This window comes from Nonomuraea sp. NPDC049028 (genome assembly GCF_043197735.1).
Classification (GTDB): Bacteria; Actinomycetota; Actinomycetes; order Streptosporangiales; family Streptosporangiaceae; genus Nonomuraea.
Genome location: NZ_JBICTR010000011.1, coordinates 56,740 through 112,351, shown reverse-complemented (window position 1 = coordinate 112,351; position 55,612 = coordinate 56,740). Strand labels below are relative to the sequence as shown.

Below are 55,612 nucleotides of genomic sequence, written 5' to 3'. Positions count from 1 at the left end.
TGGTGAAGCGGTGTTTGTCCTCTGGGCCACGGGCCGGGCGGTCCGCGACGGGACGCTGGGAGCGCATCATCATGTACGAGGCGAAGCCGAGGAAGCGGCCGTACGCGGTGCCGTCCGGGGCGACGACGAGCCGCAGGGCGTGGTTGTCGCCGAACCCGGGACAGTAGGGCAGCACGATCTCCCCGCCAGGACGGCACTGCTCCACCCACGTGTACGGCACGGTGCGGATGCCGCAGGTGACGTGAACCCGATCGAACGGCGCCCGCTCCGGGCAGCCGGCCGCGCCGTCGCCGACGATCAGATGCGGGTGCACGCCGGCCGCGCTCAGGTTCTTGGCGGCCTGGTCCGCCACCATGGGGTCGACCTCGATCGAGGTCACGTTCTCCGCGCCGACGAGATGGGACAGCAGGGCGGCGGTCCAGCCGGTGCCCGTGCCGATCTCCAGCACCCGGCGGCCTGGCACGGTGTCGAGGATCTGGAGCAGGTCCGCGACGGTGCTCGGCGCCGAGGCCGAAGAGGAGTAGCCGCCCACCTTGTCCCTGATGTCGGTGGCCCCGTCGTCGAGCTGGGTGACGATGGAGTGGGGCGAGTAGACCGCGTCCCACCAGGCGTCCGGGTCGGCGTCGCGGTCGATGATGTACGCGCTGTCGGGGGTGGTCGGCACGGGGAGCGCGACCGAAGGGATGAACAGATGGCGGGGCACCGCGCGGATCGCCCCTTTGACGCGTGGCCCGATGTCGTCGAACTCGTCGAGGTGCTCGATCAGGCGTTCAACCCCCTGCGCCGTGTCGTTCACTACTTCTTTCCGTCCTTCGAGTCGGCGCTGTGTGCGCCGTTGGAGGTCTTGTTCTGGTCCTTGTTGGAGCTGGCTTCTCGGCTTACGGCGGATTTCGGATCGAGGGCCTCGGCCTTCGGGCTGTCGGGCTTCTCGTGCCTGCCCACAGATGCTCTCCTTCGCATGGAACGAATGAACACGCACGGTAATCGTATGGCTACTCTCTGCAACTAGGCAAGGGTTGCCAAACCTTCGACCGCCGCGCTGGTCCAGGTGGTCAGCGGCGGTCGTCGTAGCCCGGGTCGACGGTCTCGGGTGACAGGCCGAGGAGGGTGGCCACCTGCTCGACCACGGTGTCGTGCACCAGCGCCCCCAGCGTGTCGCGGTCACGGGCGCGGGCCTCCAGCGGCCGCCGGTAGATGACGACGGCGGCCGGGTCCTGGCCGCGCGCGACGTCGGCGCGGCCGAACGGGATCGGTTCGGAGCCGAGCCGGGGCCCGTCGCCGAGCTCGCTCAGCGGCGGCACCTCCTCGACCGCGAACTCCACCGCCGCCAGCTGCTTGCCCCACTGCGGCCGGAGCCGGTCGACGGCGTCGAGCACGAGATCGTCGAACCGCTCGCTGCGTGATCTGGCGATCGGCACGTGGGAGGGCGCGAGGGGGCCGCGCATGCCGCGACCGTGCCGGTCACGCCGTCTGGGGCCACGCCGTTGGTTCACACGGCAAGTGTACGGGGAGGCGGCTTCGGGGCAGTTGGGGAGAAAGGCTGCGACAGGTGTCCGAATTGTGGCGACACGCTCGTTAAGAGCGCCCAGATAGTGGCGCCTCGCACTCTTACCAGATACGGTCCCTCCGTGAGCCCCGTCCGCCGCTGTTCCCGCACCGCCTGCAGTCAGCCTGCAGTCTTCACGCTCACGTACGTATACGCCGACTCGACCGCTGTTCTCGGCCCTCTGGCGACGTACGCCGAGCCACACTGTTACGACCTGTGCGCCGAACACGCCGAGCGACTGACCGCTCCCCGCGGCTGGGAAGTGGTGCGGCTGCCCACGGACGGCACGTCGCCCAGCTCCGACGACCTCGAGGCGCTGGCCAACGCCGTCAGGGAGGCCGCCAGGCCCGCGCCGTCCGGTGGCGGCGAGCCGGTCGGCCAAGGGGTCGAGGTCGGGCGGAGGGGGCACCTGCGCGTTCTTCGGTCCGCCCAGCAACATCGCGACCGGTAGGCTCGGTCGTACACGTGACGACCTAGGGGCGGAGCTGGAGAGTGGGCGACCTCGCCAAGATCTTCAAGGCGTACGACGTTCGCGGCGTGGTGCCTGACGAGCTGGACGAGCCGACCGCCGAGGCCGTGGGGGCGGCCTTCGTCGAGGTGACAGGGGCGCGATCGGTCGTGGTCGCGCATGACATGCGGGAGTCATCCGGGCCGCTGTCCGCGGCGTTCGTGCGCGGGGCGCGCTCGCGCGGCGCCGACGTGGTGCACGCCGGGCTGGGCTCCACCGATCTCCTCTACTACGCCAGCGGCAGCCTGGGGCTGCCCGGCGTGATGTTCACCGCCAGCCACAACCCGGCCCGATACAACGGCATGAAGATGTGCCGCGCGGGCGCGGTGCCGATCGGCGGCGACAGCGGCCTCAGCGAGATCCGCGACCGCGCGGCCGAGCTGCTTGGCAGCGCCGCCGAGCCGACCGGTTCGCTGATCGAGAAGGACCTGCTCCAGGGCTACGCCGACCACCTGCGCAAGCTGGTCGACCTGTCGAGCATCCGGCCGCTGAAGGTCGTCGCCGACGCGGGCAACGGCATGGGCGGTCACACCGTTCCGGCCGTCTTCGAGGGCCTGCCGATCGAGCTGATCCCGCTCTACTTCGAGCTCGACGGCTCCTTCCCCAACCACGAGGCCAACCCGCTGGAGCCGGCCAACCTGCGCGATCTGCAGCGAGCCGTCCGCGAGACGGGCGCCGACCTCGGGCTGGCCTTCGACGGCGACGCCGACCGGTGCTGGGTGATCGACGAGCGCGGCGAGTCGGTCTCGCCGTCCGCCGTCACGGCGCTGGTGGCCGTACGCGAGCTGGGCAAATACCCGGGCGCGACGATCATCCACAACCTGATCACGTCGGCGGGGGTGCCGGAGATCGTCCGCGAGCACGGCGGCGAGCCGGTGCGCACCCGCGTCGGGCATTCGTTCATCAAGGCCGAGATGGCCCGCACGGGCGCGGTCTTCGGCGGCGAGCACTCCGCCCACTACTACTTCCGCGATTTCTGGTTCGCCGACTCCGGCATGCTCGCGGCGATGCACGTGCTGGCCGCGCTCGGCGAGCAGGACCGCCCGCTGTCGGAGCTGATCGGCGCCTATGCGCGCTACCACGCCTCGGGCGAGATCAACAGCACGGTCGCCGACCAGGACGCGGCCCTCCAGTCCGTACGAGAGGCGTTCGGCTCCAGGGGGGCTGTCGACGAGCTCGACGGGCTCACCGTGACCGGCGCCGACTGGTGGTTCAACCTGCGCGCCTCCAACACCGAGCCGCTGCTGCGGCTCAACGCCGAGGCGGCTGACGAGAGCAAGATGACGGCGATACGGGACGAGGTCCTCGCCATGGTTAGAGGGGTGTCAGTGTGAAGATCGACGACTGGCTGCTGGAGATTCTGGCCTGCCCGGCGTGCAAGTCACCGCTGCGCGCGGAGAGCGAGACCGAGGAGCTGGTCTGCACGGGATGTGGCCTGATCTATCCGGTCAGGGATGACATTCCCGTCCTGCTCGTCGACGAGGCCAGGAAGCCGTGACCTGGGAGCCCGAGCGGCTCGATGACCAGCACCATCTCACTGAGGGCGATCCGGGCGGCATGCTGGTGGCGGTGGCGGCCTCGGCCGCCCAGGTCCGCATCGCCTACCGCGCCGCGGTCGAGGCGGGCGTCGACCGGCTGATCTCCCGAGTACGCCCGCGCGCGATCGTGGTCCTGGGCATGGGCGGCTCCGCGATCGCGGGCGACGTCCTGGCCGCGGTCTGCGGCAACGGCGCCCCGATGCCCATCATGACCCTGCGCTCCCACCAGCTGCCCGGCTGGGTGGGCGCCACCGATCTGGTCATCGCGGTGTCGTGCTCGGGCCGCACCGAGGAGACGCTGTCGGCGGCCATGGAGGCCGTGCGGCGCGGTTGCTCCCTGCTCGCGGTCGGCAGCGCGGACTCACCCCTGGAGGCGATCGCCAGACAGGCCTCCGCCGTCTACGTGGCGGTGCCCGCGACCGGGCAGGCCCGCGCCAACCTCTGGCTGCTGACGATCCCGCTGATCGTGTCCGCCGCCTCGCTCGGCCTGGTCAAGGCCGACGAGGAGCTCTACGAGCGGGTGGCCGGGACGATGGAGGACATGGCGCACCGGTGCCGCCCGTCCAGCGAGTCGTTCGTCAACCCGGGCAAGGCGCTGGCCATGGAGCTGGCCGAGAGCGTGCCGATGATCTGGGGCTCGTCCTCCGTCGCCGCGGTCGCCGGCTACCGACTGGCCTGCCAGCTCAACACCAACGCCAAATACCCGGCGATCTACGGCGAGCTGCCCGAGACCGGCCACAACCAGGTGGCCGCCTTCGACGGGCCGATGGCCGAGCGCGACATCTTCGCCGACGCCGCCAGCCGCACGCTCAGGCTGGTGATGCTGCGCGACGTCGAGGAGGACCCACGGGTGTCGCGGCGCCGCGAGGCGACCGTACGACTGGCGAACGACCGCGACGTGCCCGTCACCGAGCTGTCCGCCGAAGGCACGCATCCGCTGGAGCGGATCGCCTCGCTGATCGGCCTGGGCGACTACGCGGCCACCTATCTGGCTCTCGGATATGGCGTGGATCCGACCCCTGTGCCGGCGATCACGGAGCTCAAGGCCAGAATTTCGCAATAGGATCCCTTTTCGGGCCTATAACGACATGATCATGATGAGTGGAGTTTTTCGGTGAGCGCGAGTGGCGGTAGCAAAGCGATCATTGCGGCGTTGACCGCCAACCTGGCGATCGCCGTGTCGAAGTTCGTGGCCGCGTTCTTCACCGGGTCGTCCTCGATGCTCGCCGAAGGCATCCACTCCGTCGCCGACTCGGGCAACCAGCTGCTGTTGCTGCTCGGCGGCAAGCGGGCGCAGCGGGAGCGGGACAAGGCGCATCCCTTCGGATACGGGCGCGAGCGCTACTTCTACGCGTTCGTGGTGGCCGTGGTGCTGTTCACGATCGGTGCGGCGTTCTCGCTCTATGAGGGCGTCACCAAGATCCTGCATCCGCACGATGTGGAGTCGCCGATCTGGGCGTTCGCGGTGCTGATCTTCGCGATCATCGCGGAGGGTTTCTCCTTCCGTACGGCGATCAGGGAGTCCAACCCGCTGCGCGGCAGTCAGTCGTGGGTGACGTTCATCCGCCGGTCCAAGTCGCCCGAGCTGCCGGTCATCCTGCTGGAGGACCTTGGCGCGCTGCTCGGCCTGATCTTCGCGCTGTTCGGCGTGGCGATGGCGGTCATCACGGGCGACGGCGTGTGGGACGGGGTCGGCACGCTGATGATCGGCCTGCTGCTGGCCGTGATCGCGGTCGTGCTGGCCATCGAGACCAAGTCGCTGCTGGTCGGTGAGGGGGCCTCGGCGGAGATGGAGGCCCAGATCCGGACCGCGCTGGAGAGCACGCCGGCGGTCGACCGGGTGATCCACATGCGCACGATGCACCTCGGGCCGGAGGAGCTGCTGGTGGCGGCCAAGATCGCGGTTTCGCACGACGACTCGGCCTCCGAGGTCGCCAGGGGCATCGACGAGGCCGAGCGGCGGATCCGTGAGGCCGTACCGATCGCTCGGGTCATCTACCTGGAGCCGGACCTCGACCGCTCGCACACGCCGACCGCCTGACGCGCTCCTCCCCGGGTGTGCGCGGCTACGAGGTGAGTGGGGCCGTGTTGCGTCTGATGAGGCGGGTGGCGCGGCGCCAGCCGCGGCTGGGCAGGCCCAGCGTGATGAACGCCTCGGCCTGCAACGCCGACACCCCGATCCGCGGCAGATCCCGGGCATTGGGGTAGACCACGAACCGCGGCTCCCAGATCGGCCGGAACTTGGCGTTGAACCGGTACAGCGACTCGATCTGGAACCAGTGCGACAGGAACACCAGCAACCCGCGCCACGCCCGCAGCACCGGCCCGGCGCCGAGCCGCTCGCCCCTGGCCAGCACCGCCCGGAACATCGCGAAGTTCAGCGACACCTGCTTGATCGCCATCTCGGGTGCGGCCTGGAGGGTCTTGACGATCAGCAGCTCGTTCAGTCCGGGATCGGCGTCGCGGTCCCTGCGCATCAGGTCGAGGGAGATGCCGTGCGGCCCCCACGGCACGAAGTGCAGCACGGCGCTGATCTCGCCGTCCTTGTGCGCGGTGGCCACCACGCAGTCGGCGTCGGCGGGGTCGCCGAAGCGGCCGAGCGCCATGGAGAAGCCGCGTTCGGTGTCGGTGCCGCGCCAGGAGACGGCGGCCTGCTTGATCCGTTCCTTCTCGTCCCCGGTCAGGTCGGCGACCCGTCGTACGCGGCAGGTGTAGCCCCCGCGCTCGACCCTGTTGGCCATCTGGCGGACGTTGCGCATGGCCCGGCCCTCCAGCGTGAAGTCGGCGACCTCGACCACCGCCTCGTCGCCGAGCTCCAGCGCCGACATTCCGGTCCTGCGGGTCCACACCTCGCCGCCGACCTCGCCGCAGCCGATCACCGCGGGCACCCAGGCGTGCCGTCTGGCCTTGGCCATGAACCCGTCGATCGCCGCCGGCCACGCCTCGCGGTCGCCGATCGGATCGCCGCTGGCCAGCATGACGCCCGAGACGACCCGGTAGGCGATCGCGGCCTTGCCCGAGGGGGAGAAGAGCACGCTCTTGTCGCGGCGGAGCGCGAAGTAGCCGAGCGAGTCGCGCTGCCCGTGTCTGCCGAGCAGGTCGCGCAGCCGCCGCTCGTCGTCCTCGGTGAGCTCGGAGATCGGGCGTTCGGGGCGCAGCAGCAGGTAGAGGGAGGTGACCGCGGTCAGCGTGCCGAGCGCGATCAGCGAGAGGTAGACCAGGTCAGAGACGCGGTCGTCGGTGTAGGTGACCGGGCCCTCGACGCCCACCAGGCCGTACACGACATGCTGGAACCGGTCCAGCACGCTCGGGTCGCCGACGATGACCCTCGGGTGGGCGCTGACCAGCAGGTAGCCGAGGCCGAGGTCGAGGGCGCCGAGTCCGAGGAAGTTCCACAGCGCCCGCCAGCGGGTGCGGGGGTCGGACAGCGCGACGAACTCATGCCTGTTCAGCAGCAGCACCAGGCAGACGACCAGGCTGAGCACGGCCGTGACCAGGTGACGCAGGTGGACGAGCTCTACGGCCGCGCTCACCGGCAGCAGCACCACCATCGCCCGCCAGGCCCGCGCCTTCCTGCGGCGCAGCCCGTGCGCCAGCATCACCAGCAGGATGCCGACGATCAGGGCCGTCGCCCGCGCGAGCGTGGTGACGATGCCGGGCAGCAGATCGGACCACTGGCCCATCCTCGTGCGACCGAATCCCGGGGCCACGGCCCTGATGATGTCGAGCAGACCGATCATCAGTGAGGCGTAGCCGGTGACAGTCGGCACCCATGGGCGCGCGAGCCTCTTCACAGCTCCATATTAGATTCGAGGCTCTATAACGGCCGTGTTAGCTCGCCGCTGGTGATCAGGTGATTCCGGTCCGAGACCGGGCCAACCGGCGATCAGGTCGAAGAGCCGAACCGGGGTCCGTGCCGACAGATTTGCCGCAAGGGCTTAACCCGATGCTTACGCCGCGCGGAGTATGCCTATCGTGGAGGGCGATATGGGACTGACCTCGGTGAAACTTCAATTTCTCGTGCTGGTGCTCGCGGTAGGGGCGCTGGTCGCGACCGTGTGGCTGTGGCCCCGGCTGAGCGGCCGCGGCTGGCCGGCCGTACTGGGCAGGGTGGGTGTGCTCGCGGGAGACCAGCTGTTAACGCTGGTGGCGCTCGCCCTGATCGGGAACTCCTACTTCGGCTTCTACGGCTCGTGGGACGACGTGCTCGGCACCGACACGGGATCGGCGCCCATCACGGTCGCGGGCGTCGGCGCGGGCATCAAGGTGCTGTCCCAGCGGGCCGTACGGGGCGGGCGGATCGAGCAGGTGATGATGCCGGGGCCGACCACGCACCTCAGCGAGGAGGCGTACATCTTCCTGCCCTCGGCCTACTTCACCGACAAGCAGGCGCGCTTCCCTGCGATCCTGTCGCTGACCGGCTACCCGGGCGACCCGCGCAACCTCATGACCCGGCTCGACCTGCCTGGGCGGATGGCGAGCGCGATCGCCAAGCACCAGGTCAAGCCGACGATCCTGGTGATGATGCGGCCGAGTGTGGTGCTGCCGCGCGACACCGAGTGCGTCGACGTGCCGAACGGGCCGCAGGTGCAGGCGTACTTCGCCACTGATGTGCGGCGGGACATGATCGCCTCGTACCGGGTGGGGAGCGGGCGGGACTACTGGGGCGTACTGGGTGGCTCGACCGGCGGCTACTGTGCGCTGAAGCTCACCATGACCCATCCGGACGCGTTCTCGGCGGCCGTGTCGCTCTCGGGCTACTACAAGACGATCATCGACGGCACCACCGGTGACCTGTTCGGCGGGGACAAGGCGGTCGAACAGCGCAATGACCTCATGTGGCGGCTGTCCAGCCTGCCCGCGCCGCCGGTCACCGTGCTGGTCACCAGCAGCAAGAAGGGCGAAAGCGACTACCGGTCGACGCAGCAGTTCCTGGCCGCGGTGAAGCCGCCGATGCAGGCGTCGTCGCTGATCCTGCCCAGCGGCGGGCACAACTTCAACACCTGGAACAGGGAGCTGCCGCAGGCCCTGCCGTGGCTCGCCCAGCAGCTCCACGCCCCTGCCTCCGCCGCTTAGCGGCCCTTACTCGTGGCCGGTTACGCAGGACGTGCCCGCGTCCGACTGGTCGAACAGGCAGCGGCCGTCCTTGTCCAGCGTGATCACTTTCTTGACCGACTTGAACTGCTTCAACGTGGCGGCGATCGTGTGCAGGGCACGCGCGTCGCCGCCCACCCCGCTGCCCCACACCGTCCGGCAGAAGCGCAGCGTGGCCTTGCCGTCCTTGATCTTCAGCTTGAAGTCGGCGCCGCAGTCGGACGGCCCGCGCAGCCGTCCGGTCAGTTCGGAGCGCAGGCCCCTCCCGCGCTCCGCCTTGGTCGGGCCCGCGATCAGTTGCTCGATCGCGAACTTGGCGACGCCGCGATCGGGCGCCTTCCTGGTCACCGCGACCACCTTGCCGGGAATGCCGTCTCCCTTGGCGAAGTAGACCTTGACCTCGCCGGTCAGCTGCGCCGGGGAGAGGGCGAGCACGGTGGCCATCAGCAGTTCCATCATGACCGTTTGGACGCGTGGCCGGGAGCGGAGGTTCGCAGGAGGCGCAACGCCTTCTCCTGCTCGAAGTCCAGGGCGCGGCGCGGCGCCTGGATGCGCCCGATTCGCACCCCGAGATCGCGTACGGCGCCCGCCACGGCGGGCTCGCTCAGCACGCGCAACGCGAACGCCAATTCGGCGGGCGAGATGTCGAACCGCTTCTCCAGCTCGATCCCCTGAGCCACGGCCGCGAGCTCGTCCGTGCCGAACCGCCGATGCGCACCCTGCTCCCGGACCGGCGGCAGAAGGCCGAGAGCTTCCCGGTATCGGAGCATTCGCGGGGACATGCCGAGCCGCCTGGCCGCTTCAGTGATGCGCATCCTTACATTCTTACGTCAGTTTTCGGGTGGTAGAGATGCGACCTTGCTCGGACGGCACCTAAACTCATCGCGACAACTCCGTGATGCGAGGGGAAAACCCGATGGACTTCAAGGTCGCCGACCTTTCACTTGCCGACTTCGGCCGCAAGGAGATCCGGCTCGCCGAGCATGAGATGCCCGGCCTCATGGCCATCCGCCGTGAGTACGCAAGTGCGCGACCCCTGTCCGGCGCGCGGATCATGGGCTCCCTGCACATGACGATCCAGACCGCCGTCCTCATCGAGACGCTGGTCGCGCTCGGCGCCGAGGTCCGCTGGGTCAGCTGCAACATCTTCTCCACCCAGGACCACGCCGCCGCCGCGGTCGTCGTCGGCCCCACGGGCACCGTCGAGGACCCCAAGGGCGTACCGGTCTTCGCCTGGAAGGGCGAGACACTGGAGGAATACTGGTGGTGCACCGAGCAGGCGCTCACCTGGCCGGGCGGCCAGACCCCCAACATGATCCTCGACGACGGCGGCGACGCCACGCTCCTCGTCCACAAGGGCGCCGAGTATGAGAAGGCCGGGGCCGTCCCGTCCGCCACGGACGACGACCCGGAGGAGTGGCACGTCATCATCGACCTGCTCCAGCGCACGGTCGGCGACGACAAGCGGTGGACCGCGATCGCCGAGAGCATCAAGGGCGTGACCGAGGAGACCACGACCGGCGTGCACCGCCTCTACGAGATGCACAAGACCGGCTCGCTGCTGTTCCCGGCGATCAACGTCAACGACTCGGTGACCAAGTCCAAGTTCGACAACAAGTACGGCTGCCGCCACTCGGTGATCGACGGCCTCAACCGCGCCACCGACGTGCTGATCGGCGGCAAGGTGGCCGTGGTCTGCGGCTACGGCGACGTGGGCAAGGGCTGTGCCGACGCGCTGCGCGGCCAGGGCGCCCGCGTCATCGTGACCGAGATCGACCCGATCTGCGCGCTCCAGGCGGCCATGGACGGCTTCCAGGTCACCACGCTGGACGAGGTCGTCGGCCTGGCCGACATCTTCGTCACCGCGACGGGCAACTTCGACATCATCACCGCCGCCCACATGGCGAAGATGAAGCACCAGGCGATCGTCTCCAACATCGGTCACTTCGACAACGAGATCGACATGGCCGGCCTGGCCAAGCTGCCCGGCGTCGAGAAGCGCAACATCAAGCCGCAGGTCGACGAGTGGGTGTTCGCCGACGGCCACTCGATCATCGTCCTGGCCGAGGGCCGGCTGATGAACCTGGGCTGCGCCACCGGGCACCCGAGCTTCGTCATGTCCAACTCGTTCACCAACCAGGTGATCGCGCAGATCGAGCTGTTCACGAAGACGGACGAATACCCGATCGGCGTCTACGTGCTGCCCAAGCACCTGGACGAGAAGGTCGCCCGCCTGCACCTGGACGCCCTGGGCGTGAAGCTCACCGAGCTGACCAAGGTCCAGGCCGAGTACATCGGCGTCCCCGTCGAGGGCCCGTTCAAGTCCGACCACTACCGGTACTGATTTCTATTTTTTACGGCAGAGCACGGTGAGCGCCAACCCCGCACGGGGTTGGCGTCTGTCCAGGGGAACGCTCCTCCGGTGATGCGGGGCGGGGCGCCGTTACGTGCGTCTTCTTGACCGTCTTCTTCGGGGAAGTGTGGGGTGGAGCGGTGGATCTTACGGAGAGTGGAGAGCGGCATATCAGTTGGGCCGCTCGGTCCATGCCGGTGTTGACCGCTGTGGGGGCGCGGTTCGCTGTGTCCCGGCCGCTCGACGGGTTGAAGATCGCCGCTTGCCTGCATGTCACCGCTGAGACCGCGGTGCTCATGGGGGCGTTGAAGGCCGGAGGCGCTGAGATCGCTCTTGCCGCCTCCAACCCCCTGTCCACGCAGGATGACGTCGCCCAGGCGTTGCGCGGCTATGGGATAGCCGTTCACGCGCGGGCCGGGGTGGATCGGGCCACCTACTACCGGCATATTCATCAGGCGCTCGATCTGGGGCCTGATCTGGTGCTGGATGACGGGTGTGATCTGGTCAACATCCTGCACACCGAGCGGACCGATCTCCTGGACGGGGTCTCCGGAGGTTGCGAGGAGACCACTACCGGGATCATCCGGTTGCGGCAGATGGCCGCCGAGAGCGCCTTGCGGTTTCCGGTGGTGGCCGTGAACGACACCCGGACCAAGCGGATGTTCGACAACCGCTACGGGACCGGGCAGTCCACGCTCGACGGGATCATGCGGGCCACCAACATGATGCTGGCCGGGCGGACCGTCGTGGTGGCCGGGTTCGGCTACTGCGGCCGGGGGGTCGCCGAGCGGGCCAAGGGGCTGGGGGCGCGGGTGCTCGTCACCGAGATCGACGCCGTCAAGGCGCTGGACGCCACCCTCCAGGGATACGAGGTGCGGCCCATGGCGGAGGCCGCCGTGGCAGGGGATCTGTTCATCACCGTCACCGGGAACCGGGACGTCATCCGGGGCGAGCATCTGGCCCTCATGAAGGATGGCGCCATTCTCGCCAACGCCGGGCATTTCGACATCGAGATCGACGTGCGGGCCCTGGACGAGCTGGCCGAGGAGGTCCACCGCGGGGTCCGGCCCAACACCGACGAGTACGTGCTGGCGGACGGGCGGCGGCTGCTGTTGCTGGCCGAAGGGCGGCTGGTCAATCTGACCGCGGCCGAGGGGCATCCGGCGGCCGTGATGGACATGTCGTTCTCGGCGCAGGCGCTGGCCGTCGCCTGGCTGGCCGAGGAGCGGGCGCGGCTGATGCCGGGCGTCTACGACGTACCCGAGGAGATCGACCACGAGGTGGCCAGGCTCAAGCTGGCCGCCGCCGGGATCGGGATCGACACGCTCACCGGCGAGCAGGAGGAATATCTGCATTCCTGGCGGGTCGGTTCCTAGGCCAACATTCCTGGTTTCCAGGGCACATTCCTGGGGGCGGCTTCTAGAGCGCCCTCCTGGTGGGTCCGGCTGCTAGAGCAGTTGGCCCATCCGCCGGATTTCCGCCGCCTGGCTCACCGAGATGTCCTCGGCGATCTCCTGGACGCGCAGGTGCGAGCCTTGGGTGATGACCTCGGTCGACATGGTGATCGCGCCCTGGTGGTGAGCGGTCATCAGCTGGACGAACAGCTGGTCGAACGCCGGGCCCTTGGCCGCCTTGAGGCTCTCCATCTGCTCCGGCGTGGCCATGCCCGGCATGCCCTCGTGGGCGGCGTGGTGGTCGGGCACCTGCTGGCCCTGGGCCTTCAGCCAGTCCGTCATCATGGCGATCTCCGGGCCCTGCACCTGGTTGATCCGCGACGCCAGGCGCTTCACCCCGTCGTTCGCCGACCGCGAGGCGGCCAGCAGGGCCATGTCGAGGGCCTGGCGGTGGTGGATGATCATGTTCTGCATGTAGCGGACGTCGGCCGCGTTGGCCTTCTGGGGCGGTACGGCGGTGGCGGCCTCGCTCGGGCTCAGCGTCCTGGCCTCCTCGCCGGGTCGTCCGGGAGCGATGACGGGCGCCGTGGCGTCGGCGGTCGGGGCGGGCGGGGCCGCGGAGGTGCCCCCCGAACAGCCGGTGACGAGCAGGATGGCGCAGGTGCCGACGGTTAGTGCGTAGCGCACCTGACCTCCTTGACCGCGGGGAGTCGCGACGTCGCACTATAGACGCCTCTCCGACTCCAAGGAAATAGGGCAAGTCAGCAAATTTATTGACACAGTGCTTGCTAGGCGAGAGCTGACAGTCCGGGTCAGAATTTTGTCATTTATGTGTGCCTTATGACCCGGAAGGAGCCCGAGGGTGCTGACCCTTCGCAGGACCCTGGTCGCGGCCGGAGCCGCCGTCGCGTTAGGACTGACGGCGCTGCCCGCGTTGGCCGCCGACATCCCGCCGGCCGACACCGTGGTGACCAGCCCGAACGTGACCCACGTGCTGAACATCCCCAAGCCGGCGCCGATCGCCGCCACCATCAACACCGACATCGCCTTCCAGGGTGACTACGCCTACGTGGGCAACTACGGCGGCTTCTCCATCTACGACATCCGGAACCCGAAGAAGGCCACGCCGGTCAGTTCGGTCGTGTGTCCTGGAAGCCAGATGGATGTCACCGTCTACGGCAATCTGCTCTTCACCGCCGTCGACTCCTCGCGCAGCGACGACTCCTGCAACAGCACGGCTCTGTCGGCGGATCACAAGGAGGCCTGGGAGGGCATCCGGATCTTCGACATCAGCGACAAGACCGCGCCCAAGTACATCAAGTCCGTCGAGACGAACTGCGGCTCGCACACGCTGACGCTGGTGCCGGGCAAGGGCTGGGACAAGAAGAAGAACGTCTACATCTACGTGCAGTCGTACAACCCGAACGCGACCTTCCCCGACTGCCTGCCGCCGCACGACAAGATCTCGATCGTCAAGGTGCCGCTGAAGAACCCGACCGCGGCGGCCGTCGCGGCCACCCCGGTCGTCTTCCCCGACGGCGGCAACGAGACCCAGCCGGGGCTGCTCATCCCGACCAGCGGCTGCCACGACATCACCGTGTACGCGGAGAAGGACATCGCGGCGGGCGCCTGCATGGGCGACGGCGTGCTGTTCGACATCTCCGACCGGCTGAACCCGAAGGTCACGGCCAGGACCACCGACCCGAACTTCGCCTTCTGGCACTCGGCGACGTTCAGCAACGACGCCAAGAAGGTCGTCTTCACCGACGAGCTCGGCGGCGGCGGCGCGGCCACCTGCAACGAGGCCACCGGGCCGAACCGCGGCGCCGACGCGATCTATGACATCTCGCACGGCCGGCTCGTCTTCAAGAGCTACTTCAAGATCCCGCGCTACCAGGCCGACAGCGAGAACTGCGTCGCGCACAACGGCTCGTTGATCCCGGTCAAGGGCAAGGACATCATGGTCCAGGCGTGGTACATGGGCGGGGTCTCGATCTGGGACTTCACCAACTCGGCCGCGCCGAAGGAGATCGGCTACTTCGAGCGCGGCCCCCGCGCCGACAACAGCGGCGGTGGCGTGTGGTCGGCGTACTACTACAACGGCTACATCTACGCCGCCGACTTCCACGAGGGCCTGGACGTCATCAAGATCAATGACCGGCTGACCGACGGCGCCGCACGGGTGCACGCCGATCAGCTGAACGTCCAGACCCAGCAGTCCTACCGCGAGTGGGGCTGGGGCTACGACGACTGAGCCGGCCACCCGGCGCTGATCCCGCCATCTGGCACTAAATTCGGCCACCTGGCACTGATCCGGCCACCTGGTACGGCGGAGCCCCCCCGGCTCCGCCGTACTGGCGGAAGTCCTGAGGCCTCCGTTGTACCGGCGGAGCCTCAGGACTTGCGGCAGAGGCTGATGGCGTCCGCGACGGCCGCCACGTCGGACCGGTCGTTGTAGTAGTGGAACGACATGCGCAGCAGGTCGCCGCGCGGCGCGGTCACGATGCGCCGCTCGGCCAGCCGGGCGGCCAGCCCCTGGGGGTCGTCGTCCGCTATCGCCACCTGCGGCCCGCGCGCGCCGGCCGGGCTCGCCACCCGCTCGCCCGCCGCTGCCAGCCGCTCGGCCAGCTCCTCGACGAGCTCCGACACATGATCCTGTACGGCCCGCGGGTCCACCCGCTCGATGAGATCGAACCCGGCGTTGGCCGCGTAGGCCGACGGCACGGGCGGCGTGCCGGTCTCGAAGCGCCGCGCGTCCCCGGGGAAGTCCAGCAGCCGGGTGTCGAACGCGAACGGGTTCACCCGGCCGAACCAGCCCGTCAGCTCCGGGTCGCGCTGATGCTCCAGGCCGTCGCGCACGTAGAGGAACGCGATGCCGGGCAGGCCGAGCAGGTACTTCAGTGAGCCCGAGGCCAGATAGTCGCAGCCGAGCGCGCGAACGTCGATCGGGGTGACCCCGGTGGCCTGGTAGGCGTCCACGAACACCCGCGCCCCCTGCTCGTGCGCCAGCCGTACGACGTCCTGGGCGGGCAGGCGGGCGCCGTTGCGGTAGGTGATCAGCGGGACCGACACCAGGTTGACGCGTTCGTCCACCACCCGCGCGTACGCTCCGGCCTCGACGTACTCGCCCATGTCCGCGGCCACCCGCACCTGGGCGCCGCGTCCGCCCTGCGCCAGCCAGACGTGCGCGATCGACGGGAACTCCAGGTCGTTGGTCACGATGCCGGGGCGGCTCGACCAGTCGAGCGACGAGGCGACCTGGAAGGCGGCCTCCGACGCGCACGAGAGCACCGCGATCTCGCCGGGGGAGGCCCCGATGAGCCGGGCGAACCGCTCGCGGGCCCACTCGACCTCGGCCATCCACACCTCCCAGGGAGCGCCCTTGTCGCGGAGCGAGTAGCCGATCTCCTGCAGCGAGTACGCCAGCTGGGCGGACAGGGCGCCCTGGCTGCAAGTCGCCAGATGCACAGTGTCGGCCAGCGACGGAAACTCCGCCCGGAATTGGGCAGCGTTTAACATATGTAACATTCCGGGCCGCCTGTCAGCTGATTTCCTTGAATTCAATAAACCTTCAATCACGCTACATCGATAGGATCGCCGGATGATTGGCACCAGAATTCGCGAGCTCCGGTCCGAACGTAATCTCACCGTGGCGCAGCTCGCGACTGCCTCGGGGGTGCCGAGCGCGTTGCTCAGCCAGGTCGAGCGCAATCGGGACGACCCCAGTCTGGAGACCCTGCGGAAGATCGCCAAGGCGTTGGGGCTGCCGCTGTTCAGCCTGTTCCAGGAGTCGGATCCGGCCCTTGTGGCGGTGATCCGCGCCGACGCCAGGGTGCGGGTCAAGTCGCCTGCCGACGGGATCACCTACACGCGCGTGTCGCCGGGTCGCGGACTGCTGGAGGTCCTGGAGGGGCACCTGCTGCCCGGTGGCTCGTCGGCCGCCGAGCCGTGGACGCATCCGTCGGAGGAGTGCGTGATGGTGCTGCGGGGGCGGCTCGTCGTCGAGGTCTCAGGCATCAACCATGAACTCGAGGCGGGCGACAGCTGCTATTTCGACTCCTCGCTGCCGCACCGCTATCTGAACACGGGCACCGAACCCACCGACTTCATCATTGCCGCGACGCCCCCTAGTTACTGATTTTTCCTGTCATAGTGATGCGGCTAGTGCCAACCCAAACCAGGAGGTCCTTCGTGGTGTCCAGATTCGGCCGCGCCTTGATCGTGGCGGGAGCGGCGTTGCTGGTGCTGCCGGTGCTACCGGCCCAGGCGTCGGACGGCGTCAAGGCCAGCGCCAACGTCAAGCTCGTCGCCAACGTCCCGAAACAGGGGCCGTTCAAGGACTCCGAAGCCTACGACACCGACCTGGCCTTCCAGGGTGACTACGCCTTCCAGGGCAACTATCACGGCTTCACGATCTACGACATCAAGAACCCGGCCAAGCCGGCGGTCGTCAGCCGCGTCACCTGCCCCGCCGCCCAGAACGACGTCTCGGTCCAGGGCGACCTGCTCTTCCTGTCGGTGGACGAGTCGATGACCAATGACTCCTGCAAGGCCGACGCCGAGACGCCCAGCGTGAAGTCGGCGTGGGAGGGCATCCGGATCTTCGACATCAGCGACAAGAAGCGGCCCAAGTACATCAAGTCCATCGAGACCGCCTGCGGCTCGCACACGCACACGCTCGTGCCCGACAAGACGCGGCCGGGCAAGAAGAGCACGGCCGTCTACCTGTACGTCTCGTCGTACGGGCCCGCCAAGTCGTACCCCGACTGCAAGCCGCCGCACGACCGGATCTCGATCGTCAAGGTGCCGCTCGGCAAGCCCACCTCCGCCAAGGTCGTCGCGCGCCCGGTGCTCTTCCCCGACGGCGGCAACGAGAAGCAGGAGGACCTGCTCGCCCCCACGACCGGCTGCCACGACATCACCGTGTTCCCGGCCAAGGACCTGGCCGCGGGCGCCTGCATGGGCGACGGCGTGCTCATGGACATCTCCGACAGGGAGCACCCGAAGGTCACGGCCAGGGTCACCGACGAGAACTTCGCGTTCTGGCACTCGGCGACGTTCAACAACACCGGCACCAAGGTCGTCTTCACCGACGAACTGGGCGGGGGCGTCATGGCCGCCTGCAACGCGGCGGTCGGTCCCCAGCGGGGCGCGGACGCGGTCTATGACATCACCGACGGCCAGCTCGCGTTCAAGAGCTACTACAAGATCCCGCGCAACCAGACCGGGGACGAGAACTGCGTGGCGCACAACGGCTCGCTGATCCCGGTCGCGGGCCGCGACATCATGGTCCAGGCGTGGTACCAGGGCGGCGTGTCGATCTGGGACTTCACCGACTCGTCGGCGCCCGCGGAGATCGGCTACTTCGACCGCGGCCCGCTGAAGCCCCAGAACCTCGGCGGCTCCTGGTCGGCCTACTACTACAACGGCCACATCTACAGCAGCGACATCCAGAAGGGCCTGGACGTGCTGACCATCACCGACCAGCGGACCGACCCGGCCGCTGCGAAGCGGCTGAAGGTCCTCAACACCCAGACCCAGTACGCCTACTGACCCGCCGGGTTACTGGGGCGGCACGAACCCACCCGGAGTCGCCTGCGGCGGCGACTCCGGCGCACTCGGCGCCTGCGGCTGGTACGGCTGGGCGGCCTGAGGTTGGTACGGCTGAGTGGGCGGCGTCGTCGGCGGATAGGGCGCTTGGTACCCCGGCTGAGGCGCCTGGTACGCCCCCGGTTGCGCAAAGGGCCCCGGCTGGGGGAAAGGCCCAGGTTGGGCCGGGGGCGTCATGCCGTTGCGCTGGGCCAGCCGTACCTGGTCGCGCCTGCGACGCTCGGCCAGGACGGCGCTCAGGTACGCGTGCGGCGGCACCCCGGATGGCGCGGCCGGCGAGACGAACGCCGCCACCTGAGCCGCGATGCGCATCCCCACCTCGTGCTGGATCTGCGGCGACAGGTCGTGCCAGCGGGAGACGTACTGCCGGGCGGCCGTCGCCACCTCCTCAGGCAGCTGGGAGAGCTCCAGCGTCGCGGCCCAGGCGGCCAGCGGCGGCGGCATCATGATCAGATGCCCGTCGGATCGCGGCCCGCGCTCCGAGATCACGATCGTGCCCGCGAAGATGTCGCCCAGCCGCTTGCCCCGCTGGGAGACCAGCGAGGAGATCAACGCCGGCGCCCCGGAGAACATCCAGAACTCCACCAGCCCGGCCAGCCCCCGGAACAGCGCCTGCCTGAACCGTTCGGGGCTCCCGTCGTCGCTGACCACCCGCAGCCCGAGCGCCAGCTTGCCGAGGCTCCGCCCTCTGCTCACCGTCTCGAAGATGACCGGGTAGCCCACGATCACCAGCACGAGCAGCACGATCGACACGGCCGCGAACAGCGCCGTGTCAGTGACCAGGAAGAATGCTTGCAATGCAACGTACGTGGCGATCAGGACGGTCATCTGGACCGCCATGTCGATGATGAGCGCCAGGGCGCGGGACGGCATCTGGGCCACCCGTACCTCGACGACGACGGCGTCACCGGTCACAACCTCTGACATACGTGGAGCCTAACGGCATTGACCCGATGGATGACCGGCCACAATGGTCGGGTGGACATCGATGCGTTCGTCACCGCACACCGCCCGGTATGGGACAGATTGGAGCACTTGATCAAACGCCGCTCCTCCCTGACCGGTCCCGAGGTCGACGAGCTGGTCGACCTCTACCAGCGGGTGTCCACGCATCTGTCGATCGTCCGCTCGTCCTCCGCGGACGCGATGCTGACCGGCCGCCTGTCCGCGCTGGTGGCCAGGGCGCGGTCGGCGGTGACGGGCGCGCACACGCCCGCCTGGCGGGAGTTCGTCAGGTTCGTCACCGTGTCGTTCCCGGTGGTGGCCTACCGGGCCAGGTGGTGGTGGCTGGCCACGTCGCTGGCGTTCATCGCCGTCTCGTGGGTGCTCGGCGCGTGGGTGGCGAGCAATCCCCAGGTGCAGACCTCCATCGCCTCGCCCGACGAGATCACGCAGCTCGTCGAGCACGACTTCGCCGACTACTACTCGGAGAACCCGGCCGCCTCCTTCGCCGGACACGTGTGGATCAACAACGCGTGGGTCTCGGCGCAGGTCATCATCTACGCGATCCTCCTGGGCCTGCCGATTCCCGTGCTGCTCTGGTCGAACGCCGCCAACCTCGGCGTCTCCGCCGGGCTGATGGCCTCCCGCGGCAAGCTGGACATCTTCTTCGGGCTGATCACCCCGCACGGCCTGCTGGAGCTGACCGCGGTCTTCCTGGCGGCGGCCGTCGGCATGCGGCTGGGCTGGACGGTCATCGACCCAGGGCCGCGCAGGCGGGTCGAGGCGCTGGCGGAGCAGGGCCGGGCGGTGGTCAGCGTGGCGCTCGGGCTGGTCGGGGTGCTGTTCGTGTCGGGGCTCATCGAGGCGTTCGTCACGCCGTCCGGGCTGCCGACCCCGGTGCGGGTGGGCATCGGGGTGCTCGCCGAAGGGGCCTTCCTCGCGTACGTGATCGTCTTCGGCAGGCGGGCCCTGCGCCAGAACGAGACCGGCGACCTCGAACGCGCCCCGGACGTGGCCCCCAGCGCCTGAGCTCGACCACAGGCTGTCTACAGGCGGCCGGCGGCCTTCAGCGCCAGGTACGCGTCCGCCAGGGCCGGGGCGATGTCCTCCGGGGGCGCGTCCACCACCTCGACGCCGTGGCGGCGCAGCCGGGCGGTGATGCGCCGCCGCCCCAGCTGCGTGTGCTCGGCCGCCGCGGCGTCGTACACCTGCTCGGCCGTGTCCTTCTGGGCCGCCATCGCCGCCACGCGCGGATCGGAGACGCCCGCGACCAGCACCAGGTGGCGCGCGGACAGCTGCGGCAGCACCGGCATCAGCCCCTCTTCGAGCGCGGCCGAGTTGAGGTCGGTGAGCAGCACGACCAGGCAGCGCCGCTTGGCCCGGGACAGGACCGCCGCGACCATGCCCTGCGAGTCGGCCTCGATCAGCTCCGCCTCGATCGGCGCCATCGCGTTGACCAGCGAGGACAGCAGCTCGGTGCGCGAGGCACCGGCCACCCAGGCGCGTACGGCCCGGTCGTAGGCGAGGAAGTCCACCTGGTCGCCCGCCTTGGCGGCCAGCGCGGCGAGCAGCAGCGCGGCGTCCATCGACCAGTCGAGCCGGGGCCAGCCCGGCACCGGCCGGGGCTCCGGCCGGACCAGCAGCCCGCCGGCGCCCGCCTGAGCGCCGGCCATCGGCGTCGGGGCGTCGCCCACCCGGCCGGCGGAGGTGCGGCCGGTGTCGAGCACGATCAGCACCCGCCGGTCGCGTTCCGGACGCCAGGTGCGCACGACCACGTCGTGGCGGCGCGCGGTGGCCCGCCAGTCGATCGAGCGTACGTCGTCGCCCACCACGTACTCGCGCAGCGAGTCGAACTCGGTGCCCTGCCCGCGTACCAGGGCCGGGTGCTGGCCGTCGAGCTCACGCAACCTGGCCAGCCGGGAGGGCAGGTGCTTGCGCGACAGGAACGGCGGCAGCACGCGCACCGACCACGGCGCCCGGTGGGTGCCCTGACGGGCGGCCAGGCCGAGCGGCCCGAGCGAGCGCACGGTGATCGCCACGGACTCGCGGTCGCCGCGCCTGGTCGGGGTGAGCGTCACGACGAGCTTGCGGCGCTCTCCGGCGGGCACGTCGAGCCGCTGGGAGCGCGGTGAGGCGCCCGCGGAGGGCGGCCAGGCGTCGCGCAGCAGACCGCGTACGCGCCTGCCGCCCGGGTTCTCCACCACCAGCTCGACCGTCGCCTGGCCGCCGAGCCGGACCAGCCGGTCGCCCGAGCGGTGGAAGCGCAGCGAGCGGACCGCGCCCGCGAACACCAGGTCCACGATGATCGCGGCGGCCAGCAGCAGGCAGACGCCCGCGACCGCGGGTCCCGGATCGGGCGCCAGCAGCACGACCACGATGCCGATCGCCGCCACCAGCCCGGCGCGTCCCGTCAGAGCCATCAGCGCGGGACCGGGACCGAGGCCAGGATGCCGTTGAGCAGGCCGTCGGAGGTCGCGCCCTCCAGCTCGGCCTCGGGCCGCAACTGGATCCGGTGCCGCAGCGCGGGCCTGGCCAGCGCCTTGACGTCGTCGGGCGTGACGTAGGCGCGGCCCGACAGCCACGCCCATGCCCGAGAGGCGGCCAGGAGCGCGGTCGCGCCACGCGGTGAGACGCCGAGCTGGAGCGACGGAGAGTTCCTGGTGGCCCGGGAGACGTCCACGATGTAGCCGAGCACCTCGGGCGCCACGTGCACCTTCGACACCGCCTCGCGGCCCGCTTCGAGGTCCTGGGCGGTGGCGACGGGCTTGATCTCGGACAGGTCGCGCGGGTCGAAGCCGCGCGCGTGCCGTTCGAGGACCATGATCTCCTGGTCGCGCGGTGGCAGCGGCACGGTCAGCTTGAGCTGGAACCGGTCGAGTTGCGCCTCCGGCAGCTGGTAGGTGCCCTCGTACTCGATCGGGTTCTGCGTCGCGCACACCACGAACGGGTCGGGCAGCTTGCGCGCGTCGCCCTCCACGCTGACCTGCCGCTCCTCCATCGCCTCCAGCAGCGCGGCCTGGGTCTTCGGCGGGGTGCGGTTGATCTCGTCGGCCAGCAGCAGGTTGGTGAACACCGGCCCCTCGCGGAACTCGAACCGCGCCGTCTTCGCGTCGTAGATCAACGAGCCGGTCACGTCGCCCGGCATCAGGTCGGGCGTGAACTGCACCCGCTTGAAGTCCAGCGAGAGCGCGGCGGACAGCGTGCGGACCATGAGCGTCTTGGCCACGCCCGGCACGCCTTCGAGCAGCACGTGCCCCCTGCACAGCAACGCGATGACCAGCCCGGTCACCACGGCGTCCTGGCCCACCACGGCCTTGGACACCTCGGCGCGCAGCGCGCTGAGCGCGTCCCTGGCCGCGTCACCGCCGGGCACGTGGGCGGTCTCCTCAATGTTCACTGACGGTCCTCTCGATGACGTCCAAGTAGCGTGCCAGGCCGACGAGCCCGGCGTCGTCGGCGGGGGGCGGGCCGTACAACGCGGCGCCGATCTCCTGCGGGTCCTGGCCGGTCCGTACGGCGATGGCGGCCACCAGCTCGTGCCGCCCCGAGCCGGAGCCGAGGCCGAGCCGGGGCGTGAGCCGGTCGATCGTGCCGGCCCTGAGCGAGTCGGCCGCCCTGCCCCTGGCCCGTCTGGCCCGGTAGAGCCGCCCGCGTCCCTCGACCGTCTCCGCGGCCCGCACGACGACGGGCAACCGCTCGGTCACGACCGGCCCCAGCCGCCGGCCCCGCCAGAACGCCACCAGCGCCACCGTGATGACCGACATCAGCACGGCCCAGGGGATGCCCGCGGGCATCAGTTCGTAGATGGACTGACCGGCCTCGCCGGGCAGCTCGCCCACCGGCGGCGTCTCGGGCGCCACCAGCCAGGTCACGGCCTTGGCCGAGCCCAGCAGGTTGAGGGCGAGCGCGGCGTTGCCGTCCTCGGCCAGGCGCTGGTTGGTCATGAACTCGCCGCTGCCCAGGACCGTCGTGGTGCCGCCCGCGTTGGGGTAGCTGACCAGCGTCGATCCGTCGCCCGCCGGGTAGCAGCCGATGGCGCCGGACGGTCCGGCGAACGCGCTGCCGCCGATGAACGCGCTGCCCGCGGCCTTGGCGGCGGGCAATGAGCACTCCGGCTCGCGGGAGCGCTCGCGGGCGCCGCCCCGCTCCGGCCTTACGCCGGGGGCCAGCTCGTCGAGGTCGAAGACGTTGCCGACGATCACCCGGTCGCCCTGGATCGCGGCCAGCTCGCGGGTGTTGGTGTAGGTCGCGTCGGTGATCAGCAGCAGCCGGTCGCCCGGTGTGGCACCGTTCGCCTTCGCGGCGGCCGCCCCCGACGAGTCGACCCGGTCGACGGTGACACCGCGGTCGCGCAGCAGCGCGGCCAGCGCCATCGAGCCCGACAGCGAGGAGTCGGCGGGATCCAGGTGGCGGGCCGGGCGGGAGTCCGGTTTGAGCAGCACGCTGAGGACCGCGGCGAGCACGATGAGCGCGCCGAGCAGGACGATCATCCGGCTCGCCCGCCAGGTCGAGCGGACGGTCGGGGCGGTGGAGTAGGATTCGCCGGTCTCCTGGGGGCGCATGTCGAGGCTCATGAGGTTCCCCCAGTCGGCGGGACCGGTCTGGCGCTCATGGGGTCCTCCCGGCCAGCGGGACCGGCCTGGCCTGGCGGAGCCGCTCGTCGAGCTCGCTCATGGCGGTGTACGCCTCCCGGGTGCCCGGCACGTCGCCGTAGGTCACGTCGTCGAACGAGCGGGCGGCGGCCGTCAGTTCCGCGGCGAAGGCGGGCAGCGCCTGGCCCGCCTCGGCGGCCAGTTCGTCGGCCGTGCGTCCGGGCAGCCCGTCGACCAGGGCCCGCTCCTCCAGGTCGCGGGCGATGGCGCGCAGCCGTTCCTGGATCGCCTCGGTCCAGCGGCCCTGGGTGGCCAGCCGTTCGGCCGCCTGGCGGTGCTCGGCGGCGGTCATCCTCCGCTCGCCGAACAGGCCGTCCGCCGCCGTCGCGTTCGCCCGCGAGGTCTTGCGGAGCTGCCATACGACCAGCGCGATGACCCCGCCGATGATCAGTACGATCACGACGGCGGAGATGATGCCGCCGGTCGTGCCGCCGCCCGTGGCCGCGTCCATGAGATCGCCGACGAACTGGGTGAAGCGCCGGTACGCCTGGTCCAGCAGTGATTCCTTCTCGTATCCGGGCTTGAGGAGCTCATCCGCGGCCCTGCGCGCGGCCTCCCCCCTGTCGATCGGCGTCACGGCCTGGCGGAGTTGGACGGGTGCCAGAGCTCGTCGGCCGAGGCGTGCACCCAGCCCTGACGCTGCTGCTCGATCGCCGCCGTCTGCAGCACCAGGTCGAACGCCTCGCTGCGCATCCGCCGGTCGGCGTAGAGCAGGCCCGAGACGCCTGCCTCGAACGGATAGGTGATCATCGCGCCGAGCGTGCCGCCGATGGTGATCAGCACCGTGGACAGCACGGTGGCGCCCGCCGACTCGCCGAGCAGGCCGAAGAGGGTGCCGGCGATGGTGAAGGGCACCTCCAGGATGCCCGCGACGAGCCCGACCAGCAGCGAGGTGAGCAGCAGGATGCCGAGCACCCGCCAGAAGTCGCCGGTCACGAGGTTCCAGGAGCGCCGCAGGGCATCGATGGGGCCCCTTCCCTCCAGCACCACGGCCGGCGCCGCGAGCGCGAAGCGGGTCCGGAAGTACAGCACGTAGGCGAGGTACAGGATGAGCAGCAGCCCGGTGATCACGAGCACGCCGCCGGCCGCGGCGGGCGAGTCGTCGCCCGCGCCGGTCGCGATGACCGCGACGATGATCAGCGCGATGACGACCAGCGGGACCAGCATGATGACGGCCATCAGCCCCACCACGCCGAACAGCGCCGGGACGCGGCTCTTGGTCAGCTGCCACGCCTCTCCGGCGGAGATCTTGCCGCCGAACACGGCGCGGCCGAGTATCCGCATCAGCACGCCGGTCAGCAGTGTCACCACGACGAAGCTGACCGCGTAGGAGACGAGCGCGCCGCCGTACTGGGCGATGAAGCCGCCGTACAGGCCGGTCACGTCCGCCTGCTCCGCCGAGGACGGATCGTTCAGCACGCCGCGCATGGTGTCGAAGGCGAACACCTGTCCGATCGCGATCGGGACGGCCCCGAGCAGGGCGGCGACCGCCGAGAGGCCCAGCACGGCCTTGGGGTTGGACCGGATGAGTTTGATCGTTCCGTCGAGGATGTCGCCCAGCCCCAGCGGCCGTAGGGGTATGATCCCCGGGCGCAGTGCGGGCGGGTGCGGCATGTAGCCGTAGCCGGGCGGCGGCTGCTGATAGGGCGGTTGCGGACCGGAGCCGGGTGGCGGTTGCTGCGGCTGTTGGTGCTCGAAGCCGGGGGCGGTCCACGGCGAGGTCTGCGGGGCGCCGTAGGGAGGGGGCTGTTCTGGAGCCCAGCCTGGTGGCGTCTCGGGCGAGGGACCGTGACCGTCTGACATATCCCAATCCTGGCATGGTGGGCGGGGCATTGGTGTCGTGCGTACGATTCGCCGGCGCAACTCGCCCGCATTCCAGGGCGTTCCGGCGCAAGGATCTCATCGAAGGATGGCCGAAAGTCGTTCCGTTACCGCAGACTGAGATTGCGGTCGCGGATGCAAGTCTAAAACTCGTCTTTTGCGGGTCTCATGTCCCACGCATGGGCCAACTAAGGGTAACCTTCAGCGATCGTGCGGGTATGTCCCAGAATGCGTAGAACGAATGAGGGGCCATGAAAGGTCGCGTGCTGGTCGTCGATGACGACGCCGCTCTCGCCGAGATGCTGGGCATCGTGTTGCGCGGCGAAGGCTTCGAGCCATCCTTTGTCTCAGACGGGGACAAAGCCCTCGACGCTTTCCGGGACACGCGCCCGGACCTGGTGTTGCTCGACCTGATGCTGCCGGGGGCCGACGGCATCGACGTGGCGCGCAGGATCCGGGCGGAGTCGGGGGTGCCCATCGTCATGCTCACCGCCAAGAGCGACACGATCGACGTCGTGCTCGGTCTGGAGTCGGGGGCCGACGACTACATCGTCAAGCCGTTCAAGCCGAAGGAGCTCGTGGCCAGGGTGCGGGCGCGGCTGCGCCGTACCGACGAGCCCACTCCGGAGATCCTGCAGATCGGCGACATCACCATCGACGTGGCCGGCCACTCGGTCAAGCGCGGCGAGGAGACCATCAACCTGACGCCGCTCGAGTTCGACCTGCTCGTCGCGTTGGCCCGCAAGCCGCGCCAGGTCTTCACCCGTGAGGTCCTGCTGGAGCAGGTCTGGGGCTACCGGCACGCGGCCGACACGCGCCTGGTCAACGTGCACGTTCAGCGGCTCCGGGCGAAGATCGAGAAGGACCCCGAGCACCCCGAGATCGTGGTCACGGTCCGTGGTGTGGGCTACAAAGCCGGGCCGGCCTGACCGGCGCCCCACCCTGCCATGCCCCCGACTAGCCAGAAACGACTCCGTCGCCGTACTCTCCGCCAGATTCTCGGCGGGGTCCGGCGGCGGACGCGGCGTGCGGCGGGCAGGGCACGGAGTGTATGGCGGCGCTCGCTTCAGCTCCAGGTGGTCACCAGCACGCTGGTGATCTCCGTGACCGTGGTGGTCGTGCTCGGCGTCTTCCTGTCCGACCAGATCAACCGGTCGGTCATCGAGAGCCGCCAGCAGTCGTCGGCCACCGAGGCGCTCGCCGACCGCGTGCAGATCGCCGACGCGCTCAGCCAGAAGCCCGACGACCAGGCCAAGTCGACCTCCGACGCGAGCGGCAACGCGCCCGCCGACCCGCTCGACGAGGTGATGGACACCATCACCGGCTCCGGCGAGAACGGCTCCAAGAAGCGCTACGAAGTGCTGGTGCTCAACACCTCCAACCCCGGCAGATCGCGCGCCTCGGGCAACGTCACGCCGGAGGACGTGCCGCTGGCACTGCAGCAGGCCCTGCGGCGCGACGAGCGGAAGTTCATCTTCGACAAGCCGTACCGCTTCACCGCGCCCATCACGTTCACCGGTGAGAGCCAGCCCACGCCCACGCTGGTCATCGCTGGCGTGGTCAGCCTCCTCAACGGCGAGAACTACGAGGTCTACCACTTCTTCCCGATCAGCGAGGAAGAGCGGATGCTGTCCAACGTCCGGCTCGCCATCGCCGTGGTGGGCCTGGGCCTCGTGGTGCTGCTGGCCGCCATCGCCTACCTGGTCGCCCGGCAGGTGGTCAGCCCGGTCCGGCTGGCCCGCGAGGCGGCCGAGCGCCTGGCGGCGGGCAAGCTCGACGAGCGGCTCAAGGTACGCGGTGAGGACGACCTGGCCCGCCTGGCCACCTCGTTCAACGAGATGGCCGTCAACCTGGCACTGAAGATCCACCAGCTGGAGGAGCTGTCCCAGGTCCAGCGGCAGTTCGTGTCCGACGTCTCCCACGAGCTGCGTACCCCGCTGACCACGGTCCGGATGGCCGCCGACCTGCTCTACGACGCCCGCGAGGACTTCGACCCGATGGCCGCCCGCTCGGCCGAGCTCATGCAGGCCCAGCTGGAGCGGTTCGAGTCGATGCTGGCCGACCTGCTGGAGATCAGCCGCTACGACGCCGGCGCCGCCACGCTCGACCTCGACCCGGTCGACGTACGTGACGTGGTGCTGCGCGCGATCGGCGACTCCGAGGCGCTGGCCGAGCGCCACTCCACCCGCTTCGAGCTGCGGCTGCCCAACGAGCCGTGCATGGCGGAGATCGACAACCGGCGGGTCGAGCGCATCCTGCGCAACCTGCTGTTCAACGCCATCGAGCACGGCGAGGGCAGGGACGTCGTGGTGACGGTGGGCGCCGACCGGGACGCGGTGGCGGTCGCCGTACGAGATCACGGGATCGGCCTGAAGGCGGGCGAGGAAACCATGGTGTTCGACCGGTTCTGGCGCGCCGACCCGTCACGGGCGCGGACCATCGGCGGCACCGGGCTGGGCCTGGCCATCTCGCGTGAGGACGCCTCCCTGCACGGCGGCTGGCTGCAGGCGTGGGGGCAGCAGGGGGAGGGCTCGCAGTTCCGGCTGACGCTGCCCCGGGTGGCCGGGACCGACCTGAAGGGGTCGCCGCTGTCGCTGGTGCCACCGGAGATCGAGATGCGGCGTACGTGGCGCGGGCAGATGACGCCGGTGCTGCTGCCCGCCTCGGCGGACGGGGCTGGTTATGACGAGGACTAGTCCTTCGGTTTTGTTGCGGATCAGGCGGCTCGGCGTTGCCGCCGCCGTCGTCGCGGCTCTCCTCTGGAGCTCGGCCTGCGCGGTGATCCCCGTGGGCGGTCCGTTCCCGGTCGGCGAGGCCGATGGCGGCGACCCGATGAACAAGCCGTTCCAGCGCATGGTCGCCATCCCGCCGCAGGCCGGCTGGTCGCCGGAGCAGGTGGTGACGGGCCTGCAGGCCGCCATGGCCGCTTACGCCGACGACCCGGAGATCCTGGCGAAGTACCTGACTCCTGAGGCGCGGCAGGCGTGGAAGCCCGGCGGTCCGGTGACGGTCCTCGACAACCTGGTGAAGTACGACGTGGAGGGGAAGATCGGTGACAAGGAGATCACCGTCACCCTCTCCGGCACCCAGGTCGCCCGGATCGAGAACGACGACACCTACGTGCCCACCTCCGGGGGGGTCGACAAACCGTTCACGCTGGTCAAGGACCAGCAGGGCGACTATCGGGTCAAGTCGCTGGTCGGCGGCCTCCTGCTCACCGAGGCGGACGTCACCCGCGCGTACCGGCCGACGAACCTCTACTACCTGAACGGCACCCCCGGCAGCGGCGGCGCCAACTCGGACATGCTCGTCGTCGACCGGGTCCGGCTGCGGCTCAAGCCCACCGAGAGCTTCGCCAAGACGATCATCGAACGGCTGCTCAAGGGCCCGAGCAAGGCGCTGCAGGGCGCCGTGGAGAACGTCTTCCCGCACGGCACGCGGGTCGAGTCCGTACGGGCCGGGGACGACCGCGTGGTGATCAACCTCAGCGGTCCCATCGACCCGGGCGGCATCTTCACCAGGGGACTCCAGGCCCAGCTCAGATGGAGCCTGACCAGCAACAACGTGGCCAACGGCCGGTACATCGAGGTGCAGCTGGACGGCGAGCCGTTCTACTCCTCAGAGGCCATGACCATCCCGCCCAACATCAGCGACCCCTGGCTGGGCACCTCCTCGAACGCCGCCTACTACACCAGCAAGGGCGCCGTCTACGCGATGGCCACCGAGGGCCCCGGCCGGCCCGTGGCCGGACCCGCCGGCCAGGCGAACAACCAGTACTCGGGCTTCGCCGTGGCGGTCGGCGGCTTCTCCGTCGGCCAGGGCGCCGACCTCATCGCCGCCAAGTCGAGCGCGGGCGGCATTTGGGTGACCACGGCGGCGGCGGACGGCCGCTGGCAGCAGTGGATTCAGGGGGCGAGCGCGGATCTCACGCCGCCTTCCTGGCATCGGGATGGCACCCTATGGACGTACGACCGCCGGAACGGCGCCGTGCTGCGGTGCAATCCGGGCGCCGGGCGCGGGCCTGAACGCATCGCCGCGCCCAGCCTCGACGGGTTCGACGTCACGCGGCTGCGGATCGCCAGGGACGGGGTGCGGGTGGCGGTGACGATCGGCGAGCACGAGATCCGGGTCGGCGCCATCACGGGAAGCGGCGCCGCCATCATGCTCGGAAATTTCCAGACATTGAGCACGGTCGACGACGAGAAGATCCGGGACCTGGCCTGGCGCGACGGCGAGCACCTGGTGGTGCTGTCGCAGAGCAAGGCCGGGCCGGTGGTCAAGGAGATCAACGTGGGCGACGGCACGGTCACCAAGCTGCCGTCGGACACGCGACTGCGGACGCTGGCCGCGCAGGGTGAGCGGATCCTGGCGGGGACCCAGAAGAAGAACGAGATCCTGGAGTCCAACCTGGACAAGCAGAACTGGACCTCCAAGATCGCCGCAGACGCCGACACCCCGCTGTTCCCCCTGGGCTGACCGGACGCTTCCGCCTGGGCTGATCGGACGCTTCCGCCTGGTCCACCTGGACGCTTCCCGTGGTCGGCTGGAAGCTCCCCCCAGAGTCGGCCGGGCTGCGACTGGCCGCCATGCCGGTGCTGACCGGACGGCGATCCGCCATTCGTGTGGGGGTCATTCCTGGGTTGATAGGGCGGTAGCTGCCCGCCCGCCAGGGGCGCCCCTTCTCCTGACAGGGGACATCTGGACCACCGGGTTCCGGGGGGACGGATCCGCCGCTCAGGCGGGGCCGTCCTTGGGCTGATGGGGACGGTGACTGGCCGTCCGTGCGGGGGGCCGTTCGTGGGCGGAAACCGTCGGGGTCGACGGGCATGCTGGTCCTCGTGTTCGCCGCTCTCGCCGACCTTGCTGACCTGGCCCTTCCCCAGAGCTGCCTGGGCTGTGGCACCAAGGGCCCGCGCCTGTGCGGGACCTGTCTGGACCCCGCCCCGGCCCGCCGCATGCCGAGACCCGCCCCCGACGGCCTCCCCGAGTGCTGGTCGGCCGCCGACTACACGGGGGCCGTGCGCGAGGCGATCGTCGCCTACAAGGAGCGTGGCCAGACCACGCTGGCCCATCCCCTGGCGACGGCCCTGGCCTTCACCGCCTGCCATGCCCTGGCCTTCACCGCCGGTCACGCTGCGGCGGACCGCCCTGCCACACCCCTCGGGAACCGCCTCGCCACACCCCTCGGGGACCGGCCCGCCACACCTGTGGCTGTGGCGGTCGTCCCCGTGCCCAGCGCCCGTCGAGCTCTCCGGTCGAGGGGTCACGACCCGGTCGGCAGGCTGGCCGCGCTGGCTGTGCGGCAGCTGGCGGCGTTCGGTCACCGGGCGGAGCTGTGGCCCGCGCTCGGACAGGCGCGTCAGGTTGGCGACCAGGCGGGCCTGAGCGCCACGCAGCGGGCCGCCAACCTCGCCGCCTCACTTCGGGTCACCCCCGCCGCGAAGGCCCGCCCAGCGGCCCCTGTGCTACTCGTGGACGACATTGTGACCACGGGCTCCACACTGGCCGAAGCCGCCAGGACACTCCGGGTGCACGGCGTTGACGTCCTGCTGGCGGTGACCGTGGCCGCGACACGCCGAAGATCTTGCAATCCATTACGGTCACACTGAGTAAAGAGAGATCATTTTTCTGCTCTCACTTGGACGTCACATGTGCCTACCCGCTGGGCAGCGGTGGGGCAGCTCAGGCCTCCGTGTGGGAGGAGGATATGTGGCCCGGCGTACGCAAAAAGGGGCATCCGTCACGTGAGTCACATCGGAGGAAAATCACAGAAAGTGATCGTTTGACCGATCCCTAGGCTGACATTCGTCTCCGATGCGGATAGCGTTCTGACATGGCACCCGTTCGGGTCCGTGGTTGCGCAGGGCCGGGAGTCCCGGCTCTGCTAGCCGATGCCAGCCGCAGGCAAAACGGTCCACGTAAGGCGACTCTTTGTCGACCGATCACGGTGCGGCTTAGGGGTAAGTCCTGCCTTCCCGGGGGTCCAGATGTCCCCCGTCAGGAGAGAAGGGCAGTAGTGGCATCAGAGCCGCGAAATCCTCAGCAGGCGGATGTGGGGTCGAAGACCAGGTCGGCCGGACGGGTGCCACCCGAGAACCCGGTGACGGAACGTCGGAAGAGGGTAACGGTGACAGCAGAGAGGCAGACGGAAGACCCCGCCCGGCAAGCACGTCGTCGGGCGCTCTTTCTCAGTCGTTAGACGAAGGGGGGCTGTTGCATGGACATCATCGTCAAGGGCCGGCACACAGGAGTGAGTGATCGGTTCCGAGACCAGGTGGAGACCAAGCTGGCCAGGATCGAGCGTCTGGACAACAAGCTCATTCGAGTTGATGTGGAGGTGTCGAAGGAGCGCAATCCGCGCATCGCCAGCCAGCGAGAGCGCGTCGAGCTGACCATTCACTCTCGAGGACCCGCCATTCGCGCGGAGGCTTCCGCCGACGATCGATTCGCCGCCCTGGACATGGCGCTGGACAAACTGGAAGGCCGGCTCAGGCGCCTGTCCGACCGGCGCAAGGTGCACCACGGCAACCACGCCCCGCCCTCCGTCGCGGAGATCACCGCGACGCTGCCCGAAGCCGCCGACCTGGCGCCACCGCGCAAGGCCGAGGTCGTACCGGAGTTCGACGAAGAAGAAGAGCTCCCCGACGACAAGCAGTATGACGACATCGTCCCCATCGAGATGGACGGCGACGGGCCGCTCATCGTACGAGAGAAGCACCACAAAGCGGAACCCATGACCATCGACCAGGCCCTCCTCGAGATGGAGCTGGTCGGCCACGACTTCTATCTGTTCCGTGACAAGGAGAGTGGCCAGCCGTGTGTCGTTTACAACCGGCGCGGCTACAACTATGGCGTACTTCGGCTCGTAGAGCCGTGACGCAGCGCTAAAAGATCTTCTCGACCACCCTAGGACCGCGTGAGACATGCCATCATTGGCGGTCCAACGGCTCTGGCCCCCCGACGAGGAGGAGACGTGAGCGAGCTCAGTCAGGTCATGAGCGAGCGAAGCGCGGAGATGGCGGTCTCCAGGCTGATCGAGGAGGCCTGGTGACGGAGTCCGGCGAGGCGCGCCCGTCAGGAGGCGAGCCGATCCGCGTCCTGATCGTGGACGATCACGAGCTGATCAGGCGGAGCCTGGCTCTGGCGCTGGCCGCCGAGCCAGACATCGAGGTGGTCGGTGAGGCGAGCGACGGGCATGAGGCGGTCGAACTGGCCGACCGCCTCATGCCCGACGTGGTGCTCATGGACGTACGCATGCCGCGGCGCGACGGCATCGAGGCGGCCAAAGGCATCAAGGCCTCGGTGCCGAGCACCCGCATCATCATGCTGACGGTCAGCGACGAGGAAGAAGACCTCTTCGAGGCCATCAAGGCGGGCGCGACCGGCTATCTGCTCAAGGACGTGCAGATCAACGACGTCCCCGCCGCCGTGCGCGGAGTTCACGAGGGTCAGTCGCTCATCAATCCGGCCATGGCCGCCAAACTCATCAACGAGTTCGCGAACATGAGCAAGAAGGAGAGCGAACGCCCACCCCAGCTCCCCGTGCCGCGGCTGACCGAGCGGGAGATGGAGGTGCTGCGCCTGGTGGCCAAGGGGATGAACAACCGCGAGATCGCCAAGCAGCTCTTCATCTCCGAGAACACGGTCAAGAACCACGTCCGCAACATCCTCGACAAGCTGCAGCTCCACTCGCGCATGGAGGCTGTGGTCTACGCGGTACGCGAGCGCATGCTGGAGATCACCTGACATCGCCCTCGGGCGGGCGCGGCGGCTACGGATCGCCCGCCCCCTCGGTGGGCGTGCCGGGTGACGAGCGTCTACGCCCGCGGTGAGCGTGACGGCTATCGGCCACCTACGCGCCCCTCGGTGGGCGTAACGGCTGTGCCCACCAGTCCCTGCGGTGGGACACGGCGGGTGCAGATTGCCTGCGTCCTCGACGAGTGTGGCGGCTGCCGACCGTCTGCACCTGCGGTGAGCGTGGCGCGTCCGGCCGCATGCCCTGCGGTGATCGTGGTGGCTGCCGACGACCTACCCGTCCTCTCGGCGGGCGTGGCGGTGATTCGTCGGCAACGGACGCAAGTAGGCGATGAGGCTTTGTCGCCACTCGCCGCCCATTAGGCGACGGAGTGGCGGTCAGTCCTGCCCCGGCTTCAGACGGCGATTACCCGAGGTCCGCCCCCCGGTCCGTCCGACCGGGGGCTACCTGGCTTTCGGTCCGAGGTGTGCCCGGTCCGAAGTGTGCCCGGTCCGAGGTCCGACCGGCCCGAGGTCGGACTGGGGGTCGGGCACACCTGGTGTCCGACCCGAGGTCCGGCTGGAGCACTCCCGGGGTCTGGTCCGAGGTCCTATCTGGGGTCTGTCTCCAAGTGGGCGATGAGGGCGGGGTCGGCGCGTTCGACTCGTACGGTGTCGCAGCCCACCCACTCGGCGGCCGACCACAGCGCGTCGCTGAGGGCGTCGGCCCACTTGGCGCCGGTGAGGCCCGGCTCCAGGCTGAGCTGTCTGGCCACCAGCGTGGTGCCGTCGCGGGCCGGGTCCACTCGGCCGATCAGCCGGCCACCGGCCAGCACCGGCATCGTGAAGTAGCCGTGCACCCGCTTGTGCTTGGGTACATAGAGCTCGAGCGTGTAGTTGAAGCCGAAGACCCGCTCGGTCCGGCCGCGATGCCAGATGAGCGAGTCGAACGGCGACACCAGCGTCGTCCGGTGCCGCCCGCGCGGCGCCGACTCCAGAGCCGCCGGATCGGCCCACGCGTTGGTCTGCCCCCTGGTCGAGGGCCAGCCGGTCACGCGTACGGGCACCAGCCCCGTGGCCCCGCTGAGCAGCGTCTCGTCGAGGATGGCGGCGAACCTCCCCTTGAGCCGCAGGAAGTCGATCAGGTCGCCCCGGGTCGCCACGCCCAGCGAGGCACCGGCGATGGCCGCCAGCCGTACGATGCACTCCTCGTCGGAAAGGTCCTCGGCCTGGAGTTCGGCGGGGACCACGCGCTCGGAGAGGTCATAGACCCGGCGCCAGCCGACGCGGCGGCTGCAGACGAGCTCGCCGATGTCCAGCAGCCATTCCAGGCCGATCTTCGAGTCGGACCAGTCCCACCAGGGGCCGCCGTTCTTGGCGCCGCCGACGTCGGAGGTGGTGAGCGGGCCCGAGGCGCGTACCTGCTCCAGCAGCTTGTCCACGTGGTCGGGCACCTCGTGCCAGCGGTAGCGACGATTGCGGTAGGCGCGCCGCCTGAAGGAGTAGAGGGGCCAGTGCTCGATCGGCAGGATGCAGGCGGCGTGGCACCAGTATTCGAAGCTCTGGGCGGGATTGTGCCAGTAGGCCCGCTCGACCTTGGGCCTGCCCACCGCGCCCAGGCGCGCGTAGGCGACGAGCTCGTGGGAGCGGGCCAGGACCGAGATCGTGTCGAGCTGGATCGCGCCGAGCCTGCGGAGCATGCCGTGCACGCCGCCTCGGCGGGCGTCGGCGCCGAGCAGGCCCTGGGCGCGCAGGATCAGCCGCCGCGCCTCGTCGGCCGTCAGATCCGTCATATCAGCACATTGGTACGGCTATGCATGCCGCGATGCTAGCGGCGGCCACCGACAGAAACCGACGGGAGGAAAAGAGGAGACGATGGCCCGCCGCCTGATGCCCGGCATGGGCGGGCGTCCGCTGTGACGCCTGGACGAGCGATGGCCCGTCGTGTGACGCCCGTATGAGACGCATGAGAGAGGTCCGCCGCGTGGCGCCCGCATGAGACGCATAAGAGAGGCCCGCCGTGTGACGCCCGCATGAGAGGGGTCGCTGCGATGCCCGGATGGGCGATGGTCCGTCCGCCCGCGTGACGCGCACGGGAGCGGGGTCCGCCGCGTAGCGCGCGTACGCGAGCGGCGGCCTTCCGCGTCTGTGTCGGAGGCTCAGGCGGCCTGGAGGGGTAGGGTGCCGGAGGTTCGGGCGTCCCCGAGGTTCGCCGGAGGCTCAGCGGTGGTCTTCCGCGTTGAGTCCCGCCCTGGGCGCGTCGATCACGACGTCGGTGAAGATGTCGAAGACGAGGGCGAGGATTCCGCCCACGACGAACACTCCGGCGCCGATCCAGATGAGCGTCCAGTTGGCGGCGGTCATCCCATAGCCGGCGACGACGGTGCCGAGCAGCATCACGGTCACCGCGAGCCATGAGGACGCGCGGCCGCCATGGTTACCGAGATTCTCCGTGTGCTCTGACTTGCGCCCCTCAACCATCACAAATCCTTCCCTTTGCCGGATATCCCGCTAACGGTGCAAACCACGGGCTTACCGGCATACGCTCTGCCTGAACCCCATTCTCCCAGACATGCCCGACGCTCTCGTCGTCGCGGTGGCTGTGTCTGGTTGCTGAACCGCCTACGATGGCAACGGGGAAGTTTGTCTCAGCCTCTCCTCCTGGCGGCGCCGCCGGGGTAGACCTGCGAGGAGCTTTACATAAAGTGGCAGCCATTCTCGACAAGATCCTACGTGCCGGCGAAGGCAAGACCCTGCGCAAGCTCAAGCGGATCGCCGATCAGGTCAACTCCATCGAGGACGACTTCACGAGCCTGTCCGACGCGGAGTTGCGCGCTCTGACGGACGAATTCAAGCAGCGGCTCGCGGACGGCGAAACCCTCGACGATCTGCTTCCCGAAGCGTTCGCGACCGTGCGCGAGGCGGCCCGCCGCGTGCTCGGTCAGCGTCACTTCGACGTGCAGATCATGGGCGGCGCGAGCCTTCACATGGGCAACATCTCGGAGATGAAGACCGGCGAGGGCAAGACCCTCACCTGTACTCTCCCTGCCTACCTCAACGCGCTCGCCGGCAACGGCGTCCACGTCATCACGGTCAACGACTACCTGGTCAAGGTCGGCGCCGAGAACATGGGCCGCATCTACCGATTCCTCGGTCTCGAGGTCGGCATGATCCTGGCCGGGCAGGCCCCGGAAGAGCGGCGCAAGCAGTACGAGGCGGACATCACCTACGGCACCAACAACGAGTTCGGCTTCGACTACCTGCGCGACAACATGGCGTGGTCGCTGGACGAGTGCGTGCAGCGCGGCCACCACTTCGCGATCGTCGACGAGGTCGACTCCATCCTCATCGACGAGGCGCGCACCCCGCTGATCATCTCCGGCCCGGGGGAGCAGTCGGGTAAGTGGTACACCGAGTTCGCCAAGATCGTGCCGCGGCTGCGTAGGGGCGTCGAGGCCAAGTCGCCCGACGAGGAGAGCACCGGCGACTACATCGTCGACGAGAAGAAGCGCACGGTCGGCGTGCTGGAGTCCGGTGTCGCCAAGGTCGAGGACTGGCTGGGCATCGACAACCTCTACAAGGCCGAGCACACCCACCTGGTCGGCTTCCTGAACAACGCTCTGAAGGCCAAGGAGCTGTTCAAGAAGGACAAGGACTACATCGTCGCCGAGGGTGAGGTGCTCATCGTCGACGAGTTCACCGGCCGCATCCTGCACGGCCGCCGCTACAACGAGGGCATGCACCAGGCCATCGAGGCCAAAGAGGGCGTGAAGATCAAGGACGAGAACCAGACTCTCGCCACGGTCACCCTGCAGAACTACTTCCGCCTCTACAAGAAGCTGTCCGGCATGACCGGCACCGCCGTCACCGAGGCGAACGAGTTCCACCAGACGTACAAGCTCGGCGTGGTCCCGATCCCGACGAACCGTCCGATGATCCGCAAGGACCAGGCCGACGTCGTCTACAAGACCGAGGACGCCAAGTTCGCCGCGGTCGTGGAGGACATCAAGGAGCGCTACGACGTCGGCCAGCCGGTGCTGGTCGGCACCACCTCGGTCGAGAAGTCCGAGCGGCTGTCCAAGGCGCTCAAGCGCCGCGGCGTCCAGCACGAGGTGCTCAACGCGAAGAACCACGCGCGTGAGGCCGCGATCGTCGCCGAGGCGGGCCGCAAGGGCGCCGTCACCGTCGCCACCAACATGGCCGGTCGAGGCACCGACATCATGCTCGGCGGCAACTCCGAGTTCCGCGCCGACCTTGAGCTGCGCCAGCGCGGCCTCGACCCGCTCGAAACGCCAGAAGAATACGAGAAGGCGTGGCCCGAGGCGCTCGAGAAGGCCAAGGCGGCCGTCAAGGCCGAGCACGACGAGGTCACCGAGCTCGGCGGCCTCTACGTCCTCGGCACCGAGCGGCACGAGTCGCGCCGCATCGACAACCAGCTCCGCGGTCGTTCCGGCCGCCAGGGCGACCCGGGCGAGTCGCGTTTCTACCTCTCGCTCGGCGACGACCTGATGCGCCTGTTCAACTCGGCCAGGGTCGAGATGATCATGACCAGGCTCAACATCCCCGACGAGCAGCCGATCGAGTCCGGCATCGTCTCCAAGGCCATCGCCTCCGCCCAGCACCAGGTCGAGCAGCAGAACTTCGAGATCCGCAAGGAAGTTCTCAAGTACGACGAGGTCATGAACCGGCAGCGCAAGGTGATCTACGCCGAGCGCCACCGCGTGCTGGAGGGCGCCGACCTGCACGAGCAGGTGCAGGGCTTCATCGGCGAGGTGATCGACGGCTACGTCGCGGGCGCCACGGCCGAGGGCTTCGCCGAGGAGTGGGACCTCGACAAGCTGTGGAAGGCGTTCGGCGAGCTCTACCCGGTCACGGTCACCATCGACAACGTGGTCGAGGAGGCCGGCGGCCGCGAGGAGCTCAGCGCCGAGTTCATCAGCACGAAGATCAAGAAGGACGCGCTGGAGGCATACGCCAGGCGTGAGGAGGAGCTCGGCGCCGACGCCACCCGCGAGTTCGAGCGGCGCGTCATCCTGTCGGTCCTGGACCGCAAGTGGCGCGAGCACCTCTACGAGATGGACTACCTGCGCGAGGGCATCGGCATGCGGGCCTACGCGCAGAAGGACCCGCAGATCGAATACCAGCGCGAGGGCTTCGAGATGTTCGCCGCGATGCTCGAGGGCATCAAGGAGGACTCGGTCGGCTTCCTGTTCAACATCGAGGTCGAGGTTCAGGAGAACCCGATCGTCGAGGAAGAGGACGCGATGATGGCGGAGACCCGCTCGATCATCGCGCGCGGCCTGCGTGGGCCCGAGCGGCCCGCCGAGCTCGAATACTCCGCGCCGGGTGAGGCGGGCGAGGTCGAGCACACCCGGGTCCGCAGCACGTCGGCCGAGCGCGCCGCCTACGGCAACGTCGAGCGCAACGCGCCCTGCCCCTGCGGCTCGGGCAAGAAGTACAAGCGCTGCCACGGCGATCCCAAGAACGCCCAGGCATAACGCACCGGTCCGGTTCTGGAAGAAGGCCCTCGCCTGTCGGCGGGGGCCTTCTTCCGGTTGTCAGGCGGTTTCGAAGTCTTGTCAGGCGGTTTCGAAGTCCGTGCACAGCCATTGGACGCCGCGCCGCTCAAGCCGTACGGCGAGTACGTGGCTGCGTTCGCCGCAGTGGACGAGGAGGCACATCTCGACCGCGCCGTCCTTGGGCTCCTTCACGTGCGGGCTCCCCACGAACGGCGCTCGTTTCGTCTCGATCATCCGCCCCGCCTTGACGAGGTCGCGGTAGGCCCGGTCGGTGAGCCGGTCGGCGACGCTCTCGGGCGGCCGCCGCCCCGAGAGCACCTCGGCCAGTGCCTGCCCGAGCAGTCGCAGCTTGCGCTCGTCGGGACCGACTCCCGGCGGTCCCCACACGAGCGGGTCGGAAACGGCGGCGTGCGGAAGGGATGACATGGGGCCTCCGATGTCATAGGGGGAGAGGGACAGTACAAGGAGTTTCCGGCCCGGCCCCCGAATACATCACCCACCAACTTTCCCGCTCAGCCCACCGATTCGAGGTGATTGGCGAGAAAGATCACCGGAAGTTGGAGTGGTGCTGAGCGGTGCTATCTGGGATTTCGGTCCTGCGCCAGTCGCCTATGGGCTGTCTCCAACGAATTCGGGCGGCCTCTATCGTCGGAGCCACTGATGTCGATTCGGGTGTCGCGGTCCGTAATCCATCTGCGGCGCTGTGTGGCAATCAATGGCTAAGCGCACAGGGACATACCACCAAACGTGCGGAGATGATCAGTATGTCGGGGACGGCTGCTAGGTTGCGGCGGCATGGCGAAGTCCTCCCGGCAGAAGCCGCCGTGCCTTTATGTGATCGATGAAGATTTCGTCCTGCCCGATCGGGGTGACGAGCAGGAAGGGGCGCCTGAGTCCGCGGTTCCCGCTGGTGATCCGGACGAGGCGGTGCGGCTCTTCCACTCCTACCGGCGGCTGATGGCGCAGATCCTCGGGTACGAGGAGGACCTTGCCGAGGTGGAGGAGAGTCTCGGCGTCGTGCTGCCTCCGGACCTCCGCGCGCTGTACGGCATCGCCGACGGTGACGGCGAGAATCTGTGGATCGACGCGGACCTGCCGCAGTTGCCCGTCGAGCATGCCACGTACAGCGACGACCGGCCCTCCCGGGCGCGGGCCACGCAGGCGGGTCCACGGGTGCAGGAGGACCGGGTGGTCGTCGGTATTTATTCACCCCCACCGCCCCGAACGCGACTGGCCGAGCTCAACGGACTGGGTCACCAGTTATGACGGTCCCCCCAGGAGCTACGAGGGCGGCTCGCCCGAGTCGACGTCTGGTTCGGGCTCTCGGCCAGGGGTCATGATGTTCAGTTTGCGGATGAGGAAACTGAACACCACGTAATAGACCACCCCATAGATCACCCCGAGCAGGAGGATGCCCGGCAGGTTGTGGGTGTTCGACTTGCTGGCGTTCAGCAGCATGTCCAGCAATCCCGCCGAGAAGCCGAAGCCGAGTTGCCCGCCGATGAGTGTGGTCAGCGCCATCGCCAGCCCGGTCAGCACAGCGTGTACGGCCAGCAGCACCGGCGCCACGAAGATGAACGCGAACTCGATCGGCTCGGTGATCCCGGTGACGAACGAGGCCAGCCCGGCCGACAGCATGATGCCGCCCACGGCCGCCCGCCGGTGCGGGGGCGCGGCCCGCCACATGGCCAGCGCGGCGGCCGGCAGCGCGAACATCATGATCGGGAAGAACCCGGCCATGAACTGGCCGGAGTGCGGGGCGCCGCCGAAGTAGCAGTTCCAGTCGCCGCCGAGGACCTGGCCGCCGACCTCGCACTGCGGCACCACGTACCAGACGATCGAGTTGACGAAGTGGTGCAGGCCGAGCGGGATCAGCAGCCGGTTGATCAGGCCGTAGATGCCGGTGCCCAGCGGTCCGAGCGTGGTCAGAGCCTCGCCCGCGTGGCCGATCCACTCGCCGAGTATCGGCCACACCCAGCCGATGAGCACGCCGAGGAGCAGCGCCACGATCGAGGTGATGATCGGTACGAACCGGCGCCCGCCGAAGAAGGCCAGCCAGGACGGCAGCTTGATCCGGTGGAAGCGCTGCCACAGCACGGCGGTGACCAGCCCGATCATGATGCCGCCGAGCACCTGGGTGGGGTTCTGCATGCCGTAGTTGATGATCTCCTTGATGCTGCCCTGGGGCTGGACCGCCTTGATCAGGACCGTGTCCCTGATCGCCGAGCCGAAGAACATCACCTTGGTCACGCGGTCGAACACCAGGTAACCGACCACCGCGGCGAGCGCGGTCGAGCCGTCGGACTTGCGGGCGAACCCGATCGCCACCCCCACCGCGAACAGCAGCGGAAGGTTCTCGAACAGCGCCGCACCGGCGGCGGCCAGCACCTCGGCGACCTGGTTCATCCAGCCGAAGCCGGCCACGTCGGCCAGGCCGCCCGGCTCGGCGCCGTTGGAGCCGAGCATGTCGGGCTGGCCGAAGCGGAGCAGCAGCGCGGCCGCGGGCAGGGCGGCGATGGGCAGCATGAGCGAGCGGCCCAGGCGCTGGAGCACGTTCATCACGCGTGAGAACGGCGAAGGCCTGGCGGCGGTGGTCTCGTTCACCGGGCGTTCCTCCGGGTCGGGCCCTCAGCCCCGTCTGGTGGGCATTTCCAGAATGGTGCGCAGCTGGTAGCGGTCCGCGCGATAGGTGGACACGCCCAGCTCCGCGCAGATGCCGCCGGAGAAGGATCTGCGCTGCAACAGTAGTACGGCCCCGCCCCGGGGGAGCTTGAGCAGATCGGCGTCGCTCGGATCGGCGATGCCCCCGTCGATGGTCAGCTCGCCGGCGTCCATGACCAGCCCGTAGCGGCTCTCCAGCAGCTCGTAGAGCGACCTGCCCGACAGGTCGTGCTCGGCCAGGTCGGGCGCGAGCTTGACCGGGATGTGCGCGCGCTCGATGGACAGCGGTTCGCCGTCGGCGGTGCGCAGCCGCTCGATGAAGTGCACTTCCTCGCCCGGCTGGATGCCCAGCTCCTTGGCCAGGTGGGCGCTGGCGCGTACGACCCGCCGGTCGAGGTCGCGCGAGCCCGGCTCCATGCCGCGCGCCCGCATGTCATCGCTGAACGAGGTGAGCTGCAGCGCGAGCTCGATCTTGGGTCTGGCCACGAACGTGCCCTTGCCCGGCACCCGGTGCAGGCGGCCCTCGGACACCAGGTGGTCGACCGCCTGCCGGACTGTCATCCTGGAAAGGCCGAAGCGCTGGCACAGCTCGCGCTCCGACGGGATGGCGGCGCCGATGCTCAGCTCGTCGCTGTCGATCAGGTCCAGCAGGATCTCGCGCAGCTGGAAGTACTTGGGCACCGGGCTGTCCGGATCGATGTGCGCCACGGATCCTCCCCTCGATCTGACCTGGGCGATGGGCTATGGTTCGTACTGGTCTAGTCCGGACTAGACCACATGTCGCAAAACAGGGTCAAGTCTGCCCGGTAACGATTTGAGGGATGATGACCACCAAGATGCGCAGCGAGATCGCCGAGCAGCCTGAGGCGCTGCGGGCCACGCTCGACTCCCTGCTCCCCAGGGTCGACGAGGTGAGAGCACTGGGCGAGCGGACCCGCCAGCTCCTGTTCATCGCGCGTGGCACCTCCGACAATGCCGCAGTCTACGGCCGCTACCTGGTCGAAGCCCACGCCGGGCGGCTGGCCGCGCTCGCCGCCCCGTCGGTCGCGACGACGTACAAGCGCAAGCTGGACCTCGACGGCGTGCTGGCCGTCGCCATCTCGCAGTCCGGCCGGACCGAGGAGATCGTCGAGACGCTGACCTGGGCCAAGGACTGCGGCGCCAGTACGGTCGGCGTGACCAACGGCGGCCCGGACAGCCCGCTCGCCCAGGCCGCCGACCTGGCGCTGTGCACGCTGGCGGGTGAGGAGAAGGCGGTCCCCGCCACGAAGACCTACACCACCCAGCTCGCCGCGCTGGCCGTGCTCGCGCTCGGCCTCGGCGCCGACGTGGACGCGGCCGACCTGCAGCGGGTCCCGGACGCGGTCGAGAAGCTGATCGCCGAGCCGGGCGACCTCGACGCGGTCGTCGAGGGCCTGGCCGACAAGCAGGGGGCCGTGGTCTCCGCGCGCGGGCTGGCCTTCTCCACCGCGCTGGAGACCGCGCTCAAGCTCAAGGAGGCGTGCTACCTGCACGCCATGGGCCTGTCGTACGCCGACCTGCTGCACGGGCCGATCGCCGTGGTCGACGCCGACACCCCCGCCCTGCTGGTCGCCGCCGAGAACAGCCCGACCCTGTCCGGTACGGTCGCGCTCGCCGAGCGCGTCGTCGCCGCGGGCGCCGCGGCCTTCACCATCGGCGGCGGCCCGGCGCTGGCCCGGGCGGGTACGGCGGCGCTCAACGGCCCCGACCTGCCCGAGTGGGTCGCGCCCATGGGCCTCATCGTGCCGGGGCAGTTGCTCACCGAGGCGCTGGCCCGGAGGCTGGGCATCGACCCCGACGCGCCGCGCGGGCTCAACAAGGTGACCCAGACCGACTGACGTTTAGCCTGGTCGTAACGTTACGAGGAGGACGGATGGCGGCTGATGCCAGCGCGATCATCGCGGGGCTCGGCGGTGCGGGCAACATCATCGACATCGAACCCTGCATCACCCGATTGCGTACGGAGGTGCGTGACGTCTCCAAGGTCGACCAGGCCGCGCTCAAGGCGGCGGGGGCGCACGGCGTCATGGCCGCGGGCAACGTGGTGCAGGTCGTCGTCGGGCCCGAGGCGGACACGATCGCCAGCGACATCGAGGACATCATCGGCTAGAGGGCGAGACCATGACGACTGTTCTCGCCCCGGTCGAGGGGGTGGCCGTGGGGCTGTCGGCGGTGCCCGACCCGGTGTTCTCCGCGGGCATGGTGGGGCCGGGAACGGCGATCGATCCGGCGCGGGAACCCGGCAAGGCCGTAGCCCCAATATCCGGGAAAATCATGAAATTGCATCCGCATGCCTATGTCATCGTCGGGGATGACGGCAAAGGCGTGCTGGTGCATCTGGGCATCGACACGGTCCAGCTGAAGGGGAAGGGCTTCGAGTTGCTCGCGGCCGAGGGCGACAGAGTTCGTGCGGGCCAGCCCGTGGTGGCCTGGGACCCGGCCGCGATCGAGGCCGGTGGCCGCTCGCCGGTCTGCCCGGTGGTCGCGCTCGACGCGCCCGCCGGTTCGGTGACGGCCGTGACCGGCGGGCCCGTACACGCCGGCGACGAGCTCTTCCTGTGGGACTGAACAGAGCTGTGGGGTAGGTGCCGGGGCCGGGTGGTCCGGACCGGTTGGACAAGGAGGAGTACATGGCCGAGCGCAAGGTCACCGTGGCGGCGGAAGTGGGCCTGCACGCCCGTCCGGCGGCGACATTCGTGCAGACCGCCGTCAAGGCCCCGATGGACATCACCGTGAGCAAGGGGGTGACCGGCCAGCCCGTCAACGGCAAGAGCATCCTGCAGATCCTGGGGCTGGACGTCCGGCAGGGCGAGGACATCGTGATCAAGGCCGAGGGTGAGGGCGCCGACGAGGTGCTGGACGCACTGGCGGCGATCGCCGGGACACCATGAACCTGCGGGGGGCCGGGGTCAGCCCGGGGATCGGGACCGGGCCCGCGTACGTGCTGACCGGGGCCGTCCCCGAACCCCCCGCAGGCTCCACCTACGAGGGCCCGCCGGAGCCAGAGCGCGAACGCGCGGTGGCGGCGCTCGGACAGGTCGCGGGGGAGCTGGAGGCCCGGGGCAACCGGGCCGGCGGCGAGGCCAAGGAGATCCTCAAGGCCCAGGCGCTGATCGCCGAGGACCCCGGGCTGGTGGTGGGGGTCAAGGCCCTGATCGACCAGGGCGTCGCGGCTCCTCGGGCCGTTTACCAAGCTTTCGCGAAATATCGGGACATGCTGCTGAGTGCGGGTGGGTACCTCGGCGAGCGGGTCGCCGACCTGGACGACATCAGGGACCGCGTGATCGCCCGCCTCACGGGCCACCCCCTGCCGGCCCCGCCACCCGTTCCGGGTACGGGTGAGCCGTATGTGCTGATCGCCGTCGATCTGGCGCCCGCCGACACCGCGTTGCTGTCGAAGGACGCCGTGGCCGCGTTCGTGACCGAGGCGGGCGGGCCGACCAGCCACACCGCGATCCTGTCCAGGGCGATGGGCGTGCCCGCCGTCGTGGCCTGTCCGGGCGCGACGGAGATCCCGGCCGGCACCCGGGTGCTGGTCGACGGCAACACCGGGGAAGTACGGCTGGAGCCCACCGAGTCCGACATCGCCCGGCACGTCAGCGCGCACGAGGCCAGGCGGCGACGCATGACGACCGGCGGCCCCGGCCGGACCCGGGACGACTTCCGGGTGCAGCTGCTGGCCAACATCGGCGGCCCGGACGATCTCGACGCGGCGCTGGCCACCGGAGCCGAGGGTGTGGGGCTGTACCGGACCGAGTTCCTGTTCCTCGGGCGGACCGAGGCTCCGTCCGTGGCGGAGCAGGAGGCGGCCTACCGGGCGGCACTGGCCGCGTTTCCCGGCGGAAAGGTGGTGGTGCGGACGCTGGACGCCGGCGCCGACAAACCGCTGGCATTCCTGCCGTCCGCCGCGCCCGAGCCGAACCCGGCCCTGGGCGAGCGTGGCGTGCGGCTGTTCGAGAGGTTCCCCGAGGTGATGGCCGCCCAGCTGGAAGCGCTGTCCGTGGCGGCGGCGGTGAACCAATCGGGTGCGGTGCGGGCCAGTGCGGCGGCGGCCGAGCTTCACGTGATGGCACCGATGGTCGCCACGGCCCAGGAGGCCCACTGGTTCGCCGACGCCTGCCACGCCAGGGGGCTCCCGCAGGCGGGCGTGATGATCGAGATCCCGGCGGCGGCGCTGCGGGCGGAGAGCCTGGTCACTGTGGTCGATTTCGTGTCGATCGGGACCAATGACCTGGCCCAGTACGCCTTCGCCGCCGATCGCCACTCCGCCGCGCTGGGTTCGCTGCAGGACCCGTGGCAGCCCGCGCTGCTCGACCTGATCGCCATGACCGCTACGGCCGCCTCCGACAACGGCAAGCCGTGCGGCGTCTGCGGGGAGTCGGCCGCCGATCCGGCCATGGCCTGCGTGCTCGTGGGCCTCGGGGTGTCCACGCTGTCCATGGGGGCCGCGGCGCTGCCCGCCGTACGGACCGGGCTGGGGGCGCACACACTCGACCAGTGCCAGCTGGCCGCCCAGGCCGCGCGGGGAGCGGCTACGGCGGCGCACGCCCGCGCGGCGGCCCGCTCCCACCTGCCGGGCCTGGTCGAGCTGGGACTCTGACCGGACCGGGAGGGCTGGGGCTGGGGCGGGGGCTCCGACCGGACCGGGTGGAAGGGGACATTTGTCGGCTGTGTGGCTCAGGGGTCCCGCGGCATGGATACCTTTGAGAGCATGTTTCGACGGACAGGCACGGCCGGGCTCCTCGTGATGGCTCTCGCGGCATGCGCCGGGGGTGGTGGCGGCCCGGTGGGTGCGGCTCCGGCGACCCGGCCGGAGGTGGCGCCTCCGGCCACGGTTCAGCAGAGCTCGTCGTCGGCCGGCCAGGGCAGCGGGTTGCCGGGCGTCCTGTCGAAGATGAGCGTGCAGGAGAAGGTCGGCCAGCTGTTCATGCCCGTCCTGTACGGCACGGGCCCCGGCAGCGTGTCGGGCGAGAACCAGGCGAGGTACGGCGCGCAGACCCCGGCCAAGGTGGTCGCCAAATACCACCTCGGCGGCGTGATCCTCTTCCCGGCGAACATCCAGGGTGTCGGCCAGGTCGTCGACCTGACCAACGGGCTGCAGCAGGCGTCGAAGGAAGTGCCGCTCCTGATCGGCACCGACCAGGAGAACGGCCTGGTGTCCAGGATGGGCGCGCTGATGACCGACTTCCCCGGCGCCTCGGTCATAGGCTCGACCAAGGACACCGCGAACGCGCGAGCCGTGGCCAGGGCCACCGGCGAGGAGTTGCGCGCGGTCGGCGTCAACCTGGACTTCGCCCCGGTCGCTGACGTGAACATCGACCCGAGGAACCCGGTCATCGGCAAGCGCGCCTTCGGCGACCAGCCCGGCGAGGTGGCCAAGATGGTGGCCGCGTCGGTCAAGGGCTTCAATGACGCCAAGGTCGCCGCCACCGCCAAGCACTTCCCCGGCCACGGCGACACCAATATCGACAGCCACACCGGGCTGCCGGTGATCAAGCACACGAAGGAGCAGTGGGAGCGGATCGACGCGCCGCCGTTCAAGGCCGCGATCGCCGCCGGCGTCGACGCCGTGATGAGCGCGCACATCGTCTTCCCCAAGCTCGACCCGTCACGCGACCCTGCGACGCTGTCCAAGCCCATCCTGACCGGGCTGCTCCGTAACAAGCTCGGCTTCCAGGGCGTGATCTCCACGGACGCCCTCAACATGGACGGGGTGCGCAAGAAGTACAGCGACGCCGAGATCCCCGTACGGGCCATCCAGGCGGGTGCCGACCTGCTGCTCATGCCGAACAACCTGCCCGTGGCCTACAACGCGGTGCTGGCGGCGGTGAAGTCGGGCAAGATCTCGCAGGAGCGGCTCGACCAGTCGGTGACGCGGCTGCTCAAGCTCAAGCAGGCCCGCGGACTGCTGCCCAAGGCGCCCGTGGCGTCGGCCGCGCAGGCGGCCAAGGTGCTCCGCAGCACGGAACACCGCAAGGTGGCCGCCCGCGCCGCCCGCTAGTACCAGGCCGCCCGCGTGCGCTTCAGTGCGAGCCCTTCAGCCCGCTCGCGATGAACATCGCGGCGAGCAGGGCGAACAGGAACGCCTGCAGGAACTGGATGAACATCTCGAACGCGGTCATCAGTATCGTCATCGCCACGCCTAGGACGCCGATGCCCGCGCCGAGCACGGTGAGCCGCTCGAACAGGAACCAGAAGCCGACCGAGCTGAAGAAGGCCAGCAGGAGATGGCCGGCGAACATGTTCGCGAACAGCCGGATGAAGTGCGTGAACAGCGAGTTGATGAAGGTCTCGGCGAGGATCAGCGGGGCGTAGATGCCGTAGGCCCAGCCGGGTAGGCCCTCGAGGTACACCACGCCCTTCAGGTAGCCGCGCACGCCGTGGTGCTTGACGCCGAGGAAGACCTTGACGACGTACACGCTGAGCGCCAGCCCGAGAGGGAAGTCGATGTGCGCGGCGACCGGGAACTGGATGAACGGGACGACGCCCATCAGATTCCAGACCAGCACGGTCAGGAAGATCGTGAGGAGCAGGCCCATCCAGCGGTCGGCGTCCTTGCCGAGATTGGGCTTGGCCACCTGTTCGCGGACGAACACGTAGGCGTACTCGCCGAGGTTCTGCCAGCCTCGGGGGACCAGTTTCGGCTTGGCGAAGGCGCCCCAGCACAGGGCGATGACGATGATCGAGGAGAGCAGGGCGAGCAGCGTGGGCTTGGTCAGCCATTCCGGCCCGCCGGGGAGTATCGGGTCGAAGTCGAACAGCTCCGTACCAGGAGCTTTGAACTCATCCGAGGTGATCAGGATCGTCGTCCGCACGGCGGTCCCTCCATGGGGTCAGCTCAATGGAACCTCACCATAGCCAGGGAATTTGGCCGTCTTTTATCCGGGGTTTGTGTGGGTCTGCGGGTGATGTGCGACGCTCAACTACCCTAGAACGGGATTCCAAGGAGGAGCCTTGATCACAGGGGTACTGATCGACTGGGGTGGCGTGCTCACCACCAGTCTCTCTGTCTCCATCGGCAAGTGGATCGAGGCGGACCGCATCGACGACCGTCACTACCGAGCCGTCATGCGCGAGCTGATCGACCAGGCCTACGGCGGCGAGCAGGAGAGCGTCGTCAACGCGCTGGAGCGCGGGGAGATCGACGGGGCCGCGTTCGAGCGCGACCTGGCCGCCCGGCTGCTCACCGTCGACGGGGTCTCGCCCGAGGCCGAGGGGCTGCTGGAGCGGATGTTCGCGGGCTTCGAGCGGGTCGAGGTGATGTACGACATGCTGCGCGACGTCAAGTGCAACGGCGTCAAGACGTGCCTGCTGTCCAACTCCTGGTCCAACGTCTATCCCCGGGACGACTGGGACGAGCTCTTCGACGCGGTCGTGATCTCCGGAGAGGTCGGCATGCGCAAGCCGGAGCCGCGCATCTTCGAGCACGCGCTCGGCCGGGTCGGGCTGCCCGGCGAGGCGTGCGTGTTCATCGACGACATCGAGGTCAACATCCTGGCCGCTCGGGGCCTCGGCATGGCGGGCATCCACCACCGCGACGCCGATTCGACCATCGCGGAACTCGAGACTCTGCTCCAACTTCCGTTGCGACGGGCATGATAGAGCCCTTGCACGCTGTGAAAGGTTCGTGATGCGCGTCTATTTGCCGTGCACGCTCCCCGCGCTGGCCCGAGCGGTCGAGGCAGGGGAGCTAGGCCCGGCCCCGCTGACCGGCTACGCGGTGACCCCCGCGCTGACCGAGTGGTACGCCTCGGGTGACACCGAGGAGCTCGAATACGTGGCCCTCACCGAGGCCGCCCGCGCCTCGCTGCGCCGGCTGGCCGCCGACCGCGCCGACGGCGTCGAGGCGGCCTCCCGACGGGTGGTCGTCGTCGCCGAGGTGCCCGACGGCACCCTCTCCATCGGCGCCGACCTGGAAGAACGGGCCCGAGTACGCGTGACGGCGCCGGTTCCGCTGGGCAAGGTGGCCGCGGTCCACGTCGACGACCTCTACGCGATCCCGGACATCCAGGCCGCGGTCGCCGCCCTCCCCGCCGCTGACGGAGGCGACGACGACGCCCGCTTCACCGTGGACGGCGCCGAGGCGCACGAGCTCATGTGGTTCGCCACGCAGGAGATTCCCGATCTGCTGCAGACACGTTAGGTACGCGTTAAATAGCTCACAGTACCTTGACCATTTCTTGAAACTTCTCGCTAAGGTCCAGACGGACCCCATCCCGGACTCAAGGAGTCGGTTCCAGTGAAGTTTCGAGTGACGGCCATCGCGGTCGGCGCGGTGGCGGCGGCCCTGCTCACGATCTCTCCCGCCAGTGCGCAGGCGACCGCGAAGCCGTACGACCACAAGGACCCCTACAAGACCGGCTGCGGCAACTCAGCCAAGATCGTGAAGACCGGCTCGATCAACAGCCGGGCCAACGGCAAGGTCGGCACGATCCAGCTCTGGTGGTCGGGCAGGTGCAAGACCAACTGGATCGAGATCAAGACGGCCACGTCCGCGTCCGGCAGCATCAGCGTCTACACCGCGGACGGCAGGTACGACCGGTTCGCCTTCAAGAAGGGCAACGGCGGCCGTCACTGGGGCAACATGCTCTCGGCCAACAACATGTGCGCCTGGGGCGGCGCCAGCGTCCAGTGGAACGGCGGCCGGGGCGGCCAGAACGGCGCCGGCACCACCGCCAAGGCCTGCGGCTAGCCGCACCTCTGTAGTGCGGGTCTGACCCGCAGTCACGGGTGAAGCCGCGGCCAACAGGCTGCGGCTTCGCCGTTCACCGGGATGTCACACCCGCCCGTTAAACTGATCGTGACATGACAAAGCACATCATCTGGGACTGGAACGGCACGCTGTTCCACGACATCGACGCCGTGGTCGGGGCCACCAACGAGGTCTTCCGGTCGTACGATTTGCCGCCGCTGACCGCTGACGACTTCCGCGCGGTCTACACCCGGCCCATCTGGGTCGCCTACGAGCGGCTGCTCGGCCGCCCGCTCAACGAGGGCGAGTGGGAGCTGCTCGACAACGGCTTCCATGAGCACTACTTCCGTCTCAGCGTCGCCTGCGGGCTGGCCGCCGACGCCGAGCTGTCGCTCACCAGCTGGACGGGCACCCAGTCGCTCTGCTCGATGGCCCCGCACACCCACCTGGTGCCGCTGATCGAGTCCTTCGGCATCACCCGGCACTTCACCAGGGTCGACGGCCTGGTGGGGCTGACCGGGGGCGAGAAGGCCGCGCACCTGACCGCGCACATCGAGGCCATCGACGTCGAGGCCCGCGAGATCCTGGTGATCGGCGACAGCGTCGACGACGGGCTCGCCGCCAAGCACGTGGGCGCCAGGGCCGTCCTCTACACCGGCGGCATGACGACGCGCGCCGAGCTGGAGGCCACCGGCCTGCCGGTCGTCGACACCCTCGCGCAAGCCCTCACCTATGCCTGAATCCCCCAGCAGGCAGCCCTGGGCGGGCAGATAGCCGTACCCTGGCTGGATCCCCCACAGGAGGTCGCCATCAAACGCCTTGTGCTCTGGAACATCGACCTCACCTTGGTCGACGTCGCGATCGTGACCAGGGACGCCTACGCCGAGGCGTTCCGCGCCGTGACGGGGCGTCCGCTGCTCAAGCTGGCGCCGGCGCGCGGCCGGCCCGACTCCGAGATCGTCTTCGAGACCCTCGCGGTCAACGGCATCGTCACCGAGGACGACACCCTGCCGAGATTCCTGTCCGCGCTGGCGATGGCCTTCGCCGACCGGCGCAAGCGGCTGGCCACCGAGGGCCACGTGATGGCGGGGGCCAAGGAGGCGCTCAAGGCCGTCGCCGGGCTCGACGGCGTGGTCCAGTCGGTGCTCACCGGCACGATCAAAAGCAACGCCGTGCACAAGCTCAAGGCGTTCGGGCTGGACAAGTACGTCGACTTCGAGCTCGGTGGCTACGGCGAGGAGGTCTATCCCAAGGCGACGCTGCTCCAGGTCGCCCAAGGGCGGGCCAAGGCGCGCTTCGGCATGCCGTTCACCGCGGCCAACACCGTGGTGATCGGCGACTCGACGCGTGACGTGCAGGCCGCCAAGATCGGCGGGGCGGCGATGATCGGGGTGGCCTCGGGCCGGTCGATGGCGAGCGAGTTGCGCGAGGCCGGGGCCGACCTCGTGCTGCCCGATCTGTCCAACGCCTCGGAGGTGGTGGCCGCGGTCGCGGGCCTCACCACGCCGGTCGACCGCAGACCGGTCAGCCCCTGACCTGACCACCAGGCCGCACATCAGCCAGGTCGCACGTCAACCAGACCGCACGTCGGCCAGGCCGCACGTCGGCCAGGCCGCACCTCAGCTCAGTGCGCCGAGGAAGCGGGCCGCGATCGGGGCCGCCACTGCGGAGCCCGCGCCACCGCCCTCCACGATCACCGCGAACGCCAGGTCCCCCCGGTAGCCGATGAACCAGGAGTGCGCCGGCGGCTCCTTGCCCGAGCCGTACTCCGCCGTACCGGTCTTGCCGGCCGTACCGGAGGGGAACCGCACCGCCTGGGCGGTTCCGTCCGTGACGACGGCGGGCATGAGCTCACGCAGGGCCCGCACCACGCCGTCCTCCAAGGGGCGCGGCCGGAGGGTGCGGTCCGGCACCAGCTCCTGGGCGACCAGCCGGGGCGGGCGCCAGGAGCCGTCGGCGATGGCGGCGGCCACCGATGCCATGTTGAGCGGGCTGGCCAGCACCCTGCCCTGCCCGATCGAGGCGGAGGCCAGGTCGGTGTCGTCCTTCGGCGCCGGGAACTCGGCCTTCACCGCCGGCACGCCCGGCGTGATCGCGGAGCCGAAGCCGAACGCGCCGGCCACCTCGGCGAGCCGGCCGTTCCCGAGCTTGGCCACCCCCATGGCGCCGAACGTGGTGTTGCACGAGTGGGCGAAGGCGTCGCGGAAGGAGAGCCTGCCGTAGTCGTGGAAGCCCGCGTTGTGGAAGGGGAAGCCGCCGATGTTCTGCTCGGGCGGGCACTCGACCTGCTCGTTCGCCTCCGCCCCGTCCGCGACCAGCGCGGAGGCCGTCACGACCTTGAACGTCGAGCCGGGCGGGTACTTGCCGAGCAGCGCCCGGTTGAACCCGCCCGGCTTGTTGACCACCGACAGGATCTCGCCGGTCGACGGCCGGACGGCGACCAGCGAGGCCGGCTTGCGCACGCCGTCGAGCGCGGCGGCGCCCGCCCGGTGCACCTTGAGGTCGATCGTGGTGTGGAACGGCGTCCGCTCCGCCGGCTTGACCATGGTCTGGAGGAACCGCTCGCCCTGGTAGAGGTCGATCCTGCGGGACTGCCCGTCGGCGAGCCGGTCCGGATAGGTCTGCTTGAGCCCTTCGACGAGCTGCAGCACCGAGCCGGGCGCGTCCGGGGTGTCGACGCGGCTGCCGTCGGCCGCCAGCACCGGGACCGTCGCGGCCTTCTCCGTGACCAGCCGCAGGGACCTGCCCTGCTTGAGCGAGGGGTTGATGGCGGCGGGGGTCCAGTCGACCTGCCATCCGCCGCCGCGTTCCACGAGCTTGAGCCTGCCGTCGTACGTCCAGCTCTTCGGGCCGGTGAGGCCGGCGCGGAAGGTGATCACACCGTCCGCGGCGGCCGTGTCGCGCGTGAAGGTCGCGCTGGTGAGCTTGAGGTCGGCGCGGAAGCGCTGGTGCCAGCGCTCGAAGTCGGCGGGCGGGTCGGCGACGAGCTCCCGCATCCGCGCATAGTTCTGGACGGACCAGGCGGACAGGTACGAGTCCGCCGTCTCCTCCGGAGTGCCCTTCGTACGCAGCACCCAGATGGTGCCGGCCGCCGCGACGGCGGGGACCAGCACGGCGGCGGTGATCCACGGCCAGCGGCGTTTTCGCCTGGGCGGCGATTCCGGCTGAAGATTCATGAACATTGTCCCCCTTGGTGACCCCATGGGGCCGAGCACACCAGAGCCCGCTGCGTGGTGTCCAATACCGATATGAGCGCCACATAGATATAAATGTGGATATAGTTGCTGGTCATGGACCTTGTCCGGCATCTGCGCTACTTCACCGTGGTGGCGGAGGAACTCCACTTCGGCAATGCCGCGATCCGGCTCGGCATGGCCCAGCCGCCGCTCAGCCAGCGGATCAAGCGCCTGGAGGAGGAGCTCGGCGTGCGGCTCTTCGACCGTTCCGCCCGGCAGGTCCGGCTGACCGAGGCGGGCCGCCTGCTGCTCGGCGAGGCCCGCGAGATCGTGACCAGGGCCGACCGGCTGCGCGAGCTCGTCCGCCACGGCGGGGGCGGGGCGCTCAAGCTCGGCGTCCCGCCCGACCTGGCCGCCGCGGTGATCGCCGCCCTGGTCGAGGGCTTCCGCGCGAGCAATCCGGACGTACGTCTGACGCCGGCGGAGATCTGGACGGCCGATCAGGTGGCCGCGCTGACCGAAGGCGCCATCGACGTCGGCATCGTGCGCCACCCGATCAACGCGCCGGGGCTGCGGTTCGGGCAGGTGCTGGTGCAGCCGCAGGGCGTGCTGCTGGCCGAGGGGGACCCCCTGGCCGTGGCCGGGGAGGTGCACCTGGCCGACCTGGCGGGCCGCGAGCTGCTGATGCCGCCCAAGGAGGGGGAGCCGGGGCTGCACGCCGTGACGCTGGCGGAGTGCCGCCGCCACGGCTACGTGCCCGCCCAGGTGCATCAGGGCGCCGGGCTCGGCCTGGTGCTCGCCGGGGCGGCGGTGGCGTTCGGGGCCAGGATGGACCACCCTGGGATCGTCTGGCGCCCGCTGCTAGGCTCGCCGATCAGTTCCCGGGTCTCCACGGCCTGGCGAGTGGAGACGGACGCGGTCGCCGGCTTCTCGGCGGTGGCCGTACGAACGCTGAAAGAGAGCGCCGGGATGACGGACGAGGCCGCGGCGCCCGTGCGGCACATCAGCCGCAGACCCGGGATGCTGGCATGAACGAGCCGGATCTGGCCGCGCTGTTCGGCGCGGCGGGCGTGACCGGGTGGTTGCACGCGACCGACCTGCGCTCGGGCCGGGAGTTCGGGCTCGGCTCCGACGTGCCGCTGCCGACCGCCTCGATGTTCAAGGTGCCGCTGATGGTGGAGTTCTGCCGCCAGGCCGACGCCGGGCTGCTCGATCCGGCGAGCCGGGTGACCGTGGGGGCCGCCGACCGGGTGACCGGGCCCACCGGCCTGTGCGCGATGCTCGACGACGTCACGATCTCCCTGCGCGACCTGGGCCACCTGATGATCACGCTGAGCGACAACACCGCCGCCGACGCGCTGCTGGCCAGGGTCGGGCGTGACGAGATCAACGCGATGCTCGACGGGTTCGGGCTGCCCGAGACGCGGGTGCGGCAGAGCTGCCGGGACATCTACGAGAGCATGGCCGAGGACGCCGGGCACGGCTGGCCGTACCTCGATCCTGAGGACGTCGCGCGGCTGCGGGTGCTCGACCCCCCGCGCGCCAACAGCGCCACGCCGCGCGAGACGGCTACGCTGTTCGGCCTGATCTGGCGTGATCAGGCGGCCTCGCCGGAATCGTGCGCCTGGATGCGCAACGTCCTGAACCTGCAGGTCTGGCCGCACCGGCTGGCCTCCGGCTTCCCGTACGACGACGTGGAGGTCAGCGGGAAGACCGGGACGCTCCCGACACTCCGCAACGAGGCGGGCGTGGTCGAGTATCCCGACGGCGGCCAGTACGCGGTGGCGGTGTTCACCCGCTCGGTCAGCACCGCGCTCAACCAGCCGCGCGCCGACGCGGTGATCGGCACGGCCGCGCGTATGGCGGTGGACCACCTACGCCGGTAGCAAGTTATGTGGCGGTTCGGGTATGACATTGCCCCTACCGGCCGACAGGATGGGCACATGGTTGCTGAAGGCACACTTCTCTGGGAACCGACCGAAGACGTCATCGCGCGCGCCAGGCTGACTCACTATCTGGAGTGGCTGGGCCGGGCGGGGTCGGACTACGAGGAGGTGTGGCGCTGGTCGGTCGACAGTCCGGCGGAGTTCTGGACGTCGATCTGGGACTACTTCGAGGTCATCGGCGAACGTGGTGACGGGCCCGTCATGACCGGGACGATGCCGGGCGCCGAATGGTTCACCGGCAGCTCCGTCAATTACGCCGAGAACGCGCTGCGCGAACGTGACGGCACCGCGATCGTCTTCATATCGGAGGACGGCGCCCGCCAGGAGCTGACCTACGCCGAGCTGCGCGAGGAGGTCGCCCGGGTCCGGGCGGGCCTGGTCCGCCTCGGCGTCGGGCGCGGCGAC

General features: G+C 69.5%; 55 protein-coding genes (2 of these 55 running past the window's edge). 34 read left to right on the top strand and 21 right to left on the bottom strand.

Annotated features, from left to right (window positions below; genetic code table 11):
• The 3 genes from ACGFJ2_RS39515 to ACGFJ2_RS39505 form a co-directional block, all read right to left on the bottom strand.
• Positions 1-796 carry the 5' portion of a methyltransferase domain-containing protein gene (locus ACGFJ2_RS39515; RefSeq protein ID WP_357949026.1) on the bottom strand. It extends 422 nt beyond the left edge of the window, so only the first 796 of its 1,218 coding nucleotides appear in the window; its start codon is at positions 794-796; its stop codon lies off the left edge, out of view.
• Positions 796-942 (bottom strand): hypothetical protein, encoded by a 147-nt coding sequence (locus ACGFJ2_RS39510; RefSeq protein WP_393477319.1) that lies wholly within the window; start codon positions 940-942, stop codon positions 796-798. The genes ACGFJ2_RS39515 and ACGFJ2_RS39510 overlap by 1 nt, the downstream gene beginning before the upstream one ends.
• A gap of 110 nt (positions 943-1,052) precedes the next feature.
• The gene (locus ACGFJ2_RS39505) at positions 1,053-1,445 is read right to left on the bottom strand and encodes a metallopeptidase family protein (RefSeq protein WP_357647905.1); all 393 of its coding nucleotides are present in this window, start codon (positions 1,443-1,445) and stop codon (positions 1,053-1,055) included.
• 183 nt (positions 1,446-1,628) lie between these two features.
• Here ACGFJ2_RS39505 and ACGFJ2_RS39500 point away from each other — a divergent pair, with 183 nt between their 5' ends.
• Genes ACGFJ2_RS39500 through ACGFJ2_RS39480 form a run of 5 tightly spaced genes read left to right on the top strand, consistent with a single transcriptional unit; the run spans position 1,629 to position 5,633 of the window.
• The gene (locus ACGFJ2_RS39500; protein ID WP_214633499.1) at positions 1,629-1,997 is read left to right on the top strand and encodes a DUF3499 domain-containing protein; all 369 of its coding nucleotides are present in this window, start codon (positions 1,629-1,631) and stop codon (positions 1,995-1,997) included.
• Positions 1,998-2,038: 41 nt separating this feature from the next.
• Entirely contained in the window at positions 2,039-3,388 is a 1,350-nt protein-coding gene (locus ACGFJ2_RS39495) for a phosphomannomutase/phosphoglucomutase (RefSeq protein WP_393477316.1), read from the top strand.
• Positions 3,385-3,552 carry a Trm112 family protein gene (locus tag ACGFJ2_RS39490; protein ID WP_214633501.1) on the top strand — a complete coding sequence of 56 codons (168 nt, stop codon included), beginning with the start codon at positions 3,385-3,387 and terminating at the stop codon, positions 3,550-3,552. Before ACGFJ2_RS39495 ends, ACGFJ2_RS39490 begins: the two co-directional genes overlap by 4 nt.
• Complete coding sequence (locus ACGFJ2_RS39485; protein ID WP_393477313.1) at positions 3,549-4,655, top strand: SIS domain-containing protein; 1,107 nt, start codon at positions 3,549-3,551, stop codon at positions 4,653-4,655. Before ACGFJ2_RS39490 ends, ACGFJ2_RS39485 begins: the two co-directional genes overlap by 4 nt.
• 51 nt (positions 4,656-4,706) lie before the next feature.
• Complete coding sequence (locus ACGFJ2_RS39480; protein ID WP_357949038.1) at positions 4,707-5,633, top strand: cation diffusion facilitator family transporter; 927 nt, start codon at positions 4,707-4,709, stop codon at positions 5,631-5,633.
• Between the two features lie 25 nt (positions 5,634-5,658).
• Here the strand turns inward: ACGFJ2_RS39480 and ACGFJ2_RS39475 are convergent, their stop codons facing one another.
• Entirely contained in the window at positions 5,659-7,386 is a 1,728-nt protein-coding gene (locus ACGFJ2_RS39475; RefSeq protein ID WP_357949042.1) for a phosphatidylglycerol lysyltransferase domain-containing protein, read from the bottom strand.
• Between the two features lie 193 nt (positions 7,387-7,579).
• On the opposite strand from ACGFJ2_RS39475, the gene ACGFJ2_RS39470 reads away from it, so the two are divergent.
• Positions 7,580-8,668, top strand: coding sequence for an alpha/beta hydrolase (locus tag ACGFJ2_RS39470; protein ID WP_393477309.1), 1,089 nt, complete (start codon positions 7,580-7,582; stop codon positions 8,666-8,668).
• 6 nt (positions 8,669-8,674) lie between these two features.
• On the opposite strand, the gene ACGFJ2_RS39465 is transcribed toward ACGFJ2_RS39470, so the two are convergent.
• Positions 8,675-9,145 carry a GerMN domain-containing protein gene (locus ACGFJ2_RS39465; RefSeq protein WP_393477306.1) on the bottom strand — a complete coding sequence of 157 codons (471 nt, stop codon included), beginning with the start codon at positions 9,143-9,145 and terminating at the stop codon, positions 8,675-8,677.
• Positions 9,142-9,501: a MerR family DNA-binding transcriptional regulator gene (locus ACGFJ2_RS39460; protein WP_357647890.1), complete on the bottom strand. Its 360-nt coding sequence runs from the start codon at positions 9,499-9,501 to the stop codon at positions 9,142-9,144. Before ACGFJ2_RS39460 ends, ACGFJ2_RS39465 begins: the two co-directional genes overlap by 4 nt.
• A 101-nt stretch (positions 9,502-9,602) precedes the next feature.
• On the opposite strand from ACGFJ2_RS39460, the gene ahcY reads away from it, so the two are divergent.
• Positions 9,603-11,030, top strand: coding sequence for an adenosylhomocysteinase (gene ahcY, locus ACGFJ2_RS39455; RefSeq protein ID WP_357949053.1), 1,428 nt, complete (start codon positions 9,603-9,605; stop codon positions 11,028-11,030).
• A 149-nt stretch (positions 11,031-11,179) separates the two neighbouring features.
• Positions 11,180-12,415, top strand: coding sequence for an adenosylhomocysteinase (locus ACGFJ2_RS39450; RefSeq protein WP_357949056.1), 1,236 nt, complete (start codon positions 11,180-11,182; stop codon positions 12,413-12,415).
• Positions 12,416-12,487: 72 nt separating this feature from the next.
• Here ACGFJ2_RS39450 and ACGFJ2_RS39445 read toward each other — a convergent pair whose 3' ends face one another.
• On the bottom strand, positions 12,488-13,120 hold the full coding sequence (locus ACGFJ2_RS39445; RefSeq protein ID WP_357949059.1) for a DUF305 domain-containing protein: 633 nt from the start codon (positions 13,118-13,120) through the stop codon (positions 12,488-12,490).
• Positions 13,121-13,295: 175 nt separating this feature from the next.
• Here ACGFJ2_RS39445 and ACGFJ2_RS39440 point away from each other — a divergent pair, with 175 nt between their 5' ends.
• Positions 13,296-14,687 carry a hypothetical protein gene (locus tag ACGFJ2_RS39440; protein ID WP_358179842.1) on the top strand — a complete coding sequence of 464 codons (1,392 nt, stop codon included), beginning with the start codon at positions 13,296-13,298 and terminating at the stop codon, positions 14,685-14,687.
• 140 nt (positions 14,688-14,827) lie between these two features.
• Here ACGFJ2_RS39440 and ACGFJ2_RS39435 read toward each other — a convergent pair whose 3' ends face one another.
• Positions 14,828-15,901 carry an aminotransferase class V-fold PLP-dependent enzyme gene (locus ACGFJ2_RS39435; RefSeq protein ID WP_393477300.1) on the bottom strand — a complete coding sequence of 358 codons (1,074 nt, stop codon included), beginning with the start codon at positions 15,899-15,901 and terminating at the stop codon, positions 14,828-14,830.
• A gap of 133 nt (positions 15,902-16,034) precedes the next feature.
• Here ACGFJ2_RS39435 and ACGFJ2_RS39430 point away from each other — a divergent pair, with 133 nt between their 5' ends.
• A complete protein-coding gene (locus tag ACGFJ2_RS39430; RefSeq protein ID WP_357949068.1) occupies positions 16,035-16,571 on the top strand; it encodes an XRE family transcriptional regulator in 537 nt (178 codons plus the stop codon).
• 17 nt (positions 16,572-16,588) lie between these two features.
• Positions 16,589-17,986 (top strand): LVIVD repeat-containing protein, encoded by a 1,398-nt coding sequence (locus ACGFJ2_RS39425; protein ID WP_393477297.1) that lies wholly within the window; start codon positions 16,589-16,591, stop codon positions 17,984-17,986.
• A 9-nt stretch (positions 17,987-17,995) separates the two neighbouring features.
• Here the strand turns inward: ACGFJ2_RS39425 and ACGFJ2_RS39420 are convergent, their stop codons facing one another.
• Positions 17,996-18,970 (bottom strand): RDD family protein, encoded by a 975-nt coding sequence (locus ACGFJ2_RS39420; protein ID WP_393477295.1) that lies wholly within the window; start codon positions 18,968-18,970, stop codon positions 17,996-17,998.
• 51 nt (positions 18,971-19,021) lie between these two features.
• On the opposite strand from ACGFJ2_RS39420, the gene ACGFJ2_RS39415 reads away from it, so the two are divergent.
• Positions 19,022-20,014: a stage II sporulation protein M gene (locus ACGFJ2_RS39415; protein ID WP_358179851.1), complete on the top strand. Its 993-nt coding sequence runs from the start codon at positions 19,022-19,024 to the stop codon at positions 20,012-20,014.
• 17 nt (positions 20,015-20,031) lie between these two features.
• On the opposite strand, the gene ACGFJ2_RS39410 is transcribed toward ACGFJ2_RS39415, so the two are convergent.
• Genes ACGFJ2_RS39410 through ACGFJ2_RS39390 form a run of 5 tightly spaced genes read right to left on the bottom strand, consistent with a single transcriptional unit; the run spans position 20,032 to position 25,440 of the window.
• Entirely contained in the window at positions 20,032-21,405 is a 1,374-nt protein-coding gene (locus tag ACGFJ2_RS39410; RefSeq protein ID WP_393477291.1) for a DUF58 domain-containing protein, read from the bottom strand.
• On the bottom strand, positions 21,405-22,382 hold the full coding sequence (locus ACGFJ2_RS39405; protein ID WP_393477289.1) for an AAA family ATPase: 978 nt from the start codon (positions 22,380-22,382) through the stop codon (positions 21,405-21,407). The genes ACGFJ2_RS39410 and ACGFJ2_RS39405 overlap by 1 nt, the downstream gene beginning before the upstream one ends.
• Positions 22,372-23,559 (bottom strand): DUF4350 domain-containing protein, encoded by a 1,188-nt coding sequence (locus tag ACGFJ2_RS39400; RefSeq protein ID WP_393477286.1) that lies wholly within the window; start codon positions 23,557-23,559, stop codon positions 22,372-22,374. Before ACGFJ2_RS39400 ends, ACGFJ2_RS39405 begins: the two co-directional genes overlap by 11 nt.
• Before the next feature lie 34 nt (positions 23,560-23,593).
• On the bottom strand, positions 23,594-24,214 hold the full coding sequence (locus ACGFJ2_RS39395; protein WP_357949088.1) for a DUF4129 domain-containing protein: 621 nt from the start codon (positions 24,212-24,214) through the stop codon (positions 23,594-23,596).
• Complete coding sequence (locus ACGFJ2_RS39390; protein ID WP_357949091.1) at positions 24,211-25,440, bottom strand: glycerophosphoryl diester phosphodiesterase membrane domain-containing protein; 1,230 nt, start codon at positions 25,438-25,440, stop codon at positions 24,211-24,213. The genes ACGFJ2_RS39395 and ACGFJ2_RS39390 overlap by 4 nt, the downstream gene beginning before the upstream one ends.
• Before the next feature lie 269 nt (positions 25,441-25,709).
• Between ACGFJ2_RS39390 and mtrA the strand changes: the two genes are divergently transcribed.
• The 6 genes from mtrA (at position 25,710) to ACGFJ2_RS39360 (ending at position 33,204) form a co-directional block, all read left to right on the top strand.
• Positions 25,710-26,387: an MtrAB system response regulator MtrA gene (mtrA, locus tag ACGFJ2_RS39385; protein ID WP_043620615.1), complete on the top strand. Its 678-nt coding sequence runs from the start codon at positions 25,710-25,712 to the stop codon at positions 26,385-26,387.
• A gap of 18 nt (positions 26,388-26,405) precedes the next feature.
• Positions 26,406-28,154, top strand: coding sequence for an MtrAB system histidine kinase MtrB (gene mtrB, locus ACGFJ2_RS39380; protein ID WP_357949094.1), 1,749 nt, complete (start codon positions 26,406-26,408; stop codon positions 28,152-28,154).
• Entirely contained in the window at positions 28,141-29,934 is a 1,794-nt protein-coding gene (locus ACGFJ2_RS39375) for an LpqB family beta-propeller domain-containing protein (RefSeq protein ID WP_393477281.1), read from the top strand. Before mtrB ends, ACGFJ2_RS39375 begins: the two co-directional genes overlap by 14 nt.
• A gap of 350 nt (positions 29,935-30,284) precedes the next feature.
• Positions 30,285-31,067, top strand: coding sequence for a phosphoribosyltransferase family protein (locus ACGFJ2_RS39370; RefSeq protein ID WP_357949099.1), 783 nt, complete (start codon positions 30,285-30,287; stop codon positions 31,065-31,067).
• 608 nt (positions 31,068-31,675) lie between these two features.
• Positions 31,676-32,335: a ribosome hibernation-promoting factor, HPF/YfiA family gene (gene hpf / locus ACGFJ2_RS39365; RefSeq protein ID WP_357949102.1), complete on the top strand. Its 660-nt coding sequence runs from the start codon at positions 31,676-31,678 to the stop codon at positions 32,333-32,335.
• A gap of 170 nt (positions 32,336-32,505) precedes the next feature.
• Complete coding sequence (locus tag ACGFJ2_RS39360) at positions 32,506-33,204, top strand: response regulator transcription factor (protein WP_357647853.1); 699 nt, start codon at positions 32,506-32,508, stop codon at positions 33,202-33,204.
• Positions 33,205-33,803: 599 nt separating this feature from the next.
• On the opposite strand, the gene ACGFJ2_RS39355 is transcribed toward ACGFJ2_RS39360, so the two are convergent.
• Both ACGFJ2_RS39355 and ACGFJ2_RS39350 read right to left on the bottom strand, forming a co-directional pair.
• A complete protein-coding gene (locus tag ACGFJ2_RS39355) occupies positions 33,804-34,985 on the bottom strand; it encodes a DNA glycosylase AlkZ-like family protein (protein ID WP_357949105.1) in 1,182 nt (393 codons plus the stop codon).
• Positions 34,986-35,412: 427 nt separating this feature from the next.
• The gene (locus tag ACGFJ2_RS39350; protein ID WP_393477276.1) at positions 35,413-35,673 is read right to left on the bottom strand and encodes an HGxxPAAW family protein; all 261 of its coding nucleotides are present in this window, start codon (positions 35,671-35,673) and stop codon (positions 35,413-35,415) included.
• A gap of 224 nt (positions 35,674-35,897) precedes the next feature.
• Here ACGFJ2_RS39350 and secA point away from each other — a divergent pair, with 224 nt between their 5' ends.
• The gene (secA, locus tag ACGFJ2_RS39345) at positions 35,898-38,690 is read left to right on the top strand and encodes a preprotein translocase subunit SecA (protein ID WP_357949107.1); all 2,793 of its coding nucleotides are present in this window, start codon (positions 35,898-35,900) and stop codon (positions 38,688-38,690) included.
• 81 nt (positions 38,691-38,771) lie between these two features.
• Here secA and ACGFJ2_RS39340 read toward each other — a convergent pair whose 3' ends face one another.
• Positions 38,772-39,137 carry an Rv3235 family protein gene (locus ACGFJ2_RS39340; protein WP_393477273.1) on the bottom strand — a complete coding sequence of 122 codons (366 nt, stop codon included), beginning with the start codon at positions 39,135-39,137 and terminating at the stop codon, positions 38,772-38,774.
• 369 nt (positions 39,138-39,506) lie between these two features.
• Between ACGFJ2_RS39340 and ACGFJ2_RS39335 the strand changes: the two genes are divergently transcribed.
• A complete protein-coding gene (locus ACGFJ2_RS39335; protein WP_393477271.1) occupies positions 39,507-39,977 on the top strand; it encodes an SMI1/KNR4 family protein in 471 nt (156 codons plus the stop codon).
• Positions 39,978-39,992: 15 nt separating this feature from the next.
• Here the strand turns inward: ACGFJ2_RS39335 and ACGFJ2_RS39330 are convergent, their stop codons facing one another.
• A complete protein-coding gene (locus ACGFJ2_RS39330) occupies positions 39,993-41,315 on the bottom strand; it encodes a PTS transporter subunit EIIC (RefSeq protein WP_393477268.1) in 1,323 nt (440 codons plus the stop codon).
• A 24-nt stretch (positions 41,316-41,339) separates the two neighbouring features.
• Positions 41,340-42,080 (bottom strand): GntR family transcriptional regulator, encoded by a 741-nt coding sequence (locus tag ACGFJ2_RS39325; protein ID WP_225295901.1) that lies wholly within the window; start codon positions 42,078-42,080, stop codon positions 41,340-41,342.
• A gap of 116 nt (positions 42,081-42,196) precedes the next feature.
• Here ACGFJ2_RS39325 and ACGFJ2_RS39320 point away from each other — a divergent pair, with 116 nt between their 5' ends.
• The 6 genes from ACGFJ2_RS39320 (at position 42,197) to nagZ (ending at position 47,394) form a co-directional block, all read left to right on the top strand.
• Complete coding sequence (locus ACGFJ2_RS39320; RefSeq protein ID WP_393477854.1) at positions 42,197-43,231, top strand: SIS domain-containing protein; 1,035 nt, start codon at positions 42,197-42,199, stop codon at positions 43,229-43,231.
• A gap of 8 nt (positions 43,232-43,239) precedes the next feature.
• Positions 43,240-43,503: a PTS glucose/sucrose transporter subunit IIB gene (locus ACGFJ2_RS39315; protein WP_263655705.1), complete on the top strand. Its 264-nt coding sequence runs from the start codon at positions 43,240-43,242 to the stop codon at positions 43,501-43,503.
• 11 nt (positions 43,504-43,514) lie between these two features.
• A complete protein-coding gene (locus ACGFJ2_RS39310; protein ID WP_393477265.1) occupies positions 43,515-43,961 on the top strand; it encodes a PTS glucose transporter subunit IIA in 447 nt (148 codons plus the stop codon).
• Between the two features lie 62 nt (positions 43,962-44,023).
• On the top strand, positions 44,024-44,284 hold the full coding sequence (locus ACGFJ2_RS39305) for an HPr family phosphocarrier protein (RefSeq protein ID WP_357949124.1): 261 nt from the start codon (positions 44,024-44,026) through the stop codon (positions 44,282-44,284).
• Positions 44,281-45,993, top strand: coding sequence for a phosphoenolpyruvate--protein phosphotransferase (gene ptsP, locus ACGFJ2_RS39300; protein WP_393477262.1), 1,713 nt, complete (start codon positions 44,281-44,283; stop codon positions 45,991-45,993). The genes ACGFJ2_RS39305 and ptsP overlap by 4 nt, the downstream gene beginning before the upstream one ends.
• 111 nt (positions 45,994-46,104) lie before the next feature.
• Entirely contained in the window at positions 46,105-47,394 is a 1,290-nt protein-coding gene (nagZ, locus tag ACGFJ2_RS39295) for a beta-N-acetylhexosaminidase (RefSeq protein WP_393477260.1), read from the top strand.
• 22 nt (positions 47,395-47,416) lie between these two features.
• Here nagZ and atpB read toward each other — a convergent pair whose 3' ends face one another.
• Positions 47,417-48,208: a F0F1 ATP synthase subunit A gene (atpB, locus tag ACGFJ2_RS39290; protein ID WP_357949131.1), complete on the bottom strand. Its 792-nt coding sequence runs from the start codon at positions 48,206-48,208 to the stop codon at positions 47,417-47,419.
• Positions 48,209-48,347: 139 nt separating this feature from the next.
• Here atpB and ACGFJ2_RS39285 point away from each other — a divergent pair, with 139 nt between their 5' ends.
• The 5 genes from ACGFJ2_RS39285 (at position 48,348) to ACGFJ2_RS39265 (ending at position 51,620) form a co-directional block, all read left to right on the top strand.
• Positions 48,348-48,992 carry an HAD family hydrolase gene (locus tag ACGFJ2_RS39285; protein WP_393477256.1) on the top strand — a complete coding sequence of 215 codons (645 nt, stop codon included), beginning with the start codon at positions 48,348-48,350 and terminating at the stop codon, positions 48,990-48,992.
• 31 nt (positions 48,993-49,023) lie between these two features.
• Positions 49,024-49,536, top strand: coding sequence for a DUF6912 family protein (locus tag ACGFJ2_RS39280; protein WP_358179869.1), 513 nt, complete (start codon positions 49,024-49,026; stop codon positions 49,534-49,536).
• Positions 49,537-49,632: 96 nt separating this feature from the next.
• The gene (locus tag ACGFJ2_RS39275; RefSeq protein WP_357949138.1) at positions 49,633-50,085 is read left to right on the top strand and encodes a DUF2690 domain-containing protein; all 453 of its coding nucleotides are present in this window, start codon (positions 49,633-49,635) and stop codon (positions 50,083-50,085) included.
• Between the two features lie 113 nt (positions 50,086-50,198).
• A complete protein-coding gene (locus ACGFJ2_RS39270) occupies positions 50,199-50,825 on the top strand; it encodes an HAD family hydrolase (protein WP_357949140.1) in 627 nt (208 codons plus the stop codon).
• A gap of 81 nt (positions 50,826-50,906) precedes the next feature.
• Positions 50,907-51,620 carry a haloacid dehalogenase-like hydrolase gene (locus ACGFJ2_RS39265; RefSeq protein WP_357949143.1) on the top strand — a complete coding sequence of 238 codons (714 nt, stop codon included), beginning with the start codon at positions 50,907-50,909 and terminating at the stop codon, positions 51,618-51,620.
• Positions 51,621-51,704: 84 nt separating this feature from the next.
• Here ACGFJ2_RS39265 and ACGFJ2_RS39260 read toward each other — a convergent pair whose 3' ends face one another.
• Positions 51,705-53,261, bottom strand: a complete 1,557-nt coding sequence (locus tag ACGFJ2_RS39260) for a penicillin-binding transpeptidase domain-containing protein (protein WP_393477252.1) — start codon at positions 53,259-53,261, stop codon at positions 51,705-51,707.
• Between the two features lie 114 nt (positions 53,262-53,375).
• On the opposite strand from ACGFJ2_RS39260, the gene ACGFJ2_RS39255 reads away from it, so the two are divergent.
• The 3 genes in view from ACGFJ2_RS39255 to ACGFJ2_RS39245 are tightly spaced (at most 57 nt apart) and all read left to right on the top strand, a layout consistent with a single transcriptional unit that may run on beyond the window.
• On the top strand, positions 53,376-54,293 hold the full coding sequence (locus tag ACGFJ2_RS39255; RefSeq protein WP_357949149.1) for a LysR substrate-binding domain-containing protein: 918 nt from the start codon (positions 53,376-53,378) through the stop codon (positions 54,291-54,293).
• Entirely contained in the window at positions 54,290-55,147 is an 858-nt protein-coding gene (locus ACGFJ2_RS39250) for a serine hydrolase (RefSeq protein WP_393477249.1), read from the top strand. The genes ACGFJ2_RS39255 and ACGFJ2_RS39250 overlap by 4 nt, the downstream gene beginning before the upstream one ends.
• A 57-nt stretch (positions 55,148-55,204) precedes the next feature.
• Positions 55,205-55,612: the 5' portion of an acetoacetate--CoA ligase gene (locus tag ACGFJ2_RS39245; RefSeq protein WP_393477247.1), read on the top strand. The gene runs 1,554 nt beyond the window's last position; only the first 408 of its 1,962 coding nucleotides appear in the window; its start codon is at positions 55,205-55,207; its stop codon lies beyond the right edge, outside the window.

Excerpts from the sequence above, each read along its gene's own strand:
- ACGFJ2_RS39505 (WP_357647905.1), bottom strand. The coding sequence starts at position 1,445 with ATGCGCGGCCCCCTCGCGCCCTCCCACGTGCCGATCGCCAGATCACGC.
- ACGFJ2_RS39470 (WP_393477309.1), top strand. The coding sequence starts at position 7,580 with ATGGGACTGACCTCGGTGAAACTTCAATTTCTCGTGCTGGTGCTCGCG.
- ACGFJ2_RS39465 (WP_393477306.1), bottom strand. The coding sequence starts at position 9,145 with ATGATGGAACTGCTGATGGCCACCGTGCTCGCCCTCTCCCCGGCGCAG.
- ACGFJ2_RS39460 (WP_357647890.1), bottom strand. The coding sequence starts at position 9,501 with ATGCGCATCACTGAAGCGGCCAGGCGGCTCGGCATGTCCCCGCGAATG.
- ahcY (WP_357949053.1), top strand. The coding sequence starts at position 9,603 with ATGGACTTCAAGGTCGCCGACCTTTCACTTGCCGACTTCGGCCGCAAG.
- ACGFJ2_RS39430 (WP_357949068.1), top strand. The coding sequence starts at position 16,035 with ATGATTGGCACCAGAATTCGCGAGCTCCGGTCCGAACGTAATCTCACC.
- ACGFJ2_RS39425 (WP_393477297.1), top strand. The coding sequence starts at position 16,589 with ATGCGGCTAGTGCCAACCCAAACCAGGAGGTCCTTCGTGGTGTCCAGA.
- ACGFJ2_RS39420 (WP_393477295.1), bottom strand. The coding sequence starts at position 18,970 with ATGTCAGAGGTTGTGACCGGTGACGCCGTCGTCGTCGAGGTACGGGTG.
- ACGFJ2_RS39410 (WP_393477291.1), bottom strand. The coding sequence starts at position 21,405 with ATGGCTCTGACGGGACGCGCCGGGCTGGTGGCGGCGATCGGCATCGTG.
- ACGFJ2_RS39400 (WP_393477286.1), bottom strand. The coding sequence starts at position 23,559 with ATGAGCCTCGACATGCGCCCCCAGGAGACCGGCGAATCCTACTCCACC.
- ACGFJ2_RS39390 (WP_357949091.1), bottom strand. The coding sequence starts at position 25,440 with ATGTCAGACGGTCACGGTCCCTCGCCCGAGACGCCACCAGGCTGGGCT.
- mtrA (WP_043620615.1), top strand. The coding sequence starts at position 25,710 with ATGAAAGGTCGCGTGCTGGTCGTCGATGACGACGCCGCTCTCGCCGAG.
- mtrB (WP_357949094.1), top strand. The coding sequence starts at position 26,406 with ATGCCCCCGACTAGCCAGAAACGACTCCGTCGCCGTACTCTCCGCCAG.
- ACGFJ2_RS39375 (WP_393477281.1), top strand. The coding sequence starts at position 28,141 with ATGACGAGGACTAGTCCTTCGGTTTTGTTGCGGATCAGGCGGCTCGGC.
- ACGFJ2_RS39370 (WP_357949099.1), top strand. The coding sequence starts at position 30,285 with ATGCTGGTCCTCGTGTTCGCCGCTCTCGCCGACCTTGCTGACCTGGCC.
- hpf (WP_357949102.1), top strand. The coding sequence starts at position 31,676 with ATGGACATCATCGTCAAGGGCCGGCACACAGGAGTGAGTGATCGGTTC.
- ACGFJ2_RS39355 (WP_357949105.1), bottom strand. The coding sequence starts at position 34,985 with ATGACGGATCTGACGGCCGACGAGGCGCGGCGGCTGATCCTGCGCGCC.
- ACGFJ2_RS39350 (WP_393477276.1), bottom strand. The coding sequence starts at position 35,673 with ATGGTTGAGGGGCGCAAGTCAGAGCACACGGAGAATCTCGGTAACCAT.
- ACGFJ2_RS39340 (WP_393477273.1), bottom strand. The coding sequence starts at position 39,137 with ATGTCATCCCTTCCGCACGCCGCCGTTTCCGACCCGCTCGTGTGGGGA.
- ACGFJ2_RS39335 (WP_393477271.1), top strand. The coding sequence starts at position 39,507 with ATGGCGAAGTCCTCCCGGCAGAAGCCGCCGTGCCTTTATGTGATCGAT.
- ACGFJ2_RS39320 (WP_393477854.1), top strand. The coding sequence starts at position 42,197 with ATGACCACCAAGATGCGCAGCGAGATCGCCGAGCAGCCTGAGGCGCTG.
- ACGFJ2_RS39310 (WP_393477265.1), top strand. The coding sequence starts at position 43,515 with ATGACGACTGTTCTCGCCCCGGTCGAGGGGGTGGCCGTGGGGCTGTCG.
- ACGFJ2_RS39305 (WP_357949124.1), top strand. The coding sequence starts at position 44,024 with ATGGCCGAGCGCAAGGTCACCGTGGCGGCGGAAGTGGGCCTGCACGCC.
- ptsP (WP_393477262.1), top strand. The coding sequence starts at position 44,281 with ATGAACCTGCGGGGGGCCGGGGTCAGCCCGGGGATCGGGACCGGGCCC.
- nagZ (WP_393477260.1), top strand. The coding sequence starts at position 46,105 with ATGTTTCGACGGACAGGCACGGCCGGGCTCCTCGTGATGGCTCTCGCG.
- ACGFJ2_RS39280 (WP_358179869.1), top strand. The coding sequence starts at position 49,024 with ATGCGCGTCTATTTGCCGTGCACGCTCCCCGCGCTGGCCCGAGCGGTC.
- ACGFJ2_RS39270 (WP_357949140.1), top strand. The coding sequence starts at position 50,199 with ATGACAAAGCACATCATCTGGGACTGGAACGGCACGCTGTTCCACGAC.
- ACGFJ2_RS39260 (WP_393477252.1), bottom strand. The coding sequence starts at position 53,261 with ATGAATCTTCAGCCGGAATCGCCGCCCAGGCGAAAACGCCGCTGGCCG.
- ACGFJ2_RS39255 (WP_357949149.1), top strand. The coding sequence starts at position 53,376 with ATGGACCTTGTCCGGCATCTGCGCTACTTCACCGTGGTGGCGGAGGAA.
- ACGFJ2_RS39250 (WP_393477249.1), top strand. The coding sequence starts at position 54,290 with ATGAACGAGCCGGATCTGGCCGCGCTGTTCGGCGCGGCGGGCGTGACC.